We start from the raw sequence: 57,671 nt of genomic DNA, 5'->3' as shown, positions 1-57,671 counted from the left end.
TAGAATGTCTCGTACAGAAAAAGATAAACTTCCTGCGAAAAGTCCGTAAAAGAGGCCTAGAATTGTTAATACAACTAAAGTAACTGCTATTATCCATCTTTTTTTCGCAAAAGGATGTTCCTTTTCTCTTACTACCTCACTACTTTCCATACGTATCATTTCCTTACATCTTGTATACTTTTATACATAAAGTCCATTGCTTCTGTAACTTTTGTCCCAGGATTAGATCCAAATAAATCAGGTGGCAAAATAACTACGCGGTTTTGTTTTACTGCATCTAAATTTTTCCACGCTTCATTTTTCATCATTTCGCCTTCGAATGCTTTTTTCACACTTTTTGGATCTCCGTGTGTAATTAAATAAATGACATCTGGATTCGCCTCAATAATACGTTCTACACTTAGCTGTGCATATTGCGGATATTCTTTCGTTTCTGGAAAATCAGAAGCAATATTTTTCCCGCCTGTTTTTTCTAAAACATCACCTGATAAAGATGTTGGTAATGCCGCTAAATAAGTACCTGGTGTGCCATACACTAGCAATGCTTTCACATCGCTCTTTTTCTCATATTTCTTCATTTGATCATTGATTTTTTGATTAAGTTCTTTTGCTTTATCTTCTTTCTTCATTACCGTTCCATATAATTCAATATTCTTTTGAATATCTTGTACAGAATTCGCAGAAGAAATGATTACTTTCGTTCCCTGTCCTTCAACCGTTGGCACATTCTTTTGGAATCCATTGTTAGCAACAAGTACATCGGGCTTTAAACTAGCAATTTGCTCAAAGTTCGGTTGATGTGCATTCCCGATTACTTTTGCTTTCTTTAACTCCTCTGGAAGAGTTAATTTCGTATCCGGACGACCTACTACTTTTCCACCTAAAGCATGAATAATATCCATGTCTCCCATACTTAATGTTGCAAAACTTTCTGGTACTTTATCGAATGTTACCTTTCTCCCTGACAGGTCGGTAATTTCGATTTTTTCTTTTCCTTTTTCTATTTTGGTTGCAGACGCTTTTTCGTCCTCTTTGGCACTGCAACCTATTAACAAGAAAAAAATAGATAAAAACGCTGTAAATAGCGTAATAGATTTTTTCATTCCTTCACCTCTAATTGATAATGATAATCATTAACTACTATTCTACTTTAATTGATAAGGATTATCATTGTCAACATGAAACGCATACATTTTTCTACAAAAAACAAAAAGCGCGACAAAAAGATTCTTTCTTTTCGCCGTGCTCTAGTTAACAATATTATTCACATTCATTTTCCTCTAACTGGTCACGCATCACTTTCACACGCTGAAAGAAAAAGAACGATAAACTTAAAAATATAACGATGCTCCCCATCATAACAAAAAATTGGATTGTCTCTTTTGCTCCATCCGGAATCAACAAGCCAACCATTAACAATGTACTTACAGCGAGAAGAATTTGTCCGAACCTAGTATAATCTTCTATTTTCCCTTGTAATTCTTTCATTATATTCTCACTCCTCCATTTCACTTTATCATATTCTATGAAACTGAAAGACCAGTAAATACAGCCATTCTGGGAGATGTTTTCCAACAAAAAAAGAGCCGCTTTACTGCGGCTCTTTTTTAATCATTATTCACCTTTATATGCTTCCATATAAATTTCTTTCAGCTCTGAAATAAGCGGTAACTTTGGATTAGCAGTTGTACATTGATCTTCAAAAGCTCTTTCTGCTAATACTCCAACAACCTCTTCAAATTGCTCTTTATCTACCCCTTGTCCGGCAATACTCATATTAATATTTAAGCTTTTTCCAAGCTCAATAATTGCTTTGACGAGTGATTCCACACCTTCTGCTACTGAGCTTGCTGGAAGCCCGAGCATTCTCGCAATATGTGCATAGCGTTCATCTGCTACAAAGTGCTCATATTTTGGGAACAATGCGTGTTTTCTTGGCTTAATAGCATTATAGCGGACTACATGCGGCATAAGAATTGCATTTGCACGTCCGTGCGGAATATGGAATTCTGGACCAATTTTATGTGCTAAGCTGTGATTAATACCTAGAAAAGCATTTGCAAATGCCATCCCTGCAATTGCAGAAGCGTTATGCATTTTTTCCCGTGCTTCTTCATCATTTCCATCTTTATATGCTCTCGGTAAATATTTGAATACGAGATCAATAGCTTTTAATGCTAATCCATCTGTATAGTCATTTGCCATAACAGACACATACGCCTCAATTGCATGTGTTAAAACATCCATACCAGTATCTGCTGTTACATGTGGTGGTACTGTCATTACAAATTGCGGATCAACAATTGCTACATCTGGTGTTAATTCATAATCTGCGAGCGGATACTTTATATTATTTTTCTTATCTGTAATAACCGCAAATGGTGTCACTTCTGATCCTGTTCCTGATGTTGTTGGAATCGCAACAAACTGCGCCTTATTTCCTAATTCCGGATATTTACATGTACGTTTTCTTATATCTAAAAACTTCTGTTTAATGCCATAGAATGTCGTTTCTGGATGCTCATAGAATAACCACATTCCTTTTGCTGCATCCATAGCTGAACCACCACCAAGTGCGATAATTACATCTGGCTTAAAGCTTCTCATCATTTCCGCACCTTTAAAGACAGTTTCATCTGATGGATCTTGTTCGACCTCAAAGAAAACTTCAATTTTCACATCATTTGCATGCTTGTTTAAATAGTGCGTGACTGTATCCACATAGCCATGTTCAACCATTCCAGGATCCGTTACAATAAATGCACGTGAAATGTTAGGCATATTTGCTAAATACGCTGTAGCATGTTTTTCAAAATAAATTTTTGGTGGCAATTTGAACCACTGCATATTCTTTTTTCTATTTGCCAGCCTTTTTATATTTAATAAATGAGTCGCTGTTACATTTTGGGAAACTGAATTTTTTCCGTAAGAACCACAACCAAGTGTAAGTGATGGAATAAATCCGTTATATATATCCCCTATTCCACCTTGTGATGAAGGTGCATTTACAATGAGACGGCAAGCTTTCATACGTAATCCAAATTGCTTTTGCACTTCTTTATTTGTAGAATGAATAACTGCTGAATGTCCTAAACCACCGAGGTTCAACATTTCTTCGCAATATGTAAATCCTTTTTCTAATGAATTCGCCTTCACACAGGCTAATACTGGGCTCAGTTTCTCACGAGATAACGGGTATGCTGCTCCGATACCTTGAATTTCAGCTACAAGCATTTTTGTATGTTCAGGAACAGTAATCCCAACTAATTCGGCAATATACTGTGCTGATTTTCCTACAATATCACTATTTACTGCACATGTATTTTCATTTATAACGAGCTTTTCTAATTTTTTTCTTTCTTCTTCTGTTACAAAGTAACAATTGTTTTCGATCATTTCTGTTTTAACATCATCATAGATTTCTTTATCGACAATGATTGCTTGTTCCGATGCACAAATCATACCGTTATCAAATGTTTTCGATAAAATTAAATCATTAACAGCTCGTTTTACATGTGCTGATTTTTCTATATAACACGGTACATTACCAGGACCTACACCTAGCGCTGGTTTTCCAGTAGAGTAAGCTGATTTCACCATACCAGCGCCTCCAGTTGCTAGAACGAGTGCCACACCCTCATGGTTCATTAATTGTTTCGTCGCTTCGACAGACGGTCTTTCAATCCATTGAATACAATGTTTTGGTGCACCAGCTTTCATTGCTGCATCATATACGGTTTTCGCTGCTGCCACCGAACAATTTTGTGCAGAAGGATGAAATGCGAAAATAATTGGATTTCTCGTTTTTATCGCAATCAACGCTTTAAACATTGTTGTCGACGTTGGATTCGTTACTGGTGTTACCCCAGCTACTACACCGACAGGTTCTGCAATTTCTATTATTTCTTCATGAGGATCTTCGTGAATAATTCCTACCGTTTTATCTTGCTTTATACTATGCCAAATATATTCAGTGGCAAAAATATTTTTAATGCATTTGTCTTCATAGACACCACGGCCTGTTTCTTCAACAGCCAATTTTGCAAGTGGCATATGTTGATCAACACCTGCTAATGCCATTTCATGAACAATGTTGTCAATCTGCTCTTGTGTAAAACTTTCTAATGCTTGTAAAGCTTGTTGACCGTTATTTACTAACGTATCAATCATCTCTTTTACCTCTTGCATTTCATTTACAACTTTCTCTTTGACTACCATGTAAATTTCCTCCTATTCTGTTATCACGGTCTTTATAAGTCCCTATAGGTCATAATAAGTCCCGATTAGCGAAAAAAAATAGAGTTACCGTCCTACATGAATCCCATTGTTTGTGAAACATTTCACAAGTTTACTCGTGAATAACATTTCATGAATTCAATATACATGAAATCATTTCATTTGTGTATGTCTAATTTGTGAAATATTTCACAAATTAACATAATAAAAAATGCACTGCTCCACATTAGCAGTGCATTTTTTATTACGCTAGCGCTTGTGCTAAATCTTCAATTAAATCTTCACCATCTTCAATACCGACAGAAATACGAATTAATGTATCTGTAATTCCTAATTCTTTACGGCGATCTGCTGGGATTGATGCATGTGTCATTTGAGATGGGATAGAAATTAAACTTTCTACTGCTCCTAAGCTTTCAGCAAGTGTAAAGTATTGCAGTTTCTCAAGTACTTTATTTAATGTTTCCTCACTATCTACATCAAACGAAATAATAGCACCAAATCCATTTGCTTGTTCTGTTGCTAATTCGTGGTTTTGATGTGATTCAAGACCTGGGTAATATACTTTATTTACTTTTGGATGATTATTTAAGAATTCAGCAATAGCGCGTGAATTCGTTTCATGTTCTTCCATACGAATTCCTAATGTTTTTAAACCGCGAAGTAGTAAGAAGCTATCTTGTGGTCCAAGAATACCTCCTGTTGAGTTTTGTACAAAGTGAAGGTCTTCTGCTAGTTGTGGGCTATTTACCACTACTAGACCTGCAACTACGTCACTATGACCTCCTAAATATTTCGTTGCACTATGAAGTACAATGTCTGCTCCTAAAGAAATCGGCGACTGCCAATATGGCGTCATGAATGTATTATCAATAATTGTTAATAAATCTTTCTCTTTAGCAAGAGTAGATATTTTCTTAATATCAGTAATTTTTAGTAATGGGTTCGTTGGTGTTTCCACATAGATCGCTTTCGTATTTGGACGAATTGCTTCTACAACTTCCTCTAAGTTTGTTGTGTCTACAAATGTATGTTCAATACCGAAGCGGTTTAATACTTTCGTAATAACACGATACGTTCCACCATAAACATCATCTGTTAAAATAACGTGGTCACCTTTTGAGAACAACATAATTGTCGCTGTAATAGCAGCCATTCCAGAACCGAATGCAAATCCAGCATGACCATTTTCTAATACGGCAATCATTTCTTCTAAAGCTGCACGTGTTGGGTTGCCTGTACGTGAATATTCATATCCTTGATGCTTACCAACCGCTTCTTGTTTGTACGTACTTGTTTGATAGATCGGTACGTTTACAGATCCAGTTGAAGGTTCTCCTATGCGAATACCATGAATTAACTTTGTCTTTGCTCTCATTTTTTATTCCCATCCTTTGTATATGTCTTTACTTAAATAGCGCTCACTGCTATCAGGAAAAATGGTTACAATATTTGTACCTGGTGCTGCCTTCTCTGCCTCAAGTAAGCTCGCATGAAATGCTGCTCCTGAAGAGCTCCCAACGAGAAGTCCTTCTTTTTGCGCTAATTCTTTCACTCGTAAAAATGCATTCCGATCAGAAATCGTATGAATTTCATCAAAATAAGATGTCTTCAAAAATGGCGGGATAAATTCCAGTCCAATTCCTTCGGTCTCATGTGAACCAGCCTTACCACCATTTAAAATAGATCCTTCTGGCTCTACGATAACTGTTTTAATATCTATATTTTTTTCTTTCAAATAAGATGCAGTCCCCATAAACGTACCGCCAGTTCCTGCTCCAGCAACAAATATGTTAATCTCTCCATTCAGTGCATCCCAAAGTTCAGGACCTAGTGTTTTGAAATAAGCACGCGGGTTTGCTTCATTCGCAAACTGACTTGGAGAGTATGAATTCGGTATTTCATTTACTAATTCTTTTGCTTTTGCAATTGCACCGGTCATTCCTTGCTCAGTCGGTGTATGCACGACCGTTGCACCTAGTGCTTTCATCAATTCTTGTTTTTCAATACTAAATTTCTCTGGTACACAAACGATAACACGTAAATCATGTTCTAATGCTGCAAGTGCCAGTCCAATACCAGTATTCCCAGCAGTCGGTTCAATAATTGTTCCACCTTGGGTAACAAGCCCTTTTTCTAGCGCATCTTCGATTAATTCTCTTCCTAAACGATCCTTAACGCTTCCGCCTGGGTTATAAAATTCAAGCTTTGCAAATAAGCGGACCCCTTTCGGAAGTGAAAAACGAGTAATTTCTACAATTGGTGTATGACCAATTAACTCATGAACTCCACGATATACATTCATCGTGTTCTCCCCCTTGTTTGCCAATAAAGAAAAGGCAACTGTATGTATTTTCTTTATATGAGACAGTTGCCTTTTTGTTACATTACTTTAACTCTTCTAACACTTTTACGATAAAGTTTGTAGAATGAAGAGCTGCTTGATCTAAAAACTGATCAAATGAAACATTTGATTCTTTACCAGCAATATCAGAAAGTGCGCGAATGATAACAAACGGAACTTCATATTGGTGGCATACTTGTGCGACAGCTGCTGCTTCCATTTCTACCGCATAAAGATTTTCAAATTTATCACGGATGGCTGCAACGCGGTTCGGATCACTCATAAATGAATCGCCTGTTGCAATCATGCCTTTTACAACTTGAATATTTTCTTCAGTTTGCATACATTTCTCAGCTAATGCAACTAACGCCTCATCAGCTTTAAATCCAGGCGGCATTCCTGGTACTTGACCATATTCATAGTTAAATGCTGTTACATCTACGTCATGGTGACGAACTTCAGTGGAAATAACTACATCACCAACGTTTAGAGAATGATGGAATCCACCAGCTGAACCAGTATTAATTACTTTTTCAGGCTTATATTTTTCTAATAAAATTGTCGTTGACATCGCTGCGTTTACTTTACCAATACCAGACTTTAACAAGATTACTTCATGTCCTGCTAATAGTCCTTTCGTAAATTCACAACCTGCAACCGTTTCTGTCTCTGCTTGTTCTAATTTGTCACGTAAAATACGTACTTCTTCTTCCATTGCTCCAATTACAGCAATTCTCAATCTAATCCCTCTTTCTATTGCTTAGTTGCCTCCATTACCCAAACGAAATGATTTAATCTCGTAAACGTTACATGGAAGCCATTGTTTTCAAAAATAGTCTGCATAACTGGAATGCGTGTATAGTATTCCGTTTGCAAATCGTTTGCTAACTGGTGAAAACCTCTTTGTTTTGCTGTTTCAACAGTTTTATCATATGCATCTTGATCTGCAAATATCGTATCAGCAAACACTATTTTACCACCTTTGTTTAGCAATTGACTATACTTCGCAACCGCTACATTTTTTTCATCATCTGTTAAATGATGAAATGCATAGGTGCTTACAATGGTATCAATTGAATTTGGGACTTCAAACGAAAGAAAATCACCTTCTGTAATCGAAAATTCTTTTGGCAATTTCTCTTTTGCAATCATACGCATTTCACGCGACGGTTCTATACCGTAAACTGTGCGGCCAGCAAGTAATAATTTATTTGTTAAATTACCTGTACCGACACCAAATTCTAATACATTACCAAATGACTTGTTAACTACATCCTCTAGAATATCCTCATAATGGGCGAAAACTTCTTTATATTGTATATCTTCGCCTTGTACGAATGAGTCGTACGTATGAGCCCACTCATCAAATAAACCATTAAATTCTGTGCCCATAAAAATTCCCCTTTTTCTTATCGGTTTTATCAGTATGATATTCCCTCTTTCTAAAAATGTCAATTGAAATGTACATGGTATTTCCTTCTTTTCTTTGTTACACTATAGTTGATTACATAGGAGAGGGGCCGTCTTCATGTCATTTACCTTTGAAATGTTAGAAGATAAAGTAGAATTTTTTGAAGCGGGAGACTTAGCTTCTTTAGAACGAAAAATTAGTGAACAAATCGATAATAATAAAGCACTTATGCTTGAAGTTCATCACATCTCACATCAAATGGTTATGGATCCTGAAAGCAAAAGACCGTATTATAGCGCGATTGTTCATTTTAAATTAAAGAAATTGCGTTAACTAAAAAAGAGAAGCTCCTAAGGAGCTTCTCTTTTTTAGTTTAGAGTTTGAACAAGTACTGGTTTCCAGCCCTCATTGTCTACCCAATCAATATTTACGTAATATCTTTTTCCACTTTGCTTATCTTGAACGTCACCATAAGCTTTACTCTTTCCAGTTTTGTCTCTTCCAACAAAATGGAATACTAATTGCTCCTTCGGTACTTCAATACCTGCAGCAATTGCACTTTGCATCTCATTCCAATCTGATGACCCCTGTTTAAACGTCATCGCTGGTGATGAACCTTGCTCTGTTCCTACAGCTTTCCAAGAAGGTTTTGTATAAGCCTCTTTTGCCTTGGATACAGTTTTTTCAGCCGATACTTTCTCGTTAGCTTTCGCTTCTTCTTCAGCTTTTTTCTTTTCTTCCTCAGCCTTTAACTTCTCTTCTTCAGCTTTTTGCTTAGCTTCTGCTTGCTCTTTTTCTTTTTTCTTAGCAGATTCTTTATCTTCTGATTTTCCAGCTTTCTCATTCTTTGTTGTTTGTTGAGAGACTTTCTTATCAGTAGAAGATGCTTGCTCTTTCGTACTAGGAACGAACAATTGATATGCTACAATAGCTACTAATAGTAATACAATAGCGATTGCAATATTTAAAACACCGTTTTGACGACGTTTTTGTTGTTTCTGTTGGAATCTTGATCCTCCTGCCATTCTCCAAACCTCCATGCAGTTTTTCCTAATTGCTATTGTAACATTAAATCTAGAAAGGTTGAACATTTACACTGATATTTTCATGAAATGAAAACAATTCACTATAAATTGCAAGATTACTTTTCATTCTCCAATTGATAGATTGCTCCTACCATATCTTTAAAAATAGGTGTGACTTTATTCACTTTGTTATCAGTCTCTAGATCAACAACAACTAAAGCATATCTTGGATTCTCATACGGAAAATAACCTGCAAACCAGCGATTCACCCTCGTCCCTTTCCCTGTTTGCGCTGTCCCGGATTTTCCAGCGACACTGAGCGGCAACGAGCGGAATGCCGTTCCTGTTCCTTTCTCCCTTGTTACAACGCCTCTTAATAACTCTTGTAATGTTTTCACTGTTTCATACGAAAGCTGTTTTCCATGTAACGTATGGTTCTCAAATGTAAAAAAATCCGCTCCATTTTTATATACTATTTTTTCAACAGCTTTCACTTCCATTTTTTCTCCATTCCTCGCAATCGTCGCCATCATATTAGCAATTGCTAGAGGTGATATACGTACATCTTTCTGTCCAATCGCTGTTTGCTCTACCGCTTTTTTACTATTTTTATTTTCTTCATTCCCCCAAATAGTAGAGCCTTTTTCTTCTGGCATTTGCTCGAAATGAGGTGTATGAAATACAGAACCTTTCCATCCGACCTTTTCATTTGCTCCTAAAGCTGCTACGTATGTTTCTAGCACCGTCCTATCCTTTTGTAATAGCTCGTTACCTAACTCAGAAAATGTCCTGTTACAGCTCCTAGCAAAGCTCTCTTTGAAGTTAAGTGTACCCATCATAACTTGTGGGTCGTTTTCACCATATAAATCTTTATTACAATTAAATGTCCGATTAAACAAATTTACTTTTTGATCAATGACTGCAGCTGCAACTACTGTTTTAAAAACAGAGCCTGGAAAGTGCGGCGTTAACATTTGATTTTCAAGTGTAGTCTTATATAAATTCTTATCTCTTACTTGTAAAGACGGCTTACTGACCATCGCTAATATTTCATTTGTCTTTACATCAAGTAATACTAATCCCCCCTTCTTTATTTCATTTGCTTCAATCACTTCTTCTGCTTTTTGCTGCAACCCTTTATGTAAAGTAGTTTGAATCCTAACGGGGTAAAATGGATTTCCTGGTGAAGTATATTTCGCTTGCTTTCCGAAAATCGGTTCTCCTTGCCGATCTACTTGATACAATACTTTTGCCTCTCCATCAGTCAATAAAAATTCATCAAATGATTGCTGTAATCCTGAAATACCTATCGGCGTTTGTTTTGAAATTTTTTTCACTTCTCCATATCGCTTTTGAAATTCTCTTTCGTTCTCCCCTACATCACCAATTAAATGATTTATCTCCCCAGTTTGTTTTAATCGCACTTCAGCTGCTACAATACCTAATACATGTAATTGATTCACCTTCTCCATCTGCTCTCTTGTCACTCGAAATGGAGCAGTTTCCCCTTGCAGTATAAATGCATTTTTTTTATTTTTCATTTGTCTTCTGATCTCTTGTCTCGACACACCAATGATATGCGCGATTTTCTCTAACATGTCATTTTTTATTTGTAAAAATGGAAAAACAATTAAAACAGGATACTTTTCCTCACCTATTTCTTTACCACTACGATCTATAAACTGCCCACGTCCATCGTCTACTGCAATGGATTGCGTACGTTGCGTAACACTTTTTTCAATTAAATTTATTTTGCGATCAGTAAATGATTCTGTATCTATAATTTGAATTTGAATTAAACGACAAAGCAATAAAAACATAATGCCCATAAAACAAATTAAAACAATTGTAATTCTCCGTTTTATTTTCATAAAAAAACACCTCGTCTATTATAGTTTGGACGGAGTGTTTCATCTTTTATACAAATAAAAAAATCACTCGTTTTTACACGAGTGATTTTTTTATTATTTTACAGAGACAATCTCTACTTGCATTTCTCCGCCTGGTGTTTGGATTGTTACTTTCTCACCAATTTGCTTACCTAATAAGCTTTTTGCGATTGGAGAATCGTTAGAAATTCTTCCTTCAAATGGATCAGCTTCCGCACTACCTACGATTGTGTACGCTTCTTCATCTCCATTTGGTAATTCTTTAAATGTTACTGTTTTACCTAATGTAACAACAGTAGATACTTCGCCATTATCTTTAATGATAACTGCGTTACGAATCATATTTTCTAATTGTGTAATACGTCCTTCTACGAATGCTTGCTCATCTTTCGCTGCATCGTACTCAGAGTTCTCAGAAAGGTCCCCGAAGCTACGTGCGATTTTAATACGTTCTACTACTTCTTTACGTCTTACTGTTTTTAATTGCTCAAGTTCGTTCTCTAGTTTTTGCTTACCCTCTTGCGTCATAGGGTATGTTTTTTCTGTTGACATATTTTCCACTCCTTTTATATACCAATCCCCCGAAAAAAAGAGGAGTTCCATATGAAAACTCCTCCGCTTCCATTGTTAGCGGAGGTTTCTAGTACCCTTGCACTAGCGGAGTTGTCACATACAACCCCGTATTTCCAATTCTTCTTTATATAAAGAAGATATGTATGGAAAGTTGATATAAATATGCCCTCACCTATATATAGATGAGGTTGCATGTTTCATTGTATTCGATGGGAAGGGAAAAAATCCCTTCCTACCGTATATCTTTTACTATGCTATTACAAATTTACTTTTTGTTCAAGAATTGTTGCAATTTTTGTCACCATAATATCAATTGCAACATGGTTTTGTCCACCTTCAGGGATAATAATATCCGCAAACTTCTTAGAAGGCTCAATAAATTGATTGTGCATTGGACGTACAACAGTTACGTACTGATCAATAACTGAATCCATCGTACGACCGCGCTCTTTAATATCACGCTGCATGCGGCGCAGAATACGAAGGTCAGCATCTGTATCAACGAATAACTTAATGTCCATCAACTCACAAAGACGTGGGTCTTCTAAAATAAGAATTCCTTCTAAAATAATTACATCTTTCGGCTCAACTGGAATAATTTCTTCTGAACGCGTATGCAATGTATAGTCATATACAGGCTTATCAATTTGCTCATATGCAAGCAACTGCTGCAAATGTTCAATTAACAGATCATTATCAAACGCAAGCGGATGATCATAATTTGTTTTTAAACGCTCTTCCATTGGTAAATGGCTTTGATCTTTGTAATAATAATCTTGCTCCAAGATTAAAATGGAATGACCTTTAAAATGGTCAAAAATCGCTTTCGTTACACTTGTTTTTCCTGATCCTGAACCACCAGCGATTCCAATTACAACAGGCTTATTCGTCCCCATTCGACTACCACTCTTTCTTATTGAAGTATGCTTTTGCGCATCATATTATTCACATACACTGGTTGATCCACTTTGAATTTCACGATTTGCAACGGATGTCTCGCTGCATCTAATTCGTTTCCATCCTCATCCCAAATTTTCTCCACCGTCTGCGTAAAGTTTTCTATTTCTGGTCCAAAGAACTCCACTTCATGTCCTGGTTTGAAATGATTACGTTGCTCAAGCGTTACGATGCCCGTTTCTTCATTATAATCTAACACTAAACCAGCAAAATCATACGTTGTTTTCTTACTATGATTTCCAAACATTTGCTCTTGATGTCCTGGAACCCCTTCAAAGAATGCAGGAGCTGTATCACGATTTGCACATTTATCAAGCTCATCTAACCATTCTTGTTTAAACTCAAAGTTATCCGGATCCGCACAATAAGCATCAATTACTTTACGATATACAGTTGCTACAGTCGCTACGTAATGGATTGATTTCATACGTCCTTCTACCTTTAAACTATCGATTCCAATTTCAATCATTTTCGGAATTGATAAAATTAAATTTAAATCTTTTGGACTCATCGCAAAGTGAGCATCTTCTTCTTGGAATAGAGGAAGCTCTTTTGCATCTTTATGTTGTGATACTGTTTGAACTAAATCATAATCCCAGCGGCAAGATTGGCAACAACCGCCACGATTAGAGTCACGCGCTGTCATATGGTTACTTAGTGTACATCTTCCTGAATATGCGATACACATTGCACCATGGACGAATGCTTCAATTTCAATATCCACTTTGTCTTTAATTTCTTTCATTTCTTCATAGCTTGCTTCACGAGCTAATACAAGACGATGTAAACCTTCTTCTTTCCAATACTGTGCTGCTTTCCAGTTGGATAGTGATTGCTGTGTGCTTAAATGCACCTCAACAGAAGGCGCTACACGTTTACACGTCTCAATGATAAGCGGATCAGCAACGATAATTCCCGTTACGCCAGCTTTTTCAATCCCTTTTAAATATTCCTCTAGCCCGTCCATATTTTCATTATGTGCGAAAATATTTGTTGTTACATATATTTTCGCTCCATATTTCTTTGCAAATTCAACGCCTTCTGCCATATCTTCCAGCGTAAAGTTACCTGCATTCGAACGAAGACCAAATTCTTGTCCACCTAAATATACAGCATCTGCCCCATAATGGATAGCTACTTTTAATTTTTCTAAGTTACCCGCAGGGATTAACAGTTCAGGTTTCTTCACAATAACGCGCTTGCCATCGATCACTCGTGAAATTTCTTGTACAGTCATTTCCTACACCCTCCTCGTTTAGTAAACCGTTTCTTTAAAGAAGAATCCTGTGTCTAACGGACGATTTACTGGTTGCATTTCTTCTATTTCTTTATATAGAGCATCTTTCACGTCATAATACGCATCACGATCTTCTACGCATAAATCAATCGCTTGACGATATTTCTTCGTTACTTCAATAATGTATTCAGAACTTTTTAGTACACCATCGATTTTTAAGCTGTCAACTTCAGCTTCGATTAGTTCCTCTAATTCATCGATGAAACAAATATCGTTCGGACTCATAATATGAGTACCATTTTCATCTTCATAGATTGGATATTTATTATTACGCTCTGGGTCATATAAGAACATATTCTCTTCATATTTTTTCTTTTCAACGTCAAGATTACGTCCTTGATACTCAAAGTAGTTTCCTACTAATGAACGCTTCGATTGGAACATACAAGTCATACCGTGAATTTGTACTTCTAGTTCCACTTCAGCATTTTCTTTTAAATCAACAATTTCATCTAAGCTCAGCTCACGAGCTAATACAGCACGCTTCGCTCCTCTTTGGCCCCAGTAATTACAAGTGAACCAATTCGTTGCTGTCGTTTCTGTATTCCAGTGCAACTGCATATTTGGCGCTACTTCGCGAACAGCCATTAATACTGCTGGATCTCCGAAAACAATTGCATCTACATTTACTTCATTTAAAAATGAAACGTAATCTGTTAATTCTTCTACTTTATCGTTGTGGAACATAGCGTTCATTGCTACGTATACTTTCACACCATTTTCATGCGCAATCTTCACAGTTTGTTTTACATCTTCACGTGAAAACTCCCCTGCTAAACGTAAACCAAACTTTTGCTCACCGATCATTACCGCATCTGCTCCTGCTTTCGCAAGAAGTTCGATATCCGCCACCGCTCTTGGCGTTACTAACAATTCAGGTTTCTTCATACCTTGGTCACCCTCTCTTTTTACTAACAGCTACTCCATCACCAATTGGGAAAATCGTTGTATCATATCCTTCATGGTTCATAAGCCACTCATTGTACGTCTTAATACGACGGATTAAACCACGTGTACGTCTGTTTTCAATCTTCTCTTTTGTCGTTACAAGACCATGGTACATAACATTATCTGAAATAATTACGCCACCAGGATTTAATAACGGTTCATATAAGTCAAAAAAGCGACGATACTGTCCTTTTGCTGCATCAATAAAAATAACGTCAAATGTCCCGTGTTCTTTTACTTGTTCACCTGTCTCTAACGCATCACCGTAAATAACTGAAATACGATTTGTTACTGGGGAACGTTCTATATATTCAAGTGCTTTTTCATATCGCTCACGATTGCGTTCAACTGTCACAATGCGAGAATTTGGAATAGCTTGCATCATACGAATACTAGAATATCCAATTGCTGTACCAAGCTCTAAAATGCTTTTTGGTCCAATTAAACGTAAAAATTGCAACATAAATTCCATTCCAAGTCGATCCATAATCGGCACATGATTTTCTTTCGCATAGTCTTCCATTTCAAGAATTAATTTATCTTTCGGATCAATAAATGATAATAGGTACTCGTTAACTGCATCCTCCATAATGGTCCTCCTTATTTACATGGAGAAGTGCCTCTATGACGTCTTTTCACACATAGAATGCAATAAAAATACAAGCCAGCTTTACCCTTAGCTTGTACGTCCCGTTTTGATATTAAAAACGATTCTTCTGCCAGTTTTTAACCCGATATATTTTACCACAAAAAAGAGGGATGTGCGACATTTTTCGCTATCCCTCCCCATTTCACTGTTTTTTCGTAATGTATTTTTGCTTTAATGCATTATGCTCTTCTAATGTTTTCGCATAGTACACTTCACCACTTGGTGCAGCTAAGAAATAATAATAATCTGTTTGCGCAGGTTCTAACGCAGCTTCCACTGAATGTTTACCAGAGTTTGCGATCGGCCCTACCGGCAATCCTTTTACAACATACGTATTGTACGGTGAGTTGACCTTTAAATCTTCGTATAATACACGTTGTTTATGCTTTCCAAGTGCATATAATACCGTTGGATCCGTTTGAAGCGGCATACCTTTTGCTAAACGATTATAAAAGACACTAGCGATCTTTTGACGATCTGTAAAACCAGTTGCCTCTTCTTCAATAAGTGAAGATAATGTTAAAAGCTGATGAACATCCCAGTTCTTCGCTTTCATTTTCGCCTCATTTTGAACAATGATTGCATTTGTTTTCTCAAGCATCGGAATTACAATTTCTTCTAACGTTGTATCTTTCTTATAAAACGAATACGTTGCAGGATATAAATAACCTTCTAATGGGTATTTAATATTACTATCAAAGATTTTATCCGTTAATAACTTCGGATACTTTTGCTGCATTTTTTGAATAAATGCTTTATCGTTTAATTGACGCGTAACATCATCTTTATTCCACTTTAATTCTGTCGCAATCGTTTCTGCAATTTCAGTTACTTGCGCCCCTTCTTTAATCGTCACTTTATAAAGAGCTGGACGATGCACGTTCCCAGATGACATTTGTTCGATCACATCTTCAGCATTCATTGAAGGGTTTAATAAATATGTACCTGCTTGTAAACTTTTCGATTTAGCCTTTGTATAAAAACTAAAAACTGTACCGTTTTTTACAGCGCCTTTTTCTTCTAAAATTTCTCCAATTTTACTTGTAGATGATCCTTTCGGAATTTCTACTTCAATCTCTTTTTTATTCCCGCTATCAACTGGTCCTAATGCGGATGAAATATACGCATAGACTGAACCACAAACTAAAAGCAGTGCAATAATCGAAAATAAAAGGATGCGTCTACGCTTCTTTTTCACTTGATTCTCTATCAAAACATTTCCTCCTTACTTAATTGTAGACCGTATGTACACCTTTCTATACAGCACGATGTAAAAACGCAACAAATTCACTTATCTTTTTTTAATAGACACTTTATTTTTCTACAATCCGTCTCATTATACTACAAAGACTTACACAGTTTCGACAAAAAATCTTTCATTTTACATATAAATACAAAAAAAGATGGACTGTATGTCGTCCATCTTTTCAGTACTTATTATTCAGCTTCTTGCTCATCAGCAAGAGTGTTGAACATTTCTTGTACCATTTCCCACTCTTCTTCAGATTCGATTGGAAGTAAGCTTCCGCCCTCTTCTTCATTTTGCTCATAAGCCATTGCATCATAAATTGGGTCTCCATCTTCGTCTACTTCACCGATTGGAGAAAAGACTACATATGATTTTTTACCAAATTTTTCAGCATCAAAAGTGAAAATAATTTCACATAAATGTTCGTTACCTTTTTCGTCTACAATTGTAATTTGATTTTCTTCCATTTTGGTCACCTCTTATTTACTATCTAAAAATCCTTGTAAGATTACGACTGCAGCCATCTTATCGATTACTTGTTTTCGCTTCTTACGACTTACATCAGCTGAAATGAGTAGACGTTCCGCTGCCATCGTTGACAAACGCTCGTCCCACATTACAACGTCTAATTGTAACAGCTCTCGTAGGTTTTCTGCAAATTGTTGGCACGCTTCACCACGTGGGCCAATTGTACCATTCATATTTTTAGGTAAACCTACTACTATTTTATCCACATTGTACTGCTTTACTAACTCAGAAATACGATCAAAACCAAAGTGACCTCGTTCTTCGTTAATCTTAATTGTTTCTAATCCTTGTGCTGTCCAGCCCATTTCGTCGCTAATTGCAACTCCGACTGTTTTTGTACCTACATCTAAACCTAATATCCGCATAAACTACTCCTCACGATGATGTTTCAAGTAAGACTTCACAAGCTCTTCAATAATCTCATCACGTTCAAGCTTGCGAACGATGCTACGTGCATCTTTATGGCGAGGTATGTATGCTGGGTCTCCACTTAATAAATAACCGACGATTTGGTTAATTGGATTATAGCCTTTTTCTTGAAGTGCATCATACACAGTTAAAAGTACATCATTTACATGGACACTCTGTTTTTCATCTTGAATGCTAAACTTCATTGTTTTATCAAAACCGTCCATTTCAAGCACCTCACTTATATAGTAAGTATAGGGAGAAGAACTTCTCCTCTCCCTACCATTGTACACTACTATCTCTTTATTTTGAAACAGATTTAACGTACTCTTGTACAAATGCTAAAGCTTCTTCGACTTGAGCTGGGTTTTTACCGCCTGCTTGTGCCATATCAGGACGGCCACCACCGCCACCGCCGCAACGAGAAGCTACTTCTTTCACAAGTTTACCAGCATGGTAACCTTGGCTAATTAAGTCTTTCGTTACACCTGCTAGGATATTTACTTTATCGTCATTAACAGACACTAATACAACAACTGCCGACTCTAATTTATTTTTTAGATCATCCATCATCGTACGTAAGTTGTTCATATCTGCGACATTTACTTTCGCTGCTAATACATTCACACCATCAACTGTCATTACAGAATCAGTTAAGTTTCCAGCTTCGATATTGCTTAATTTCGCAGCAAGAGATTCGTTTTCTTTTTGCAGTTGTTTTACTTCGGCAAATAGACCATCAACTCTTGTTAAAATATCTTTCGGATTTGTTTTCATTTTTCCTGCTGCTTCTTTTAATAAACCTACTTGATCGTTCATTAATTCGTATGCAGACTTACCAGTTACTGCTTCAATACGACGAGTTCCTGCACCGATACCAGACTCAGCAACGATTTTGAAAATACCGATAGAAGCTGTATTATCAACGTGACAACCACCACAAAGCTCTAAGCTGTAATCGCCAACTTGTACAACGCGTACAACATCACCGTATTTTTCACCGAATAATGCCATTGCGCCCATTTCTTTCGCTTCTTCGATTGCTTTTTGAGAAATCTCAACATCAATACTTTCCCAAATTTTCTCGTTTACCATACGCTCAATTTTTTCTAATTCGTCAGCTTGTACTTGACCGAAGTGAGAGAAGTCAAAGCGTAAACGTTCAGAAGTTACAAGAGAACCTGCTTGGTTAACGTGTGTTCCAAGTACATCTTTTAATGCTTGGTGTAGTAAGTGAGTTGCTGTATGATTTTTCACAACGCTACTACGGTTTTTCGTATCGATAATAGCTTTCACAGCCGCATCTTTCGTTAATGTACCTTCTTCAACAACAACTTTGTGTAAGTTTTGACCATTTGGTGCTTTTTGCACGTCTTTTACAAGAACTTTCACGCCATCAGCAAGAAGGTAACCACGGTCTGCAATTTGTCCACCGCTCTCAGCATAGAATGGTGTTACATCAAGCATTAATTGTCCTTCTTCACCAGCTTGTAAGCTATCTGTGTATTCGCCGTTTTTCACAAGTGCAACAACGTTACTTTCTGTTGCAACTGTACCGTAACCAACGAACTCACTCGCTACTTTAACTTCTCCAAGTACACCGCCTTGAACTTGCATTGAGTCAACGTCTTGACGAGCAGCACGTGCACGCTCACGTTGTTTTTCCATTTCATTTTCGAAGCCTTCTTGGTCAACTGTCATACCAGCTTCTTCTGCATATTCTTCTGTTAATTCGATTGGGAAACCGTATGTGTCATATAGACGGAACGCATCTACTCCAGAAATAACAGTTGTTTTTTCTTCTTTTGCTTTTGTAATAACTTCAGCTAAAATTGCTTCACCATCATGAAGTGTTTCATGGAAACGCTCTTCTTCGTTTTTCACAACTTTCGCAATGAAATCTTTCTTTTCAAGTACTTCTGGATAGAAGTCTTTCATTACTTCTCCAACAACCGGTACTAATTCAAACATGAATGGACGGTTAATGTTTAATTTCTTCGAATAACGAACAGCGCGGCGTAATAAACGACGTAATACATAACCACGGCCTTCGTTAGAAGGAAGAGCACCGTCACCAACAGCAAATGTTACTGTACGGATATGGTCAGCAATTACTTTAAACGCCATATCTTTTTCTAAATCGCCATTACGATATTTCTCACCAGAAATTGATTCTGTTGCACCAATCATCGGCATGAATAGATCTGTATCAAAGTTCGTAGGCACATCTTGAACGATAGATGTCATACGTTCTAGACCCATCCCTGTATCAATGTTTTTCTTAGGAAGTGGTGTATATGAACCATCTGGATTATGATTAAATTGAGAGAATACAAGGTTCCATACTTCTAAGTAACGCTCGTTTTCTCCGCCTGGATATAATTCTGGGTCACTAAAGTCATTACCGTAAGCTTCTCCGCGGTCATAGAAAATCTCTGTATTCGGTCCACTTGGTCCTTCACCGATATCCCAGAAGTTTTCTTCTAAGCGGATAATACGCTCTTTAGGAACGCCCATTTTCTCATTCCAAATTGTGAATGCTTCTTCATCTTCTGGATGGATTGTAACTGATAGTAATTCTTTATCGAATCCGATCCATTTGTCGCTCGTTAAGAATTCCCAAGCCCATGTAATTGCTTCTTCTTTGAAGTAATCACCAATTGAGAAGTTTCCTAACATTTCAAAGAATGTATGGTGACGAGCTGTTTTCCCTACGTTTTCAATATCGTTTGTACGAATTGATTTTTGAGCATTTGTAATACGTGGATTTTGTGGGATTACACGTCCATCAAAATATTTTTTTAATGTTGCTACACCACTATTAATCCATAGAAGAGATGGATCTTCATGTGGAACTAGTGATGCACTAGGTTCTACTGCATGTCCTTTTTCTTGGAAAAAGTCTAAAAACATTTGACGAATTTGTGCGCCTGTTAGTTGTTTCATTGTATTTTCCTCCTTAAATATAAAAAACTCCCGTCCCTATAAAAGGGACGAGAGTTAACTCGCGATACCACCCTAATTATGAATTGATTACAATAACAATCAATTCATCACCTCATGGTGCCGTAACGTGGCAAGACGGCAGTGATTAGCTGCTCTCAGGATTAGCTTTCTGTTACCCTTCATTTAAAGCTTCTTTCAGCCATATGGAAGCTTCTCTCTATAAATGGACTGTAACGTACTTGTTCCGTCATTGATTTAATGTATTATATGACTAAATATAATAGAATTCTCTTAAGTTTGTCAATGTAGATAATCATTTATATTGTATTAATCGCTTATTAATCATAGGTATTCTACTATTCATTCTTAACAGCCTTTTCATATATTATGCGTTTATTAATAAATTGGAATCTCCTTACAATAATTATTTATAAAAATTTCTAAATATTACTTTTTTTGCTATAATTAAATTATTGTTAATAAAATAAAGGAGCGATCACAATGACAACCTTACTTAACAAAGCTAAAAACATATTAGCGACTGACGAAACGATATTATTTTACGCAGCATGTTCATTAGACATATTTATTTATCGTTCCGTCGCAAGGCCAGGATTGCTAATTTTAACGAACAAAAGGCTATTCTTTTACGGGCCAGATGTAAGTAAGAATCCAATATTTGAAGAGTACTCTTTCGCAAAAATTTCTAATCTAAAAGAACAAAAGCGTCTTTTCAACAATCAAATTGTATTTATGTATGATAACGAATGGAAAAAAATAAAACATATTCAAACAAATGATGTGAGCTCCCTCGTTCAAAAGATACACGAGCAGCTTTCTAAATAAATATATGATTAGCCCTCTATTTCTTACATAGAGGGCTTCTATACTTACACATTTTCTTTTTTCAAGAGAGGTCTCACATGAACAATGACAGTACGAATAACTGCTAAAATCGGAACCGATATTAGTAATCCTACAATACCAGCTACTTCCCCTCCAACAAGTAATGCAAGCATAATAATAACAGGATGCATACGAAGTGACTTACCAACAATGTAAGGCGATAAAATGTTACTTTCCACAAATTGCAAAATAGCAATCGTAATCCCCGCCTTAATAAGTAAACTCGTTGATACTGTTGCTGCAATCATTAACGTCGGGATCGCTCCTAAAATAGGACCAAAGTACGGGATTATATCCGTTACCCCAATAATAATGCCAAGCAATAATGGATATTTCATACCGATAAACCAAAAAGAAAGAGCTGATACTCCCCCTAATACTAAACAAACAAATAACTGTCCTCGAATATAACTTCCAAGTGACTTATCAATTTCTTTCGCAAGCATTTGCCCCGTACCTCGCCATTTACTTGGGACTAGTTTCCAAAAGATATGATAAAACTCACCATAATCTTTTAATATGTAAAATACAATGAACGGTATTAAGAAAATAATGAGCAATGAATCGAGTACACCACGAGCTGTACTCATCACTTTATTTAAAAGCGCTTGAATCTTCGTTTCCACACCCACAAAAAGTTGTTTCACCTTTTCATGAATGAACGAAGGGAAATTCGCTGTTTGTTCTGTAACGCCATCCATCCACGAATCGTACATCTTTGTAAACTGCGGAAATTGTTCATTAATCTCTTGTAACTGTTTAATAACGACTGGTGTTCCTTTATAAATCCCATAACCAATTCCGCCGAAGAAAAGGATATAAATGAGCAAAATGGCAAGTGTACGGGGCATCCCTTCCTTATGAATTTTTTCAATTAAAGGGTGCAATAAATACGCAATAAAACAGGCGATAAGAAACGGCGTAATTGCTACTTTAAATACAAAAATAATCGGTGCCCATAGTGGCTTAATTTTTAAAAAGACGAGCAAACAAAGAAAAACAAGTAACAATAATCCTAAACGATATATCCAAATGATTTTAAGATTCTTCACATGAAAAACCTCCTCCACCTTTATTTTGAAAATAAATGGGTTAGGTTATGTGTGAAACTTTTAAAATCTTTTCATACGGACCATACTGTTTTTTAAAGACGTACATATAAATAACATAACAAGGACAACCACCCCTGAGAATACAGCATGAAATAATGTAATCAGGAGGGCTAATTATGGTTTTGTTTATGCTTGGATTATCAGCACTTTTTATGATTCTTGAATGGATTTGTATCGGCTTTGGTATTTGGAAGGGGTTCTTTATTCGTTCCTCACGTAAAGAAAAAGCGAAGCAATTATGGCAGTATGGAATACTTGGCGTCGGCTGTTACGGTCTATCTTATCTTTTCTCAGAAATTGGACTTTTTTATTTGCATATGAGTGCATAAAAAAACTCCCTTGTCTATAAGGGAGTTTTCACTTTATCGAAATGATTATAAGTAAGACTTAATCATCTTACGTGCTTTTTTCATATTGCGTTTTGAAAATACATCTTGCTTACGAGCATATTGATATGCTGCAGCTCCAACACCTAATGCGATTAATGAATTGCGTAGATTCAAAGTAAATCCCCCTTTTCGTTATCCGATCGTTCTTTCATTCTCATCAAATAAATCATCAAGAGAGCTTAATGAACCATCTTCCTCAACTTGATGCGTATGGATTTTCCCCTTTGAAACCGATAATTCGATATAACAATTCCAGCAATAAAATTGGTTGACACCTATTTTCCCAATGTCTTTCCCTTTGCAATTTGGACAAATGAACATATGGCTTTCATCTCCTTACAGTCTCCCAGATTCTATTCGCCATTATGTCCAAACCGCATTCATTTATACATTGCTGGAGCCTTTCAACGCTATGCGTTTGAAAGTTTCACTATATAATTTCACCTTGTTACATGAAATCATACGGTGAAATGTTTTCCACGTCCATTTCCTCGCCATTAACTGTGACCATCTGTACTTCTCCTTGTGATTCCTGCAAGCGACTAGCTAAAGTTGTTTGACGCATTGCATCATCAAGGCGATTTACACCAGATTGGAAAGCTACTTCCTCCCCGCAAATAATAAGGAACTTCTTACTTCTTGTAATGCCCGTGTAAATTAAATTACGGCGTAACATACGGTTGTAACTTTTCACAATCGGCATAATAACAATCGGAAATTCACTACCTTGTGATTTATGAATCGAACAACAATATGCATGTGTAATTTGATTTAAATCCGGCTTTGTATACGTTACCTCAATTCCATCAAATGAAACGATAATCATATCTTGTTGCTCAACGTTTTCTTTCGCATAAAACACCGAAACAATTTCTCCGATATCCCCATTAAACACTTGGCTCTCCGGCTGATTAACGAGTTGCAGTACTTTATCGCCTCTTCGGTATACAACATCACCGTACTGGATTTCTTTACTCTTTTCCCTTTTCGGGTTAAATACTTGTTGCAGCGCTTCGTTTAATACATTAATACCAGCAGGCCCGCGGTACATCGGTGCTAATACTTGAACATCCCTTGCACTAAAGCCTTTTGTTTTAGCGTTTTCGCAAACTTTTTTCACAACCTCAACAATTTGAGCCCCTGTACAGCTGATAAACGAACGATCTTTTTTATTTTGCGCTAAATCTGGCGGGAGTGTGCCGTCTTTGATCGCATGGGCAAGTTGAATAACAGATGAGCCTTCTGCTTGACGATAAATTTCAGTAAGCTTCACTGTCGGAACTGCACCTGCATTTAATAAATCTTTTAATACTTGTCCAGGTCCTACAGATGGCAACTGATCTTCATCACCTACAACGATAACTTGAATATTCGTTGGTAGCGACTTAAATAGCTGATTTGCGAGCCAAATATCAACCATTGAAAATTCATCGATAATAAGGAGCTTACCTTGGACAGGATCCGTTTCATTACGCTGGAAAGATCCTTCTGGCGTCCAGCCAAGCAAACGGTGAATTGTGCAAGCTGGAAGTCCTGTCGATTCACTCATCCGCTTCGCTGCTCTTCCTGTTGGAGCTGTTAATAGTATTGGAAATGGATTATCATCACTGTATTCATTCGGATTTAACGATAATCCGTGAAGTGACGCATACATTTCAACAATCCCTTTAATAACGGTTGTTTTTCCTGTTCCTGGTCCACCTGTTAATAACATCATCGGTTTATGAAGTGCCGTTTGAATCGCTTCTTGCTGAAATGGTGCATATTGTACATTCAACTGTTCTTCAATTTCACCTAATGTTTTTAACACTTCTGCTTCAGGAAATGAAGGTGTTTCCTCTTGATTCATCAATCGACGAATAGACTTTACAACACCTTTTTCAGAGTAGAATAAAGTTGCTAAATACACTCGTTCTTCTTCTATGATGACTTTCCCTTCACTTTGCATCGTTTCAATACAACCTATAATATCTTCTTCAGTCACTCTTCCTTCTTGATTGTTTAAAAGTGACATCGTTTCTCTTACAAGTTGATCTTTCCTCATATAAACGTGACCAAGTTGCAATGAGACATTCTCTAATGTGTAAAAACATCCCGCTCGTACACGGTCGTCGTGATTACCCGATATCCCTAACGCACGCCCTATATCATCCGCTCGTCCAAAACCAATCCCGTCCACTTCTTCAATAAGTTGATACGGATTATTACGAATCACTTCTAATGTCATCTCTTTATATTGCTGGTAAATCTTAATAGAAAGTTTCGTTCCAAAACCGTAACCATTTAAAAAGCTCATTACTTTCTCTAATCCTTGATGTTCAACAATTGTCTCATATATTTCCTGAGCCTTTTGTTTGTTAACAACACCATTTAACGCCTCAGGGTCATCCATAATTTTAGAAATAGCATGTTCCCCGAGATGATCCACAATTTTTTCCGCTGTACGCTTTCCTATCCCTTTAAATAAATCACTCGCTAAATATTGCACCATACCTGCTTTTGTTTGCGGCAATTCTTTTTTAAATGTTTCAACCATATATTGTTTTCCATACTTTGGATGGTCCTTAAAGTGACCTGTCAATGTAAACACTTCATCTTCATGCATGCGGGGAAAATGACCGTTTATCATTACTTTCTTTTCGTCATACGTTTCATTCGTTTCAATGACTTTCATACTGACAACGGAATAGAGGTTTTCTTCGTTGTGGAAAATGGTATGAAGAACTTGCGCTTTTATAAATTTTTTCTCTTCCTCAAACAAATCCATTGCATGTTGATTTCCCATCTTTCCTCTCCTTTCCGATATTTTCACTTTAATGAGCAGTACATCCCCCACCTTTTTAGATGAGGGATAACTACCCATTAAACTATATTTTTATCTTATTCAGCTTCTTGCTCTAATAAACGAACGCCATTACCAGCTAAAAAGTGATCTGGCTGAATTTCAGTTGCTTTCTTAAATAAAGCGAGAGCTTTCTCGTTATTTTCTTCAAATACGTAAGCAACACCTAAATTGTAATACGCATCTGCATGCTCTTCATCCATTTCTAATACCTTTTCAAAATAAGGTTTCGCCTCTTGAATATGTTCTAGTCGCGCAAAGCAAAGTCCGCACTGGAATACAGCTTCTACATCGTTTTCATCTAATTCTGTTGCTCTTTGTAAGAATGGTAGTGCAAGACGATCATTTCCAAGCTGTACATGTGTAATACCTAACATAAATGTTACATCAGCTGATTGTAATCCAGCTTGCATTGCTTGTTCGAATACAACTTTCGCCTCAGTAAATTGCTCTTGGCCATAATATACGTTTCCTAAGCCATAATAAGCAGCTGCAGATTTATCATCTAACTCTAATGCACGTTTATAAAATAAAATCGCTCGCTCACTATCTCCTAATACGTCTAATAAATTTGCAAAATTAATGTATCCAAGCGCATCTTTCGGATTTTCTTCAATTGCTTCTGTAAAATTTTTAGCTGCTTCTTCCCAATTTCCTTCTTGCATATATTGAATACCTGTTTCAAGTTTGTTTGACATGTCCTTCACCTCTACAACAAATTATAACAAAGAATGTATTTTCCAAGCGAACGAAAATTCGCTTTATGTAAAAGAAACCTCTAACCGCTAATCGGCAGAGGCTTCTCATTTATCCTAAATAATCCAATTTCTTACCACTACGGTATACTTCATCAATTGTAGCACCGCCTAAGCACTCATCTCCATCATAGAAAACGACTGCTTGTCCTGGTGTAATTGCACGAATTGGCTCATCACAAAGAATACGAACTGTATTTTCATCAACGATTTGAACCGTTACTTTATTGTCTTCTTGACGATAACGGAATTTCGCCGTGCACTTAAATTCTGTTTCTTTTTCTTTGTTACTTACCCATCCTACATTCGTAGCAATAACTTCATCACCATATAGAAGTTCGTTATGGAATCCTTGATCAACATATAAAATGTTTTCTTTTAGATTTTTTCCAACAGCAAACCATGGATCACCATTACCACCAATTCCAAGACCATGACGTTGTCCAATTGTATAATACATTAAACCGTCATGCTTCCCTTTCACTTCACCAGATAATGTTTGCATTACACCTGGTTGTGCTGGTAAGTAGTTACTTAAGAAATCTTTAAAGTTACGCTCACCAATGAAGCAAATACCTGTACTATCTTTTTTCGCCGCTGTCGCTAAGCCAGCTTCTTTCGCCATTTCACGAATTTGTGGTTTCTTCAGTTCACCTAACGGGAACATTGTTTTTGATAATTGCTCTTGGCTTAATTGATTTAAGAAGTATGTTTGATCTTTATTGTCATCAACGCCGCGAAGCATTTTATATTCGCCGTCCATATAAGCAACGCGTGCATAATGACCTGTTGCTACATAATCGGCACCAAGCGCAATTGCATGCTCTAAAAATGCTTTAAATTTAATTTCTTTATTACACATTACATCTGGGTTTGGTGTACGACCAGCTCGGTACTCATCTAAGAAGTACGTAAATACTTTATCCCAGTATTGTTTTTCAAAGTTTACTGCATAATACGGAATACCAATTTGGTTACACACTTCAATTACATCATTGTAATCTTCTGTTGCTGTGCAGACACCATTCTCATCTGTATCATCCCAGTTTTTCATAAAAATTCCGATTACATCATAACCTTGCTCTTTTAATAAAAGTGCTGCTACAGATGAATCGACGCCACCGGACATTCCGATGACAACGCGTGTTTCGTGAGGTAGTTTGTTCATCATGTCACCTCCCATGCTAATTTTGTGTTAATCGCTTCACGATTTTCACTGTTTCGTACGCCGCTTTTTCAATTTGCTCTTTCGTATTTCCAAGTCCAAAACTAAAGCGTACGGATGAACGTATTTGATCGGAGTCTTTTCCAAACATCGCTACTAATACATGTGATGGATCAATCGAACCAGCTGTACAAGCAGAACCACTTGATACTGCAATGCCAGCTAGGTCTAAGTTCACAAGAAACGGTTCAATGTTCATTCCTGTAAAACTTACATTAAGTACATGCGGTAAGCGATGTTCTAAGTTTCCGTTTACCTCGAAAGTAATGCCTTCATTTTTGAAGACAGATACCATTATATCTTTAAACTCTTCATATTGGGCATTTTTTTGCTCACGAGTTTTTTCAGCTATAAGAATTGCATGCTGAAGCCCAGCAATACTAGGCACATTTTCCGTACCAGCACGGCGTTTTCTTTCTTGCTCTCCGCCTATTAATAACGGCTCAAATTTCACATTTGCACCAGCGAATAAGAACCCTACACCTTTTGGCCCATTAATTTTATGAGCTGAAATTGATAATAAATCAATACCAAACTCTTTCACATTAATTTCTACTAAACCGTAAGCTTGTACCGCATCTGTATGGAAATAAGCTTGATGCTCTTTTAGCAGCTTTCCTATTTCCACAATTGGTTGCATTGTCCCTACTTCATTATTCCCAAACATAATAGATACAAGAATCGTCTCTTCTGTTAATGCCTTTTGTATGTCAGAAACTTGAATGCGTCCTGTTTCATCGACAGGTAAATATGTCACTTCAAACCCTTCACGCTCTAACAATTCGCACGTATGCAAAATCGCATGATGTTCAATTTGCGTCGTTATTATGTGGTTACCTTTATGACGGTTCGCACGTGCTACACCTATAAGCGCTAAATTATCAGCTTCTGTACCACCGCTCGTAAATATAATTTCATTCGGATTCGCATGAATGCTGCGTGCACACACTCGTCTCGCCTCATCTACTGTGTGACGAGTTTGACGTCCATAAAAGTGAATACTAGACGGGTTCCCGAATATTTCTGTCATATATGGAATCATCTTTTCGACCACTTCTGGGTGAGTCGGAGATGTCGCAGCATGATCTAAGTAAATGCGTTCCATTAAATCTCCTTCTTTCCAAATCGTTTCACAAGGAATTAAATGTAAAACATATAGCCCCCGTGATTTTCTTCCTCATAACGTACTAAATCTTCTAACGTTGTACTATCTAACACTTCTTGCACCGCATCACGAACACGCATCCATAACTGGCGCTGTGCTGGCTCTTCTTCTTCTATCATTTCTACAACACTAATCGGTCCCTCTAATACACGGATTACATCCCCAGCTGTAATGTTAGCCGGTTGATCAGATAATACATATCCGCCATATGCCCCGCGCGTACTCTTTACAAGACGAGCGTTACGAAGTGGTGAAATTAATTGCTCTAAGTAATGCTCGGATAAGTCATGCGCCTGCGCAATTGATTTTAATGAAATCGGACCTTCACCAAACTTTTTTGCAAGATCAATCATAATTGTTAAGCCATAGCGGCCTTTTGTTGAAATCTTCATCTATTTTGCACCTCTTTTCAAATTTTCACTTCTATTGGTTATATCTTATTTATAAAAAGAACACAATTTAAAATCCTATGAAATTATAGCATAATATAGTATTATAAGAAATTTCAACTTGTGTATCAAAATGATAACATAAAATCACATTGAAAAACTCGGAAATTATTACAATTGAAAGAAAAATGAAAATATTCTTCTTCATTTTTCCCATAAAACAGCATCCTATTTCAAATTTCGTAGAAAAAAATGATACGATAGAACGAGATTATATATTAAGGGAGACGGTCTAAATGAAACAACCACTCGCACATCGAATGCGCCCTACAAATATTCAAGAAATTATTGGGCAACAGCATTTAGTTGGTGAAGGAAAGATTTTATGGCGAATGGTCCAAGCAAATCATTTTCAATCTATGATTTTATACGGTCCTCCAGGTACAGGAAAAACATCCATTGCCAGTGCAATTGCAGGAAGTACCGGTACCCCGTTTCGTCTATTAAACGCTGTTACTCACAATAAAAAAGATATGGAAGTTGTCGTACAAGAAGCAAAGATGCATCGACACCTCGTTTTAATTCTAGATGAAGTTCACCGTCTAGATAAAGCAAAGCAAGACTTTCTATTACCTCACTTAGAAAGCGGACTTCTTACTTTAATTGGTGCAACGACAAGTAATCCATTCCATGCAATAAACTCCGCTATTCGAAGCAGGTGTCAAATTTTCGAATTACACGCACTAACAGAAGATGATATTTTAATTGGGTTAAAAAGAGCTTTAGAAGATAAAGAAAAAGGCCTTGGAGAATATGCTGTAACGGTAACAGATGAAGCACTACATCATTTTGCAAATGCCTCTGGTGGTGATATGCGTTCCGCTTATAACGCACTTGAACTTGCTGTATTATCTAGCTTTACTACAGACGATCAAGCGGCTGAAATCACACTCGAGATTGCAGAAGAATGCTTACAAAAGAAGAGCTTCGTTCACGACAAAGGCGGCGATGCTCATTATGACGTATTATCAGCATTTCAAAAATCAGTACGCGGAAGTGATGTAAATGCAGCGCTCCATTATTTAGCACGCCTTATTGAAGCAGGTGATTTACAAAGTATTGGCAGACGCCTTCTTATTATGGCTTATGAAGATATTGGACTTGCTAGCCCACAAGCTGGACCGCGTACACTAGCTGCAATTGAATCAGCTGAACGAGTTGGATTCCCAGAAGCACGCATCCCACTTGCAAATGCCGTTATAGAGCTATGCTTATCACCAAAATCAAATTCAGCTTATAAAGCACTTGATGCTGCATTACACGATTTACGCAACGGTCAAACAGGTGACATTCCAAACCATTTAAAAGATAGTCATTACAAAGGCGCAGAATCACTCGGAAGAGGCATTGGATATTTATATCCACACGACCATCCAAATGGCTGGGTAAGGCAACAATACTTACCTGATAAAATAAAAAACAAGCAATATTATAAACCGAAAACGACAGGGAAATTTGAGCAAGCACTTTCTACTGTTTATGAAAGATTACAAACTTCGAATAAAACGAAAAATAAAGGGTAACATAAACGAAAACGTCACCATTATGGAGGCTTCGCTTATGAAAACACGTCAAGATGCATGGACAAAAGAAGATGATCTCCTTTTAGCAGAAACTGTTTTGCGACATATTCGCAGCGGAAGTACACAAATAAAAGCGTTTGATGAAGTTGGCGACGCTTTAAACCGCACTTCCGCAGCTTGTGGTTTTAGATGGAATGCTGAAGTAAGACCGAATTACGAAGATGCGGTGCAGCTTGCAAAAAAACAACGTAAAGAATTAAAACGTTCTGAAGCTAATATAGAAAAAGATCGGTTCACGAAAACGAAACAACTCGTAATTGACGCCGATTTTTCAGAAGATATTACGCCAAGTAAACAAGATCTTACAATGCAAAATGTCATCTCATTTTTACAAAATTTAGAACATAACAATCCTTCACTTGCAAAGTTGCAAACTGAAAATGATGTATTACAAGCTCAGCTCACTTCTCTGCAAAAAACGAATCATGAACTTGAAACGAAATTAGCGGTACTCACAAAAAAACAACAAGCAATCGAAGAAGATTACGCGATGCTTGTTCGAATTATGGATCGCGCTCGAAAACTTGTTTCGGTTGAAGAACAAGAAGAACAGATTGCTCCCATTTTCAAGACAGATCAAAATGGAAATTTAGATATTATATATTCTGCAGAGAATTAAAAACAAGGATGTCACTTTTTTGACTAAGTGACATCCTTGTTTGTTTTCGGTAAACCATATATATACATGTCGGTAAATGAATTTATATCAACGATTTTTCGAATATATCTATTGTAACTTGCAATATATCAACGGTTTTCCGAATATATCTATCACAACTTGCAATATATCAACGATTTTTCAAATATATCTATCACAACTTGCAATATATCAACGATTCAATAAAGGAGATCGATTTAATGACAAAGATTTACAATAACATTACTCCCTGTCATACAAGAAAACTCCTAAAACATATTGGATAATTTTTACTAAAATGTTATTATAACCATATACCTTTAAAGGGAGATGGTTGCTATTTCATTAATAATCTTCAAAATAACTCTTGGCCTTCTCGTCCTGACTTTAGCTCTTTTCACCATTAACAGTCTAAAAAAGACATCCGCCTATAAATCAGATAAATATGATTATTACTTACTAACCTTACTTACATTTGAACTAGTAGTGATGCAAATATCCATATTTCTTTAATACATATAAAAAAGCATATATCCAAAATGGATATATGCTTTTCTTTTATTCTTGCCCTACACGTTTCACTTCTACATTTTTAATACGTTCACGTACAACGTGACTTGCCATAATTAAGCCTGCCACAGATGGTACAAATGCATTTGATGAAGGCGGTAATTTCGCTTTACGAATTTTTGCATTCTCGTCTGGTACGATTTCTTTACGTACTTCTTCACGAATTACGATTGGGTTTTCATCAGAGAAGACAACTTTTACACCTTTTTTAATACCCTCTTTACGAAGCTTCGTACGAATTACTTTCGCAATTGGATCTGTATGTGTTTTAGAAATGTCCGCAATACGGAAACGAGTTGGGTCCATTTTATTTGCTGCACCCATACATGAGATAATTTTAATTTTACGACGTAAACATTGTTTAATTAAATGGATTTTGAACGTAATCGTATCAGATGCATCCACTACGAAATCTAAACCGTGTTTAAAGAACTCTTCATATGTTTCATCTGTATAAAACATTTCTAATCCAATTACTTCACATTCCGGATTAATGTCTGCAATACGCTCTTTCATTAATTCTACTTTTGAACGTCCTACAGTAGATACTAAAGCGTGAATTTGACGGTTTACGTTTGTAATATCTACAACGTCTTTATCAACTAATACGAGACGTCCTACTCCAGAACGCGCTAACGCTTCAGCTGAAAATGAACCTACGCCGCCAATTCCTAAAATACCAACTGTACTATTTTTTAATATTTCAAGTCCTTCTTTACCGAAGGCTAATTCATTACGTGAAAATTGATGTAACATTCAGCTCTACACTCCTATTACAAAAATGGTCTACCATGTATTCTAGCGTTTTTCCGACTATTTGTATAGAAAAAGTTATAGAATTCCTAAAAATACATATTTCGATAATGAAAACATAGTGTAAACCGGGATTTTGTTTCTTCTTTTAATTATCCATTAAAAAAGTCTAGATGGTTATAGTATAACCATCTAGACCCTATTCTTACTTTTCTTCTTTTAAGCTTAATTTTAAGTTTAACTCTTCAAGCTGTGCTTCTGCAACTGGGCTTGGAGCTTCTGTTAATAAGCAGCTTGCGCTTGCTGTTTTTGGGAATGCAATTGTATCACGAAGGTTCGTACGGCCTGCAAGTAACATAACAAGACGATCTAAACCTAATGCGATTCCGCCGTGTGGTGGTGTACCGTATTCGAATGCTTCTAATAAGAATCCGAATTGCTCTTGCGCTTCTTCTTGTGAGAATCCAAGTGCTTTGAACATTTTTTCTTGTACGTCACGCTCGTAAATACGAAGTGATCCACCACCAAGCTCATAACCGTTTAATACAAGGTCATATGCTTGTGCACGTGCTTTTTCTGGCGCTGTTTCTAGTAGCTCAACGTCTTCACGGAATGGCATTGTGAATGGGTGATGAGCTGCGAAATAACGATTTGCATCTTCATCGTACTCAAGAAGTGGCCAATCAGTTACCCATAGGAAGTTAAATTTACTTTCATCAATTAACTCAAGCTCTTTACCTAGACGTAAACGAAGTGCGCCTAAGCTATCTGCAACAACGCTCTTCTTATCTGCTACGAATAGTAATAAGTCGCCAGCAGTAGCTTCTAATGTACTCATTAACACGTTTGCATCTTCTTCACCGAAGAATTTCGCAATCGGTCCTTTTAAGCCGTCTTCTTCAACTTTAAGCCAAGCTAGACCTTTTGCACCGTATACTTTCACGAATTCAGTTAATGCATCGATGTCTTTACGAGAGTATTTACTTGCAGCACCTTTTGCATTAATTGCTTTTACTTGTCCGCCGCTTTCTACAGCACTTGTAAACACTTTAAAGCCACAACCTGCTGCAAACTCAGATAAGTCTGTTAGTTCCATTTCAAAGCGTGTATCTGGCTTATCAGAACCGTAGCGAGCCATTGCATCAGCATATTTCATACGAGGGAATGGTGCACTAACTTCTACACCTTTTGCATCCTTCATAACTTTCGTCATCATACGCTCCATCATTTCTAAAATCTCATCTTGTGTTAAGAATGAAGCTTCAATATCGATTTGCGTGAATTCTGGTTGACGATCTGCACGTAAATCTTCGTCACGGAAACAACGTGCTACTTGATAGTAACGCTCAAATCCGCCGACCATAAGAAGCTGTTTAAATAACTGTGGTGACTGTGGTAATGCATAGAATTCACCGTCATGTACACGACTTGGTACTAAATAGTCACGAGCTCCTTCTGGCGTACTTTTCGTTAAAATTGGTGTTTCTACTTCTAAGAACTCTTCTGTATCTAAGAAGTTACGAATTGTTTTTGTTACGTCGTGACGCATTTTGAATGTGTTGAACATTACAGGACGACGTAAGTCTAAATAACGATATTTTAAACGCACATCTTCTGATGCATCTGTATCATCAGCAATAATAATTGGTGTTGTTTTCGCTGCATTTAGTACATTTACTTTTGTTGCTTGTACTTCAATACGACCAGTTGCCATATTGTCATTAATTGCGCCTTCACCACGTTCAACAACTGTACCTTCTATGTGTAATACGTATTCGCTACGAATTGTTTCTGCTACTTCTAACGCTTCTTTTGATGTTTCTGGGTTAAATACAACTTGTACGATACCTGTACGGTCACGTAAATCGATAAAGATTAATCCACCTAAGTCACGGCGTTTTTGTACCCAACCTTTTAATTGAACTGTTTGTCCAACAGCTTCTACTGTTACTTTTCCACATGCATGTGTTCTTTCAGCCACTGTAAGTTCCCCCTATATTAATTTCTCTGCTACGTATGAAGCAAATACATCTAAAGCTACTTCTTCTTGTTCACCTGTTGCCATATCTTTTAAGTTAATGATGCCTTTATCTAGCTCATCTTCTCCTAATACAGCTACAAATTTCGCCTTTAGACGATCTGCTGATTTAAATTGTGCTTTCATTTTGCGATCTAAATAATCTTTTTCAACCGACAATCCAGCTTTACGAAGATCGAATGCCACTTTTGCAGCATGGTCTTTCGCTTTTTCACCAAGCGCTACAACGTAACAATCAATGCTATGTTCAAGTGGTAATTCAATGTTTTCAGCTTTTAGCGCCATAATTAAACGTTCAAGACTCATTGCAAAACCGATACCTGGCATTTCTGGTCCACCGATTTCTTGTACAAGTCCGTTATAACGGCCACCACCGCTTAATGTAGTGATTGCACCGAAACCTTCTGCCTCACTCATAATTTCAAAAACAGTATGTTGATAGTAGTCTAAACCACGCACTAAGTTCGGATCTTTTTCAAATGGAACATCCATCATCGTTAATAGTTCTTGTACTTTGTCGTAGTATACTGCTGAATCTTCGTTTAAGTATTCTGTAATAGATGGAGCTGTTGCCATTAATTCATGGTTACGGTCCTTCTTACAGTCTAAAATTCGAAGTGGGTTCTTTTCTAAGCGAGATTGACAGTCAGAGCAGAATTCGCCGATACGTGGCTCAAAGTGTGCGATTAATGCATCACGGTGTGCTTGACGACTCGCTGCGTCACCTAAACTGTTTAATACAACTTTAATATTTTTTAAGCCCATGCCGCGGTAAAATTCAACAGCAAGTGCAATTACTTCTGCATCAATTGCAGGGTCATTACTGCCGATTGCTTCGATACCGAATTGTACGAATTGACGATAGCGACCTGCTTGTGGTCTTTCATAACGGAACATTTGACCGATATAGTATAATTTCGTTGGTTGTGTTGCATCACCAAACATTTTATTTTCAACGTAAGAACGTACAACAGGTGCAGTACCTTCTGGACGTAATGTTAAGCTGCGCTCTCCACGATCTTGGAATGAGTACATTTCTTTTTGTACGATATCTGTCGTATCACCAACACCGCGTAAAAATAGCTCAGTGTGCTCAAAAATTGGTGTACGAATTTCTTTATAATTGTAACGACGGCAAATTTCGCGTGCTTGCCCTTCGATATACTGCCATAACTCAACAGTGCCTGGAAGAATATCTTGCGTTCCGCGTGGGATTTGAATAGACATATTCAGTTCCTCCTCAAATTGTTTTAATCTTAATAAAAATAAAAAAACTCCCGCCTCTACTGTTTAAACAGTAGGGACGAGAGTATTATACCCGTGGTGCCACCCTAATTGAAGCACGTATGCTTCCACTTTTTTAATAACGCTTAAATATGCGTTCATCCCTACTAAGCATATATGCCGTTCAAGTTGAAACCTCTAGAGTGTCATTCAATCAGTCATCATGCAGAAATGTTTTCAGCCTAAGACATTCCTTCTCTTTCCATGTGTATCTCATTTACTCTTCTCTATCAACGGTTATATTCATATGTAAATATAAAATTACTATACGTTTGTTAAGTAAGATTGTCAAGTGCTCTAAGAACGTTCAATCTGCTTCTTTAAACGCTTTACATCTTGAAGAGAAATCCCAAACTCGGAAGCAAGCTCCATTGAAGTATTATTTTGCTCTTTTGAAATAAAATCATGAAAATTCACGTTAAACAGTTGATTTGCACCATTTGTAACAGAATGCCCTTTTTCATTCATACGCATACGTATATCCCTCACATTCAATATGGATGTTTTACTTTTTATTGTTCCATATTGATGAGAGAGTTATACATAACCGAAACTGCTATTGATTCCAAATAAATGAACAAAACATACAACAATGTATAAAAAAGAGAGGATTATATAACCCTCTCTTTTTTATCAACACTATTTACTTTCTACAATTAAGGTCACCGGACCATCATTGATTAAAGAAACGTCCATCATTGCTCCGAACTTTCCTGTTTCCACATGCAATCCTTGTTTGCGAACTTCTTCATTAAAGAAATCGTATAAACGCTCTGCGTAGTCAGGTTTCGCAGCATCCATAAAGTTTGGACGTCTTCCCTTGCGACAATCTCCGTATAATGTAAATTGCGAAATAGATAGAACTTGTCCTTCTACATCAAGTACAGAATGATTCATCTTTCCGCTCTCATCTTCAAAAATACGTAAGTTTGCAATTTTTTCCGCAATATAAGTTGCATCTTTTTCTGTATCTTCATGCGTAATGCCAACTAGTAATGTTAAACCGAACGGAATTTGTCCTACGATCTCACCGTCTACTGTGACAGACGCTTTCTTTGATCGTTGTAAAACAACTCTCATCTTTCTACACTCCCTATTAATGCATCATGCGTCGTACTGCATAAATTTCTGGAACGCGTTTAATGCGTTCTACTACTTTTTTCAAGTGTTGTAAGTTACGAATCGAGATTGACATATTAATTGTTGCCATTTTATTACGGTCACTTCTACCAGAAACAGCTGAAATATACGTTTTCGTCTCTGTAACAGCTTGCAGTACTTCATTTAATAAACCACGGCGATCGTAACCCGAAATTTCAATATCAACGTTATACTCAATTTCTTTTTCAGGGCTACCTTCCCACTCTACTTCTAATAAACGTTCTACAGCTTCTTCTGTATGAACGTTTACACAATCACGGCGGTGAATCGATACACCTCGGCCTTTCGTAATATATCCAACGATATCATCGCCTGGAACTGGGTTACAGCATTTCGATAAACGGATTAATAAATTATCAGCACCGCTTACCTTTACACCAGAATCCCATTTTCGAATTTTCATCGGTTTACGAACTTCTTTAACTTCAACAATTTCTTCTTCTTCGCGTTGTTTGCGGAACTTGTCCGTTAGTCGCGTAACAATTTGCGAAGCTGTAATTCCGCTATATCCAACTGCTGCAAACATATCTTCTTCATTTGCAAAGTTAAATTTCTCAGCGACGCGTTTTAAGTTATCAGGCGCTAATACTTCTTTCATCTCATACTCTAGACCACGTACTTCCTTTTCAACAAGTTCACGGCCTTTTTCAATATTTTCGTCTCTACGTTGTTTCTTAAAGAATTGACGAATTTTATTTTTCGCATGAGAGGTTTGAGCAAGTTTTACCCAATCTTGACTTGGGCCATATGAATGTTTCGACGTTAAAATTTCAATGATGTCGCCTGTTTTTAATTTATAATCCAACGTCACCATTTTACCGTTTACTTTTGCACCAATTGTTTTATTCCCAATTTCCGAATGGACACGATACGCGAAATCAATCGGAACCGATCCAAGTGGTAATTCCATTACATCGCCTTTCGGTGTAAAGACGAATACCATGTCAGAAAATAAATCAATTTTTAATGACTCCATAAATTCTTCTGCATTAGAAGCTTCATTTTGCCATTCTAGTATTTGACGGAACCATGTGAGTTTCTTCTCTAATGTACCTGTTGTTTCTGCTGTTTTTCCTTCTTTGTACGCCCAGTGTGCCGCGATCCCGAATTCTGCAATTTCGTGCATTTCTTTCGTACGAATTTGCACTTCAAGTGGATCACCTTTTGGTCCAATTACAGTCGTATGAAGAGATTGATATAGATTTGCTTTTGGCATTGCAATATAATCTTTAAAACGACCTGGCATCGGCTTCCAGCACGTATGAATAATTCCAAGCACCGCATAACAATCTTTAATACTATTTACAACGACACGTACAGCTAATAAATCGTAAATTTCATTGAACTGCTTATTTTGCAGTGCCATTTTACGATAAATACTGTAAATATGTTTCGGTCTTCCAGAAATCTCAGGTTGAATTGCAACTTCTTTTAATTTCTCACGAATACCAGTCATTACTTCGTCTAAGTATTCTTCACGTTCTGCACGTTTACGCTTCATTAAATTTACAATACGATAATATTGTTGGGGATTTAAATAGCGAAGTGACGTATCCTCTAGCTCCCATTTAATAGTACTAATTCCGAGTCTATGTGCTAAAGGTGCAAAGATTTCTAACGTTTCATTCGCTATGCGACGCTGCTTCTCTTGAGGCAAATGTTTCAATGTACGCATGTTATGAAGACGATCAGCTAGTTTAATTAAAATAACTCGAATGTCTTGAGCCATTGCAATAAACATTTTGCGATGGTTTTCTGCTTGTTGTTGTTCGTGAGATTTATATTTAATCTTCCCAAGCTTTGTAACACCATCAACAAGCATAGCAATTTCTTTGTTAAATTCCCGTTCAATATCTTCTAACGTAATCTCTGTATCTTCCACTACATCATGTAAGAAACCTGCTGATACCGTAGCTGGATCCATGTGTAAATCAACTAAAATACCTGCAACTTGAATCGGATGAATAATATACGGTTCACCCGATTTTCTATATTGTTCGCTATGCGCATCACGTGCATATTCATAAGCACGTGCCACTAGCTCAATATCTTCATCCGCTAAATATTGACTTGCTTTCTCGAGTACCTGTTCAGCTGTTAGTACCTGCTCATTTGCCATCGAATCACCTTTTATTGAAAATTGACTTTATCTTTATTTAATAGAATAAATTATATTCTATCATTATAACCCAATGATTGTGAATTGTGAAAAGGAAAAGATTTTACTGACATTTCACCATGATTTTTTGTTCAATTATACAAAAGTACCCGCTCCTCTCCAAGAGATTCACGGGTACTTTTTATCACCGTAGTTTTACCTATATAGTGATTAGTATTTTTCTAATACTAATACATCGTAACCATCTAACATTTTACGACCATCTAAGTAAGTAAGCTCTACTAAGAATGCAATCCCTGCTACAACTCCGCCTAGCTCTTCAACTAACTTAATTGTCGCTTCGATTGTTCCACCTGTAGCTAATAGATCATCTGTAATTAATACGCGTTGACCTGGCTTAATTGCATCTTTATGGATTGTTAAAACATCTTTACCATATTCTTTACCGTAGTCAACTGTAATTACTTCACGTGGTAATTTTCCTAATTTACGAACTGGCGCAAATCCTACTTCTAACGCATAAGAAACTGGGCAACCGATAATGAAACCACGAGCTTCTGGTCCTACTACAACATCGATATCTCTTTCTTTTGCGTACTCAACGATTGCATCTGTTGCTGCTTTGTATGCTTTACCGTCATTCATTAAAGGTGTAATGTCTTTAAACACAATACCTTCTTTCGGATAATCCGGTACAATTGCGATATGTTGCTTGAAATCCATATTTCTGAATCCTCCTCAGATCTAAAAGGTTTGTAAATACAAATCCTTTACCCTAACTGTTCTACTTCTTTATGATTACGAATCGTTTCAAACCATGTATATAGTTGCTGATATGTGCTATAAACCAATTCTTTTTCTAATTGTAAGTGGTTCATTTTCTCACGATATGTGTTCGATTCAATTAAATCACGCTTTTGTTTTTTGTCTGCCATAAAAATGACGCCATCTTTTATTGTAACAAATTCTAACTCAAAAAACACCTGTGTCATGAAATTTACTGTATCTTTTGACCAACCTTTATGGCGACATAGTTGTTCTCCATATTGTCTTAAAGAAAATGGTGTTTTTTGGCTTAAGAAAGAATAGTACCATTTAAAGTGTTCTCTCGTAGGAACTGTACTAAATAGATGGTTATTTTCTTGATAAAATAGCGTATAAATTCGCGCTGGGAATCCTACTTTAAATAGCTCACTTAATTCATCTGTTCCTTTTGGTAAATCAAGTAACACGATATATTGATCATCTAAATGCGTTACTTCTGAAGCATGCATGAGCTTCTCTTTATAGCTCTCTAAAGAAAATTTATTCAATACCTCTTCAGAAAAATACACCATTGTTATTTTTTCTTTCGGAAGTTCTGCTAAATTTGCTTCTGCATTACGCATACTACGCCAATCAAATAATTGCCACGCCTCTACAGCAATATCTTGTACCATTAATTGTGGCTTCTTAAAATTATTCCATTCATTGATGGATGCTTCTCCTATTACAGATACTTTTGCAACTGGAGAGATTTCTTTCGCATATGCACCAAAACCAAATCCAATTGTATCCAGTGTTGCTTGTCCATCACGAAGAGCCATTTTTAAATGAGAGCCATCTGATCCGATTGCGCGAATACTTTCTAACTCTGCATCTTTCACTGCAATACGTGGTTTCGGATTTCCAACACCAAATGGTGCTAACTTCTGCATATCTTCAATTGCCGCTAGTGTTACATCCTCTACTTTGCAAAAAACATCAACTGCTGTAATTGGAATAAAATCTTCTTCTGTTAAAATTGCATCTGCTTGTTCATTTAAGCGGCGACGTAATTCATCTACATCATTCATATGTAGCGTCATTCCCGCTGCCATCGGATGCCCTCCGAAGTGTGGCAATAACTCTCTACAATCTGATAAATTTGCAAACAAATCAAATCCTGCAATACTACGCGCTGAGCCTTTTGCTGTTTCTTTTATAGGATCAATGCATAATACAATAGTCGGACGATAAAAACGTTCAACTAATTTAGAAGCGACAATCCCAATTACACCCGGATTCCAACCTTCTTTTGCAAGTACTAACACTTTGTTTTCTTCTGGCGGGAAGTTATTTTCAACTTCAGCGATAGCCTCTTCTGTAATTTGCTTTACAATATCTTTTCGCAGTTTGTTCAGCTCATCAATTTCTTCGGCTAACTCTTTTGCTTCCTCAGGATCATCTGATAATAAAAGGTGTACAGCCGGCGTTGCATCTTCTAAACGCCCGACCGCATTAATACGCGGTGCAATTGAGAAGCCAATACTCTCTTCTGTAATTTCACTTTGCGAAACGTTAGCAACTTTAAACAATGCCTTTAAACCAATATTTTTCGTCATACGCATATGTTTTAAACCGCGTTTCACTAGCAACCTATTTTCACCATGAAGTGACACTAAATCGGCTACTGTACCGATTACTGCAATCTCTAATAAATGTTCTGGTACACGGCCTAATAGTGCATGTGCAACTTTAAACGCAACACCTACACCAGCTAAATAGTGAAACGGATATACACCGCCATCTAATTTCGGATGTATAATCGCAAGTGCTTCTGGCAATTCTGGCGGTGGCTCATGGTGATCTGTAATAATTAGATCTATTCCAAGCTCTTTCGCTACATTCGCTTCATGTACTGCTGCGATGCCAGTGTCGACAGTAATAATCAGTGAGAACCCTGCGCTATGCGCCCAACGAAACGCTTCTTCGTTCGGCCCATACCCTTCTGTAAAACGATTTGGAATATAAAATTCTACTTCTGCACCTAATTCTTGAAGAGCAAGATATAACACAGTTGTACTACTTACTCCGTCTGCATCGTAATCACCAAATATTAATATTTGTTCTCCATTTTGAATCGCCTTATTTACACGTTCTACCGTTCTATCCATTCCTTCTAATAAAAATGGATCATGAAATTCTTGATTTTCTGTATTTAAAAAATCTAAAATCTTATCTTCTGTATCTAGTCCTCTACCGAGGAATAATGAAACGACAAGTGGCGATAACTGTAATTTACTTGCTAATTCACTCACTCGTTCGTCATTATATTCTTTTTCTTTCCAACGCGTCTTCGGTTGTAACACGAAATCACCCCTTAACCTGTTCATTATACAAGACAGATTAAGGGGTGACAATATAATGCAAACTACGATGCAATATCTATATACTAAAATGTTAATGATGTTTAATTTGGAGAATACGGATTTATATGTACGAATACATTTTGTACATTATCTTGTTTCATAAGTATTTCTTTCACATGTTTTCCAATACGGTGTCCTTCTTCTACAGTAATGTATGGATCTACAGACACTTTAATATCGACAATAACATAATGACCATGCTCCCGTGCATATAAAGAACCAATTTTTTTCACACCATCTACTTGAAGAACTGCTTCTCTAAGCGGAATAACATCCTCCTCATGAAGAACATGGTCAAGCGTTGCATGAATTGCTTCCGCTCCAATGCTCCATGCCATTTTTACAACAAGAAGCGAAACAACTAATCCTGCAATCGGATCAGCATATACAAGCCAGTCTATACCAAGCTTACCACCGAGTATAGCTGCACAAATACCGATTAAAGCTGCAATTGAAGAAAATACATCTGAACGGTGCTCATATGCATTTGCAATAATTGCATCACTATTTACCCTTTTCCCTAATCGGAATTTATATTGAAACATTCCTTCTTTCACGACGATTGAAAGAACAACAGCAAAAATCGTAATTCCTTTCGGCGGTTCTAGTTCTTGCGAAAAAGCTTTTATAGATGAAATCGCGATTTCAAGTCCCACAATAAATAATAATACCGCAACAATAATCGCTGAAATCGATTCCGCTTTACCATGACCATACGGATGATCTTCATCAGGTGGCTGCTTTGCCGCTCGCAATCCAAAAAGTACAGCTAGCGAACCAATTACATCTGATGCAGAATGCACCGCATCTGCTAGCAGTGCTTTACTGTTCCCAATATAACCAATTACCGCCTTTACAATTGCTAATATAATATTACCAACGATCCCGACAATAGCACCAAACTCGGCCTGTTTAAAACGTTCATCTTTTTCCATAATTAAAATCCCTTCTTTTCTTAACCTATCTTTTTATTTTAACAAAAACAGCGATAACACCACCACTTTCTTCCATCTTCTTCCCATCAAAAAGTTGCTATCTTATTGTATCCACAAACGAAAAAAGAGATGCCTCATAATAAGGCATCATCTTTTCTATACTTGCGGTTCAGATTCTACTTTCTCAACCTTCTTCTTGTTTTTCCCCTTTTTCAAACGACGGTTTTCAAGCATTAACCAAATTTGAGAGGCAACGAAAACAGAAGAGTACGTACCTACTATTAATCCAACAAGTAACGCAAACGAGAAGTTACGTAGTGACTCACTACCAAAGATAAGTAGTGCAATTACTGGGAGTAACACTGTTAATACGGTGTTAATCGAACGACCAAGCGTTTGGCGAATACTTGCATTTACAATTTCCTCTAGGTCTTTTATATCGCGCACTCGTTTTTTCTGTTTGTATAATTCACGGTTTCTATCAAATGTAACAATCGAGTCATTAATAGAATAACCGATGATTGTTAGTACTGCAGCGATAAACGTTAAGTCTACCTCTAATTGGAAAATACTAAACATAACAACCATAACGAATGCGTCATGTAATAATGCAAGTACTGCAGATAACGCATACGTAAATCGGAATCGAATACTTACGTATAAAATGATAACTGCAGAAGCAATCAGTACAGCGATAAATGCATTTCGTGCAATTTCTTTACCGATTGTCGGTGAAACTGTACTTATGTTTGGATCCGTACCATATTTATCATGGAAGAATGTTTTTGTTTTCGCAATTTCATCTTTTGATAAAACACCTAATGTACGAACTGCGAAACCTTTATTGTCATCCCCAGTCGGTACAATATTTTCTTCCTTCACATCAATGTTCAACTCTTTAAAATCTTTATGAACATCAGCTACAGTAAGTGCTTGTTTTGATTGCAAGTCCATACGTGTACCACTTGCAAAGTCAATACCAAGATTCAATTTGAAAATTGGCAGGATAATTGCACCTGCAATTACAACTACAATTGAGAAGATAAGGAATTTATGACCGATATTCACGAAGTTAATACGATCAAATTTCGTTGGCGGATGCACTACACCTTTTGTTAACGGAATAATATCCTTTTGTTTCACACCAAAATATGATGGTTTTTTATCGAAGTAACGGCTCTTTACAAGTAAACCTAGTAAGAAACGAGTACCGAATACGTTCGTAATGAAACCGACTAAAATACTTACGATTAAACTTGTTGCAAACCCTTGTACTGAGCTTGTACCATATACAAATAACACACCTGCAGCTGCAAGAGTCGTAACGTTCGCATCTAAAATTGTTGCTAATGAACGATGGTTACCAGCTCGGAATGCTGACATCATGGACTTACCAATTTTCAGCTCTTCTTTCAGTCTCTCGTACGTAATAATATTCGCATCAACTGCGATACCTACCCCGAGCACTAATGCGGCAATACCTGGTAATGTCAGAACCGCATGCATCCAGTTAAAGACAAGTAATGTAACAAAAATGTATAGACCTAACATAATAACCGCTACAAGTCCTGGTAAACGGTAATACACAAGCATAAATAAGAAAATAAGAGCGATACCAATCGCACTAGCGAAAATTGTTTGGTCTAATGCTTGTTGACCAAATTTCGCTCCAACAGATGTTGAATACATTTCTTTTAAATCAACAGGCAGTGCACCTGCATTTAATAAAGATGAAAGTTGTTTCGCACTTTCAACTGTGAAGTTTCCACCTACGATAGATACTTCAGCTTGGTTAAATACTTGGTTTACTGTTGCTGCTGATAAGAACTTTGGATTCGGTTTTGCAGATTCTGCTTTATACGAATCTTTTCCTTCTTCAAAATCAAGCCAAATTACCATTAAATTCGTTGGTGGTGGCATTTTAGAAATTTTTTCAGTTACTTCACGGAATTTTTCAGCGCTTTTTAGTGTAAGACCTACGCTCGCACGGCCTTGCTCATCAAATGTTTGCTTCGCTCCGCCGCCTTTTAAATCCGTTCCATCCATAAGAAGGTTATCATCCACATCACGGAATGTTAATTTCGCTTGTGTTGATAACATTTCACGTGCTTTTTGCTGATCTTGTACACCAGCAAGCTGTACACGAATTCGATCTTGCCCTTCGATTTGAATGTTCGGCTCACTTACACCGAGAACATTGACACGATTTTCAAGAGCACCTACTGTACTTACAAGTACGTCTCGATCGATTTTATCACCTTTTTTGGCTGGTTTTACTTCATACAGAATTTCAAAACCACCGCGAAGGTCTAGTCCTAGACTAATTCCTTTTGCTATGTCTTTTCCTGCCGCACCAATTACTCCACCGATTAATAAGACGATGAGGAAAAAGGCGGTAATTCTCGTACCACGCTTTGCCATATGTACCCTCTTTCTGCTACTAACACTTTCAATAAATCTTTTACGATTCACTGCTATACGTGTGCATACGCCTAGTTAGTAGACTTCCTTTCTATAATTTTTGCTAGCTCATCACTAGCTGTATAGGTAAGCTTTTACACTCCCTACACTTTCATCATTTATTTTCCTCTTCACTACCTCCTTTATATATAATCTTAGACACAATTATTTCCTCTTTATCAATACATATCATTATACTGCAAAAGGAAGAACAAACCAATTGCAGTCGGTTATTTATTTTCGTACTCATCAAATGACCAAAGCGGTGCTTGGTAAGCTTCAACAGTTAAATATGTCATATATTCATTAGTACTTACTGTTAATACGTCATTAACTAATTCATACAATCTAACATCGCTGTCTATCTTCTTCCACTTTTTCACTTTGAGAAACTTCCAAATGTCATCATCTGTTACTCGGTCGTAACCGAACATTTGAAACTCTTCTACTTTACTTTCTAAAACGACTTGTAACTGTCCGCGGTATGATTCTACCAAAGCCTCTCTATCTAACATTTATAACATCTCCTTCTTATTTCAGCACGAAAAAGTCGCTTTAATCCCGCTCTAATGGACAGCAATAACTACTTTCAAGAGCACTATCATACTTCACTCTCTTAAATGCTTGTCATTCTTGTCTCGTACGTGCATATAAATTATTGTAAATCATTCCATTGATTTTGAGAAGGTAGGAGAAGAACATGACGAGACAAAGCTTTTTAAAAGGCGCATTTATTTTAATGATAGCCGGCTTTATTACAAAAATACTTGGCTTTATCAACCGCATAGTAATGGCACGTATTTTAGGAGAAGAAGGCGTTGGTCTTTATATGATGGCCGTTCCTACATTCATTTTAGCAATTACATTGACACAAATTGGTCTTCCTGTCGCAATCGCAAAGTTTGTAGCAGAAGCGGAAGCTGTGAACGATAAACAAAGAGTTAAAAAAATATTAACCGTATCACTAGCTGTTACATCCGTTATTAGTATCATTTTAACAATCGGAATTATGTTCCTCACGCCTATTTTAGCAAAAACATTATTAACCGACGAAAGAACGTACTATCCATTAATGGCCATTTTGCCCGTTGTCCCGGTTATTGCTGTTTCTTCTGTTTTGCGTGGTTACTTTCAAGGGACACAAAACATGAAACCTAGCGCTTATGCGCAAGTTCTAGAACAAGTCGTCCGCATTACCATTATCGCTATATGCATTCAATTATTTTTACCTTACGGCATAGAATACGCTGCAGCAGGCGCTATGTTATCAGCTGTTCTCGGTGAAGTTGCATCCTTATTATTTTTACTCACGTTATTTCAGCGAGAAAAACATTTATCAATACGCTCTGGATTTTTCAATACTGTAAAGGAAAGCAAAGGGACATTTTATTCTCTGATGGATATTGCCCTTCCAACTACAGGAAGTCGTTTAATCGGCTCCGTTTCATATTTTTTTGAACCTATTGTCGTTATGCAAAGCTTAGCAATCGCTGGTGTCGCTGCTTCTGTTGCAACCCAGCAATACGGTATATTAAACGGTTATGCATTCCCGCTTCTATCACTACCCGCCTTTATTACATACGCTCTTTCTACAGCGCTCGTCCCTTCTATTAGTGAAGCAATGGCAAAAAGACAACATAAATTAGTGGAGCACCGTTTACAACAAGCACTTCGAATTTCATTAATTACCGGCGGATGGTCTGTCGTTATATTATACGTATTCGCTTCTCCTGTTTTAACTCTTATGTATGGATCAGACAGCGCAACAGCATTCATTCAACTTCTTGCGCCTTGCTTTTTATTTCATTATTTCCAAAGTCCACTTACCTCTGTTTTGCAAGCTTTAAACTTAGCAAGGGCTGCAATGATGAATACATTTATTGGTGCCATCGTGAAATTAATCGTTATTTTTGTACTAGCATCAAGGCCAGAATTTCAAATGATGGGGGTTGCACTTGCTATCGCTGCAAATATTGTAACAGTAACATTTCTTCACTACGCTACTGTTTTAAAAAAGATTACATTTACCATTTACGCAAAAGACTATATTTTCGGCGGACTTGCCATCGGTATCGCAGGCGCCTTCGGTTTTTATCTCCATAAATATATTATTTTCTCTCATTCCCTTGGCATACAAACATTATGGGAAATCACTTTAACAACAATTGTTTATATCGTACTTCTCTTCACTTTCAAACTCATTCGAAAAGAAGAGTTAAGTCGTCTCCCTATCATTCGTAAACTTTCATTTTTGAAATAAGATGAAACTTTAATCAGTGGGGTAATCTCCACTGATTATTAGTTAAACCAATCATTCTTACTCTTTCAAAGGATAAATCTCTAATTTTCTTTTACATCAACAAAAAATTGTCCGTTTTGAAAACTACAGTATAAAATTTGTGTTACATCGTTATAACCTAAGTTTTTTAATTTCTCAATAAGCCATTCATCTGTATGCTCAATCATTTGTAAATGACTAGATTGAATTTCTCCATCAATAATAAGAGGAAGCGTAAACTGTAATGTATCTTGTTTATTTTTTTGTTTTTGAAAGACAGATAACTTCCCAGACGGTTCCAAAATAGCATATTCTACATCCCGAATATCTCCAACTCCTTGTTCCCTTAATTGCATCATTAAATCATCTATATTATACCGTTGCTTTCTCATCTTCTTTTCATCAATCTTCCCCGCGTTTACAAGAATAGCTGGCTCACCTTCTATTAAATGCCGAAAGCGTTGATACTTTAGGGAAATGACTGACAAAATAATTTGGATGCACATAAGAAAAGTCATCGGAACTAATTGATGCCAAAGTGATTTATCGGTATTTTCAATTGCCACTACGGCCATTTCTCCAAGCATAATAAATACGACTAAATCTAATACACTTAGCTCTCCTATCTCACGTTTACCCATAAGACGAAAAATAATTAAGATGATGATATACAAAAGCATTGTCCGTCCAATTATTGATATCCATTCCATTTCTACATCTCCTTTTTTACGTATAGACTCCCCTATAAAAAAGAAACTAGTCTAACTTGGGCAAAAGGAAAATATGCTTGTATTAAAAAGGGGGAATGCATAAATGGATGGAACGAAAAAATTATCAACTGCAATTGGCTTCGGTATTGTTACACTACTAATTCTTGCATCTATTACTAGTATGATTATGGCTCTTTTATTAAAGTTTACAAATATAAATGAAGGGACATTAACCGTTACTATTTTTATACTCGCTCTTTTATCTATGCTTATGTCTGGATTTACTGCCGGCAAAAAGGCTCAAGGAAAAGGTTGGCTAGTAGGTTTCACAACAGGGCTCACATTCACTATACTCGTCTTTCTAGTTAACTATTTAGGCTTTTCTCAAACCTTATCGAACTCACAATTACTTTATCAATTAGCATTAATGGGGGCGAGTACACTCGGTGGTATTTTCGGTGTAAATATGTCAAAGCAAAGTAACTAAAAAAGGCCCTGCACATTTCATGCAGGGCCTTCCACATTAGTTTTTCACAACTTCACGAATCGCATTGCGATCGAAAGTTAAGTGTGAACCACCAGATTTAATAACGATTTTCGTCTCATCTACTGATTCGATTGTACCGTGTAAACCACCGATTGTTACGATAGCATCACCTTTTGCTAACTCACTTTGCATTTGAGCAACTGCTTTTTGACGTTTTTGTTGCGGGCGAATTAATAAGAAATAGAAAATCGCAAACATCGCAACAATCATAACGATATTCATCATACCTGCATTCATCTTTTGTTCCTCCTTTTAAATTATGTATTAGAAGTTTTTAGCATTCGGTTTATTAAAGCCATACTGTTCAAAGAACTCTTCGCGGAAATCGCCAAGACGGTCTTCACGAATAGCTTGTCTCACCTGCTCCATTAAGTTTAACAGAAAATGAAGGTTGTGATAAGACGTTAAACGAATTCCGAACGTTTCATCACATTTCATTAAGTGACGAATATACGCACGTGAGTAGTTTTTACATGTGTAGCAATCACAGTTTGGATCAAGCGGACCGAAGTCTCTTGCAAATTTCGCATTTTTTACAACGAGTCGACCTTCACTTGTCATACATGTACCATTTCGAGCGATACGAGTTGGAAGTACACAGTCAAACATATCAATACCACGAATTGCACCATCGATTAATGAGTCAGGAGAACCTACACCCATTAAGTAACGAGGCTTATTATCTGGAAGAAGTGGTGTTGTAAACTCAAGTACACGGTTCATAATATCTTTCGGTTCACCAACAGATAAACCACCTACAGCGTAACCAGGGAAGTCCATTGAAACAAGGTCTTTCGCACTTTGACGACGAAGCTCTTCGTACTCCCCGCCCTGTACAATACCGAATAAACCTTGATCTTGCGGACGTTCATGCGCTTTTAAGCAACGTTCTGCCCAGCGGCTCGTACGCTCTACAGATTTCTTCATATATTCAAAAGTAGCCGGGAATGGTGGACACTCATCAAATGCCATCATAATATCCGAACCTAATGCATTTTGGATTTCCATCGCTTTTTCTGGTGATAAGAATAATTTATCTCCATTTAAGTGATTACGGAAGTGAACGCCTTCCTCTTCAATACGACGGAAGTCACTTAAACTGAATACTTGGAAACCACCAGAGTCTGTTAAGATTGCACGATCCCAGTTCATAAATTTATGCAAGCCGCCTGCTTCACGAATAATTTCATGACCTGGACGTAGCCATAAATGATACGTATTACTTAAAATAATGCCAGAATCCATTGCTTTTAATTCTTCCGGTGACATTGTCTTAACTGTCGCAAGTGTACCAACTGGCATAAATGTTGGTGTATCAAATGAACCGTGCGGTGTATGCACACGACCTAAACGGGCACCCGTTTGTTTACATGTCTTAATAAATTCATAACGAATTGCTGTCATAACTTACTCCTTTTATTTGTTTCTCATTTTAGCGTGAGATGCAACGAACATTGCATCACCGAAGCTAAAGAAACGATATTTTTCTTTTACTGCTTCATTATAAGCATGAAGTACATTATCTCTATTTGCAAATGCACTTACAAGCATGATTAATGTTGATTTCGGCAAGTGGAAGTTTGTAATTAAACCATCAATTGCTTTAAATTCATATCCCGGATACATGAAAATATCTGTCCATCCAGAAGCGGCGCAAAGCTTACCGTCATGATCTGTTGCAATTGTTTCTAACGTACGAGTTGATGTCGTACCTACAGTAATAATACGTCCACCATTCTCTTTCACACGATTTAATAATGCCGCTGTCTCTTCAGACATATGGTAATATTCTGCGTGCATATGGTGTTCTTCAATCGTGTCTGCAGAAACTGGTCTAAATGTTCCAAGCCCTACGTGAAGTGTAATGAATGCCAACTGAACGCCTTTTTGCTTTAACTTCTCAAGTAACTCTTCTGTAAAGTGAAGTCCCGCAGTCGGCGCTGCTGCTGAACCGATTTCTTTCGCATATACTGTTTGATAGCGATCGCGATCTTCTAGCGTCTCTTTAATATATGGAGGAAGTGGCATTTCCCCAAGTTCATCTAAAATTTCATAGAAGATGCCGTCATATGAAAATTCAAGCTGACGTCCACCTTGATCTGCAGTTCCTGTGCAAGTTGCTTTTAATTTCCCTTCGCCAAAAGAGATAACAGTTCCTTCTTTTACACGTTTCGCTGGCTTTACAAGCGTTTCCCACTTATCGCCTTCTTCTTGTTTTAAAAGAAGTACTTCAATGTGCGCGCCTGTATCTTCTTTCACACCGTGCAAACGAGCAGGCATAACTTTCGTTTCATTTAAAACTAAGCAATCCCCCTCATGTAAGTAAGAAAGAATGTCCGTAAAATGTTTATGCTCAATATCACCTGTTTCACGGTCTAACACCATTAATCTTGATGTTTCACGATCTTCTAACGGGACTTGTGCAATAAGTTCTTCTGGTAAATGAAAATCAAACAGATTTATATCCATAGCTATATCCACCTATTTCTTATTTAAATCGATTTATTATATACATAATAAAAGATAGTACAATACTTAACACAATACATGTAATGATAGGAAAATAAAAGGTAACGTTTCCTTTTTTCACAAAAATATCGCCTGGAAGCCTGCCAATGAACTTCCAAGCTAATCCAACAACGATGAGTAAGATTCCCGCTGTAATAAGCATTTTGGGCATCTCCATCATACTTTTGGCATCTCCATTCCGAAATGTTCATACGCAAGCGGCGTTACAATTCGGCCCCTTGGCGTTCGTTGTAAAAAGCCAATTTGTAATAAATACGGCTCATACACATCTTCAATCGTATGAGATTCTTCTCCAATTGTTGCTGAAACCGTTTCTAATCCAACTGGACCACCACGGAATTTCTCAATAATACCAAGCAGTAATTTATGATCAATATGATCTAGACCTAATTTATCTACTTGCAGTAGCTCTAATGCCATTTGCGTAATTTCCATCGTAACCGTTCCGTTACCACGAACTTGCGCGAAATCACGTACACGTCTTAAAAGACGATTCGCAATACGAGGTGTACCACGAGCACGTCTTGCAATTTCTAATGCAGCTAACGAATCGATTTCAACTTCAAACACTTCTGCTGTACGTTCAACAATCGCAGAAAGCTGATCTACTGTGTAGTACTCTAACCTTGAAAGTACACCGAAGCGGTCACGAAGCGGTGCCGATAATGCTCCGGCGCGTGTCGTTGCTCCAACTAATGTAAATGGCGGTAAATCTAGGCGTACAGAACGTGCTGAAGGCCCTTTTCCAATTACGATATCAAGGCAAAAGTCTTCCATCGCAGGATACAATACTTCTTCAATTGATCTATGCAAACGATGAATTTCATCAATAAATAATACATCCCCTGGCTGAAGCGCTGTTAATACAGCAGCTAAATCTCCTGGTCTTTCAATCGCGGGACCTGAAGTTGTTCTAACATTAACGCCCATTTCATTTGCAATAATATTCGCAAGCGTCGTTTTACCAAGACCTGGCGGTCCATATAAAAGCACGTGATCTAACGTTTCTTCACGCATTTTCGCTGCTTCAATAAATACTTCTAAATTATGTTTCGCTTTATCTTGGCCAATATACTGACGGAGCGTCTGTGGCCGTAATGAATATTCTAAATCCGCATCTTCATATGCAGATTCCCCTGAAAGGAGACGTTCGTCCATTATACTCACCTCTTACCATTTAGTAAAAGACTAAGTGCCTTTTTAATATACTGATCCGTCGTTAATGATTCTTTTAATAACTCTGGTACAACGCGAGAAACTTCGCGTTCTGCGTATCCAAGTGCGCGCAGAGCTTCCAGTGCCTCATCAAGCTCAGCTGATGAACCTTTCTTCTCATCAAAACGTTCTGTGTCTGAGAATAAATCCACAAATGCATCTGGTACGACATCTGCTAGTTTTCCTTTTAAATCTAAAATCATTTGGCGTGCTGTTTTCTTTCCGACGCCTGGGAATTTCACTAAAAACTTCTCATCTTCATGCTCAATCGCTTGAACGACCTGTCCTGTTTGACCAGAAGCTAAAATTGCAAGAGCGCCTTTTGGCCCAATGCCAGACACGCCTAACAACTTTGTAAATAATAAACGCTCTTCACGTGTTTTAAACCCATAAAGTGCCATAATATCTTCTCTCACATAATGATATGTATAGACACGGATTTCTTGCTTACTTCTTTGAAATACATACGGATTCGGTGTGAAAATTTGATAACCAATTCCATTATGGTCAATTACGACATATTCCGGCCCTACATACTCCACGTAACCTGTAACATATTCAAACAAAATACGATCTCTCCCTCTTAAATCATGTATTCCATTTTAACATATTTAATGATAGAAAAGCGAGACTGCCCCAACAAATGTTCTCCACTTGAAACTTCTGTTATTTTCCATTGACAGAAAGGTTAAAGCACCTTAATATACAGAGGTCGATAATGATTATCAATATTAATTAAAGGGGTTACATCAGGATGAAACGTAAGCTATTTATTTTATTTACTATTATGCTTGTTGTTCTTTCTATCGTTGGCTGTTCTTCTCAAAAAGAAGAATCAAAAGCAAAAGAACAACCGAAAACAAAAGTTGTAAAACATGCTAAAGGTGAAGCTACAATTCCAGTAAATCCAAAGAGAATTGTTGACTTATCTGGATCAACAGAAGAACTATTACTTCTTGGACACAAACCTGTTGGTACAGCAAATACATATAAAGATAAAATCCAAAATCACTTAACAGACAAATTAGATGGAGTAAAAGCAGTTGGTTGGTACTGGGCACCTAAAGTTGATTTAGAAGCTGTTACTGCTTTAAAACCAGACTTAATAATTTTAAACAACCGTCAATTAAAAATTTATGATCAACTAGAAAAGGTTGCACCTACAGTTGTTCTAGAAACAAACTTAGAAGACTGGCGTGGTAAGTTTAAAGAAGTAGGTAAGCTATTTGACGAAGAGAAGAAAGCAGACAAATGGATTGCAGACTACGATAAGAAAGCAGACTCTTTATCTAAAAAAATTAAAGAGAAAACAAAAGATGAGAACTTTATGTTCGTTGCAGTTACACCTCAAAACTTCCGTGTATACGGCAGCTTCGGATACGGTGACATCATCTTTAACGACTTAAAACTTCCTGCAACAAAAGGTACAGATTTAAAACAAACGATGGCGCAAGTATCACTAGAAGGTCTAGTTGCATTCCAGCCTGATCAAATGTTTATTGTAAACTTCGGCGGCGAAGCTGATAAAGTGTACGAAGACTACAAAAACAGTGCCGTTTGGAAAGACAATAAAGCAGTTAAAAATAATCACGTATATGAAGTATCAAATGAAGTCTTCAATACGAAAGCATTCAATCCAATTGGAAAAGATATGCTAATTGATGAAATCGCAAAAGAAATTTTAGCTAAAAATAAGTAAGAAAAAGCAGCTCACCATGAGCTGCTTTTTTTCTTATTTTGCACTGCGTATTGTTTCATTTTTTCAATCGTCTTTACAAAACCTTCTTTTGATTTAATCCGAATACCACGCTTCAATTTCGCACGCTCATAACTCTCAAGCTTTTTCATATCAATTTGAAAGAAAGAATGGATCGCATTATCACTTTTTGGCACACCTTTGAAAATTTGTAATATCCCTTCCTCTGAAACACCAAAATATCCGCTCGTTTTCAATAACGGAGAAATATCATCAACTTTCTTTTGTAATACGATTTGTACATCATCACGATCAACAAGTTGCCATTCTTTATATTGCTGTAAAAACTTTTCTAAATCCGCTACTTTTTCTGTAAGTATTTCCTCACTTACTTCTCCATCAACATACATACGCTCTAATAAAATTGTAACCTCAGGTTCTTTTTCCGTTACTTCTGGTACTGGCCCTTCCGCCTTCACATTCGTTTCATAAACGAAACAAAACATCATAACGAAAGCTTGCATCGCAATCAGTATCCATTTCATTTCCGTTCACCTCTTTTAGGCAAGATCATACTTTCATTAGTAGTTTTTCCGGAAATAGGGGTTTTATCCATATTACATTTCTTTCGAAAAATAAAAAATGCAGATAAGGGTTTACCTCATCTGCATGTATCATTTACTTTTATATAAAATGAAAGACGCCTGCAAAGCAGGCGTCTTGATGCGTTTACGGCGAGAGACCAGGCGACCACATTCGCGTGTTTAGCACTTAAGCATATCTCTCGTCTTACGTAAATTAGCTCATCGCTTTGTTAATATAACATTAATAAATTATAAGTGCAACATGTTTATAAAAATATTTTATTCCCTCTTTTATCCAACTGAATAATATGCAAATTATAAATTGATAAAAGTAACATATATGTTACAATTAATATAACAGCGAAATCATAATAAACAGGAGATGGATATTGTGAAAAAAATAAAGGATGAACGTCTCATTCTGAAAACATTAAAAAACATACGTATTGCCTTTCTTTTTCAATCGCTTGGTATAATTGGCATTTTAGGCTATATCGGATTCACTGAAGGAATGGATCAAATTACGAAATCTCCATTATGGCTATTATTTATTCTTACAAGTATCGTCCTTAGTTATTTACAGTTAAGTGTTTCAATCGATGTAGAAGAAAGTGAAAAGGAAATAAAGTTAACTCCTTATTATAAACTTGTCTTCCGCTCCCTTATTGTAGGAATCGTTATGGCTATTATTTATATTATTTTCAGTCCAGAAAGACCACTGTTTGAAGCTATTTTAACAGGTAGTATTCTTTTCATATGCTTTTTAGTTTCTTACTCCGTTAGTTATTTTATTAAAAAACGTCGTTTACAAGACAACGATGAATAAAGAGGAAGGGCTCACCCTTCCTCTTTTGTTTTGTTATCGCACTGTACCAGTTAAACCGTAACGAATGTCTCGGAACATATTCACTATGTCACGATTAAAATCGTTTGTAACTGTACCGTTACGTAGACGCGTACTCATTGCATCGACACGAGTAAACATATCATTTCTTACAGAAACATATACGTTTCTGTTTCCAACTTCATTTGAAACCGCTTGACGAATTTCGTTCGCCATCGCCGTTTCATTTGTCACTGTGTTACGTGGCTTTACCGCAATCGCTACATCGTTTCCATATACAACTGTAGACACACGGTCTACGTTATTCATACGTTTCACACGATTTGTTATTCTTTCAGCTGTTTTACCATCATTGTTAATGTATGAATTGTTCATTGTAATATTACGAGTTGGATGCGGATTAGCAATTTGTCCATTGTAATTTACATCTCGATAATAATTGTATCCTGTATCGTTACGACCATTTCTATATGTTACATAATCTGTATAACGATCATTACGTGTCACATTATCACGATACTGGTGTGTATCATTATAAGATGTACGTTCGTAATTGTAGTTACGTCCATCCATTGCATTGTTATCTTTTGGTGTACCACATGCAGCTAATGCACTGGTAACTAACAAAGAAGCAGCAATCACTTTTACTTTCGTATTCAATACAAAAACCCCCTCTGTTAGAATGAGCTTCTCTACTGAAAAGCTCCCTCTTATGATGAGTAACAGAGAAGGTTTTTACACTGTTAATATTTCACTGGGAATTTTCTAGCACCTCATAAAAAAACTACATTTTCTTAATTAACACGCATGCAAAAAAGGCGGGAATACTCCCGCCTTTTTAAACTTCTTCGTCCTCTTCTTCTGAAACGGGCTCTCCAAATACATTTGGTGGATCTGGTTGATAATACATCGTTCCTGGCTGTGGTGCATATGCAGACTGAGTTGGTTGATAATATAAAGGATTCGCATATTGCGGACCACCTGGTTGTGGACTATATAGTCTACTTTCTCCTCCGCATCCACAATCTTCCTCACCCTGCACAAGCGGCGGCATATTATTATCCATTGGCATCATATTCGGATTTGGCATAGACGTATATTGTGGTCCAAACGGCGCTCCTTGCTGATATGGCATTTGATATGGATTTGGTTGTTGATAATACGGATTCGGCGGCATCATGGGCTGTTGATACGGCATTTGATATGGCATCATATTCGGCATTTGATTGTTATCCATAATTGGCATCATATTCGG

Annotated in this window: 57 protein-coding genes, 1 pseudogene and 2 other annotated features (1 of these 60 only partly in view); of the genes and pseudogenes, 9 read left to right on the top strand and 49 right to left on the bottom strand. The window is 36.9% G+C overall.

Annotated features, from left to right (window positions below; translation table 11 throughout):
• The 8 genes from BM089_RS11780 to BM089_RS11740 form a co-directional block, all read right to left on the bottom strand.
• On the bottom strand, nucleotides 1-150 hold the 5' end (the start) of the coding sequence (locus tag BM089_RS11780; RefSeq protein WP_002082127.1) for a FecCD family ABC transporter permease. 879 nt of this gene lie to the left of the window's left edge; only the first 150 of its 1,029 coding nucleotides appear in the window; the start codon lies at nucleotides 148-150; its stop codon lies beyond the left edge, outside the window.
• A gap of 5 nt (nucleotides 151-155) precedes the next feature.
• Nucleotides 156-1,103, bottom strand: a complete 948-nt coding sequence (locus BM089_RS11775) for an ABC transporter substrate-binding protein (protein WP_090977031.1) — start codon at nucleotides 1,101-1,103, stop codon at nucleotides 156-158.
• A 157-nt stretch (nucleotides 1,104-1,260) separates the two neighbouring features.
• On the bottom strand, nucleotides 1,261-1,488 hold the full coding sequence (locus BM089_RS11765) for a YrhC family protein (RefSeq protein WP_000661454.1): 228 nt from the start codon (nucleotides 1,486-1,488) through the stop codon (nucleotides 1,261-1,263).
• A gap of 126 nt (nucleotides 1,489-1,614) precedes the next feature.
• A complete protein-coding gene (gene adhE / locus BM089_RS11760; RefSeq protein ID WP_090977028.1) occupies nucleotides 1,615-4,218 on the bottom strand; it encodes a bifunctional acetaldehyde-CoA/alcohol dehydrogenase in 2,604 nt (867 codons plus the stop codon).
• Nucleotides 4,219-4,480: 262 nt separating this feature from the next.
• Complete coding sequence (locus tag BM089_RS11755; protein WP_001201921.1) at nucleotides 4,481-5,614, bottom strand: bifunctional cystathionine gamma-lyase/homocysteine desulfhydrase; 1,134 nt, start codon at nucleotides 5,612-5,614, stop codon at nucleotides 4,481-4,483.
• A 3-nt stretch (nucleotides 5,615-5,617) separates the two neighbouring features.
• Complete coding sequence (locus tag BM089_RS11750; protein ID WP_001103877.1) at nucleotides 5,618-6,541, bottom strand: O-acetylserine dependent cystathionine beta-synthase; 924 nt, start codon at nucleotides 6,539-6,541, stop codon at nucleotides 5,618-5,620.
• Between the two features lie 82 nt (nucleotides 6,542-6,623).
• A complete protein-coding gene (gene mtnN, locus BM089_RS11745; protein ID WP_001217027.1) occupies nucleotides 6,624-7,319 on the bottom strand; it encodes a 5'-methylthioadenosine/S-adenosylhomocysteine nucleosidase in 696 nt (231 codons plus the stop codon).
• A gap of 14 nt (nucleotides 7,320-7,333) precedes the next feature.
• On the bottom strand, nucleotides 7,334-7,972 hold the full coding sequence (locus tag BM089_RS11740; protein ID WP_000536323.1) for a class I SAM-dependent DNA methyltransferase: 639 nt from the start codon (nucleotides 7,970-7,972) through the stop codon (nucleotides 7,334-7,336).
• Nucleotides 7,973-8,108: 136 nt separating this feature from the next.
• Between BM089_RS11740 and BM089_RS11735 the strand changes: the two genes are divergently transcribed.
• Nucleotides 8,109-8,324, top strand: coding sequence for a YrzA family protein (locus tag BM089_RS11735; RefSeq protein ID WP_090977026.1), 216 nt, complete (start codon nucleotides 8,109-8,111; stop codon nucleotides 8,322-8,324).
• Nucleotides 8,325-8,359: 35 nt separating this feature from the next.
• On the opposite strand, the gene BM089_RS11730 is transcribed toward BM089_RS11735, so the two are convergent.
• The 12 genes from BM089_RS11730 to alaS form a co-directional block, all read right to left on the bottom strand.
• Nucleotides 8,360-9,016: a YrrS family protein gene (locus BM089_RS11730; protein WP_000897097.1), complete on the bottom strand. Its 657-nt coding sequence runs from the start codon at nucleotides 9,014-9,016 to the stop codon at nucleotides 8,360-8,362.
• Between the two features lie 116 nt (nucleotides 9,017-9,132).
• Nucleotides 9,133-10,887 carry a peptidoglycan D,D-transpeptidase FtsI family protein gene (locus tag BM089_RS11725; protein ID WP_071729611.1) on the bottom strand — a complete coding sequence of 585 codons (1,755 nt, stop codon included), beginning with the start codon at nucleotides 10,885-10,887 and terminating at the stop codon, nucleotides 9,133-9,135.
• A 93-nt stretch (nucleotides 10,888-10,980) separates the two neighbouring features.
• Nucleotides 10,981-11,457 carry a transcription elongation factor GreA gene (greA, locus tag BM089_RS11720; RefSeq protein WP_014894880.1) on the bottom strand — a complete coding sequence of 159 codons (477 nt, stop codon included), beginning with the start codon at nucleotides 11,455-11,457 and terminating at the stop codon, nucleotides 10,981-10,983.
• 278 nt (nucleotides 11,458-11,735) lie between these two features.
• A complete protein-coding gene (gene udk / locus BM089_RS11715) occupies nucleotides 11,736-12,374 on the bottom strand; it encodes a uridine kinase (protein WP_000537080.1) in 639 nt (212 codons plus the stop codon).
• A 17-nt stretch (nucleotides 12,375-12,391) separates the two neighbouring features.
• Nucleotides 12,392-13,672: a peptidase U32 family protein gene (locus tag BM089_RS11710; RefSeq protein WP_000217961.1), complete on the bottom strand. Its 1,281-nt coding sequence runs from the start codon at nucleotides 13,670-13,672 to the stop codon at nucleotides 12,392-12,394.
• Between the two features lie 18 nt (nucleotides 13,673-13,690).
• Nucleotides 13,691-14,620: a peptidase U32 family protein gene (locus BM089_RS11705; protein ID WP_000742795.1), complete on the bottom strand. Its 930-nt coding sequence runs from the start codon at nucleotides 14,618-14,620 to the stop codon at nucleotides 13,691-13,693.
• A gap of 7 nt (nucleotides 14,621-14,627) precedes the next feature.
• Nucleotides 14,628-15,269: an O-methyltransferase gene (locus BM089_RS11700; RefSeq protein WP_090977023.1), complete on the bottom strand. Its 642-nt coding sequence runs from the start codon at nucleotides 15,267-15,269 to the stop codon at nucleotides 14,628-14,630.
• Between the two features lie 202 nt (nucleotides 15,270-15,471).
• Nucleotides 15,472-16,542 (bottom strand): endolytic transglycosylase MltG, encoded by a 1,071-nt coding sequence (gene mltG, locus BM089_RS11695; RefSeq protein WP_090977021.1) that lies wholly within the window; start codon nucleotides 16,540-16,542, stop codon nucleotides 15,472-15,474.
• A gap of 224 nt (nucleotides 16,543-16,766) precedes the next feature.
• Entirely contained in the window at nucleotides 16,767-17,045 is a 279-nt protein-coding gene (locus tag BM089_RS11690) for a DUF1292 domain-containing protein (RefSeq protein ID WP_000392245.1), read from the bottom strand.
• 12 nt (nucleotides 17,046-17,057) lie between these two features.
• On the bottom strand, nucleotides 17,058-17,471 hold the full coding sequence (gene ruvX / locus BM089_RS11685) for a Holliday junction resolvase RuvX (protein ID WP_001221193.1): 414 nt from the start codon (nucleotides 17,469-17,471) through the stop codon (nucleotides 17,058-17,060).
• A gap of 3 nt (nucleotides 17,472-17,474) precedes the next feature.
• Nucleotides 17,475-17,741 carry an IreB family regulatory phosphoprotein gene (locus tag BM089_RS11680; RefSeq protein ID WP_000348591.1) on the bottom strand — a complete coding sequence of 89 codons (267 nt, stop codon included), beginning with the start codon at nucleotides 17,739-17,741 and terminating at the stop codon, nucleotides 17,475-17,477.
• A 76-nt stretch (nucleotides 17,742-17,817) separates the two neighbouring features.
• Nucleotides 17,818-20,460 (bottom strand): alanine--tRNA ligase, encoded by a 2,643-nt coding sequence (alaS, locus tag BM089_RS11675; RefSeq protein ID WP_090977019.1) that lies wholly within the window; start codon nucleotides 20,458-20,460, stop codon nucleotides 17,818-17,820.
• Between the two features lie 40 nt (nucleotides 20,461-20,500).
• Nucleotides 20,501-20,720: a binding site (T-box leader), on the bottom strand.
• Nucleotides 20,721-20,961: 241 nt separating this feature from the next.
• On the opposite strand from alaS, the gene BM089_RS11670 reads away from it, so the two are divergent.
• A complete protein-coding gene (locus BM089_RS11670; RefSeq protein ID WP_000209466.1) occupies nucleotides 20,962-21,306 on the top strand; it encodes a PH domain-containing protein in 345 nt (114 codons plus the stop codon).
• A gap of 44 nt (nucleotides 21,307-21,350) precedes the next feature.
• On the opposite strand, the gene BM089_RS11665 is transcribed toward BM089_RS11670, so the two are convergent.
• Entirely contained in the window at nucleotides 21,351-22,418 is a 1,068-nt protein-coding gene (locus BM089_RS11665; protein WP_000793129.1) for an AI-2E family transporter, read from the bottom strand.
• A gap of 176 nt (nucleotides 22,419-22,594) precedes the next feature.
• On the opposite strand from BM089_RS11665, the gene BM089_RS11660 reads away from it, so the two are divergent.
• Nucleotides 22,595-22,807 (top strand): hypothetical protein, encoded by a 213-nt coding sequence (locus BM089_RS11660; RefSeq protein ID WP_000242539.1) that lies wholly within the window; start codon nucleotides 22,595-22,597, stop codon nucleotides 22,805-22,807.
• Nucleotides 22,808-22,852: 45 nt separating this feature from the next.
• Here the strand turns inward: BM089_RS11660 and BM089_RS11655 are convergent, their stop codons facing one another.
• From BM089_RS11655 to BM089_RS11625, 7 genes are all read right to left on the bottom strand, one after another.
• Nucleotides 22,853-22,981: a YrzQ family protein gene (locus BM089_RS11655; protein ID WP_001053553.1), complete on the bottom strand. Its 129-nt coding sequence runs from the start codon at nucleotides 22,979-22,981 to the stop codon at nucleotides 22,853-22,855.
• 18 nt (nucleotides 22,982-22,999) lie between these two features.
• Nucleotides 23,000-23,188 (bottom strand): hypothetical protein, encoded by a 189-nt coding sequence (locus BM089_RS11650; protein ID WP_000469281.1) that lies wholly within the window; start codon nucleotides 23,186-23,188, stop codon nucleotides 23,000-23,002.
• A gap of 127 nt (nucleotides 23,189-23,315) precedes the next feature.
• Entirely contained in the window at nucleotides 23,316-25,652 is a 2,337-nt protein-coding gene (locus tag BM089_RS11645) for an SF1B family DNA helicase RecD2 (protein WP_000528080.1), read from the bottom strand.
• Between the two features lie 95 nt (nucleotides 25,653-25,747).
• Nucleotides 25,748-26,407 (bottom strand): tetratricopeptide repeat protein, encoded by a 660-nt coding sequence (locus tag BM089_RS11640; protein ID WP_000066411.1) that lies wholly within the window; start codon nucleotides 26,405-26,407, stop codon nucleotides 25,748-25,750.
• Nucleotides 26,408-26,516: 109 nt separating this feature from the next.
• Nucleotides 26,517-27,632: a tRNA 2-thiouridine(34) synthase MnmA gene (gene mnmA, locus BM089_RS11635; protein ID WP_001038010.1), complete on the bottom strand. Its 1,116-nt coding sequence runs from the start codon at nucleotides 27,630-27,632 to the stop codon at nucleotides 26,517-26,519.
• Nucleotides 27,633-27,648: 16 nt separating this feature from the next.
• On the bottom strand, nucleotides 27,649-28,794 hold the full coding sequence (locus BM089_RS11630; protein ID WP_078400283.1) for a cysteine desulfurase family protein: 1,146 nt from the start codon (nucleotides 28,792-28,794) through the stop codon (nucleotides 27,649-27,651).
• A 35-nt stretch (nucleotides 28,795-28,829) separates the two neighbouring features.
• On the bottom strand, nucleotides 28,830-29,246 hold the full coding sequence (locus tag BM089_RS11625; protein ID WP_000704116.1) for a cysteine metabolism transcriptional regulator CymR: 417 nt from the start codon (nucleotides 29,244-29,246) through the stop codon (nucleotides 28,830-28,832).
• 293 nt (nucleotides 29,247-29,539) lie between these two features.
• On the opposite strand from BM089_RS11625, the gene BM089_RS11620 reads away from it, so the two are divergent.
• Both BM089_RS11620 and BM089_RS11615 read left to right on the top strand, forming a co-directional pair.
• Complete coding sequence (locus tag BM089_RS11620; protein WP_090977017.1) at nucleotides 29,540-30,826, top strand: replication-associated recombination protein A; 1,287 nt, start codon at nucleotides 29,540-29,542, stop codon at nucleotides 30,824-30,826.
• A gap of 37 nt (nucleotides 30,827-30,863) precedes the next feature.
• On the top strand, nucleotides 30,864-31,505 hold the full coding sequence (locus tag BM089_RS11615; protein ID WP_000857709.1) for an RsfA family transcriptional regulator: 642 nt from the start codon (nucleotides 30,864-30,866) through the stop codon (nucleotides 31,503-31,505).
• Nucleotides 31,506-32,081: 576 nt separating this feature from the next.
• Here the strand turns inward: BM089_RS11615 and BM089_RS11600 are convergent.
• From BM089_RS11600 to BM089_RS11550, 11 genes are all read right to left on the bottom strand, one after another.
• Nucleotides 32,082-32,849: a tRNA threonylcarbamoyladenosine dehydratase gene (locus BM089_RS11600; protein WP_000903182.1), complete on the bottom strand. Its 768-nt coding sequence runs from the start codon at nucleotides 32,847-32,849 to the stop codon at nucleotides 32,082-32,084.
• A 202-nt stretch (nucleotides 32,850-33,051) separates the two neighbouring features.
• Nucleotides 33,052-34,827, bottom strand: coding sequence for an aspartate--tRNA ligase (gene aspS, locus BM089_RS11595; protein ID WP_090977013.1), 1,776 nt, complete (start codon nucleotides 34,825-34,827; stop codon nucleotides 33,052-33,054).
• 12 nt (nucleotides 34,828-34,839) lie between these two features.
• Nucleotides 34,840-36,111 carry a histidine--tRNA ligase gene (hisS, locus tag BM089_RS11590; protein ID WP_069356224.1) on the bottom strand — a complete coding sequence of 424 codons (1,272 nt, stop codon included), beginning with the start codon at nucleotides 36,109-36,111 and terminating at the stop codon, nucleotides 34,840-34,842.
• Between the two features lie 69 nt (nucleotides 36,112-36,180).
• Nucleotides 36,181-36,411, bottom strand: a binding site (T-box leader).
• Between the two features lie 54 nt (nucleotides 36,412-36,465).
• A complete protein-coding gene (locus tag BM089_RS31070; RefSeq protein ID WP_001242605.1) occupies nucleotides 36,466-36,642 on the bottom strand; it encodes a hypothetical protein in 177 nt (58 codons plus the stop codon).
• 165 nt (nucleotides 36,643-36,807) lie between these two features.
• Nucleotides 36,808-37,248, bottom strand: coding sequence for a D-tyrosyl-tRNA(Tyr) deacylase (locus BM089_RS11580; RefSeq protein WP_001266965.1), 441 nt, complete (start codon nucleotides 37,246-37,248; stop codon nucleotides 36,808-36,810).
• Between the two features lie 16 nt (nucleotides 37,249-37,264).
• Nucleotides 37,265-39,448 (bottom strand): GTP diphosphokinase, encoded by a 2,184-nt coding sequence (relA, locus tag BM089_RS11575; RefSeq protein WP_001262795.1) that lies wholly within the window; start codon nucleotides 39,446-39,448, stop codon nucleotides 37,265-37,267.
• Between the two features lie 210 nt (nucleotides 39,449-39,658).
• Nucleotides 39,659-40,171, bottom strand: a complete 513-nt coding sequence (locus BM089_RS11570; protein WP_000346215.1) for an adenine phosphoribosyltransferase — start codon at nucleotides 40,169-40,171, stop codon at nucleotides 39,659-39,661.
• A gap of 47 nt (nucleotides 40,172-40,218) precedes the next feature.
• Nucleotides 40,219-42,558, bottom strand: coding sequence for a single-stranded-DNA-specific exonuclease RecJ (gene recJ, locus BM089_RS11565; protein ID WP_000941225.1), 2,340 nt, complete (start codon nucleotides 42,556-42,558; stop codon nucleotides 40,219-40,221).
• Between the two features lie 101 nt (nucleotides 42,559-42,659).
• Nucleotides 42,660-43,553: a cation diffusion facilitator family transporter gene (locus BM089_RS11560; protein WP_000409746.1), complete on the bottom strand. Its 894-nt coding sequence runs from the start codon at nucleotides 43,551-43,553 to the stop codon at nucleotides 42,660-42,662.
• 156 nt (nucleotides 43,554-43,709) lie between these two features.
• On the bottom strand, nucleotides 43,710-45,974 hold the full coding sequence (secDF, locus tag BM089_RS11555; RefSeq protein ID WP_090977011.1) for a protein translocase subunit SecDF: 2,265 nt from the start codon (nucleotides 45,972-45,974) through the stop codon (nucleotides 43,710-43,712).
• A 269-nt stretch (nucleotides 45,975-46,243) separates the two neighbouring features.
• The gene (locus BM089_RS11550; protein WP_000886979.1) at nucleotides 46,244-46,528 is read right to left on the bottom strand and encodes a post-transcriptional regulator; all 285 of its coding nucleotides are present in this window, start codon (nucleotides 46,526-46,528) and stop codon (nucleotides 46,244-46,246) included.
• Between the two features lie 185 nt (nucleotides 46,529-46,713).
• Here BM089_RS11550 and spoVB point away from each other — a divergent pair, with 185 nt between their 5' ends.
• Nucleotides 46,714-48,273, top strand: coding sequence for a stage V sporulation protein B (gene spoVB / locus BM089_RS11545; protein WP_090977009.1), 1,560 nt, complete (start codon nucleotides 46,714-46,716; stop codon nucleotides 48,271-48,273).
• 80 nt (nucleotides 48,274-48,353) lie between these two features.
• On the opposite strand, the gene BM089_RS11540 is transcribed toward spoVB, so the two are convergent.
• On the bottom strand, nucleotides 48,354-49,001 hold the full coding sequence (locus tag BM089_RS11540) for a DUF421 domain-containing protein (protein ID WP_000454821.1): 648 nt from the start codon (nucleotides 48,999-49,001) through the stop codon (nucleotides 48,354-48,356).
• A gap of 103 nt (nucleotides 49,002-49,104) precedes the next feature.
• On the opposite strand from BM089_RS11540, the gene BM089_RS11535 reads away from it, so the two are divergent.
• Complete coding sequence (locus BM089_RS11535) at nucleotides 49,105-49,488, top strand: TIGR04086 family membrane protein (RefSeq protein ID WP_000349148.1); 384 nt, start codon at nucleotides 49,105-49,107, stop codon at nucleotides 49,486-49,488.
• Nucleotides 49,489-49,524: 36 nt separating this feature from the next.
• Here the strand turns inward: BM089_RS11535 and yajC are convergent, their stop codons facing one another.
• The 6 genes from yajC to ruvA are packed head-to-tail and all read right to left on the bottom strand — an operon-like array spanning nucleotide 49,525 to nucleotide 53,858.
• Nucleotides 49,525-49,785 carry a preprotein translocase subunit YajC gene (yajC, locus tag BM089_RS11530; RefSeq protein WP_000991115.1) on the bottom strand — a complete coding sequence of 87 codons (261 nt, stop codon included), beginning with the start codon at nucleotides 49,783-49,785 and terminating at the stop codon, nucleotides 49,525-49,527.
• Nucleotides 49,786-49,812: 27 nt separating this feature from the next.
• Nucleotides 49,813-50,952 (bottom strand): tRNA guanosine(34) transglycosylase Tgt, encoded by a 1,140-nt coding sequence (gene tgt, locus BM089_RS11525; protein WP_000125365.1) that lies wholly within the window; start codon nucleotides 50,950-50,952, stop codon nucleotides 49,813-49,815.
• A 12-nt stretch (nucleotides 50,953-50,964) separates the two neighbouring features.
• A complete protein-coding gene (queA, locus tag BM089_RS11520) occupies nucleotides 50,965-52,017 on the bottom strand; it encodes a tRNA preQ1(34) S-adenosylmethionine ribosyltransferase-isomerase QueA (protein ID WP_000354014.1) in 1,053 nt (350 codons plus the stop codon).
• 19 nt (nucleotides 52,018-52,036) lie between these two features.
• Nucleotides 52,037-52,237, bottom strand: a complete 201-nt coding sequence (locus BM089_RS11515; RefSeq protein WP_000970410.1) for a DUF2905 domain-containing protein — start codon at nucleotides 52,235-52,237, stop codon at nucleotides 52,037-52,039.
• Complete coding sequence (ruvB, locus tag BM089_RS11510) at nucleotides 52,234-53,235, bottom strand: Holliday junction branch migration DNA helicase RuvB (RefSeq protein WP_000344450.1); 1,002 nt, start codon at nucleotides 53,233-53,235, stop codon at nucleotides 52,234-52,236. Before ruvB ends, BM089_RS11515 begins: the two co-directional genes overlap by 4 nt.
• Before the next feature lie 5 nt (nucleotides 53,236-53,240).
• Entirely contained in the window at nucleotides 53,241-53,858 is a 618-nt protein-coding gene (gene ruvA, locus BM089_RS11505; protein ID WP_000464511.1) for a Holliday junction DNA helicase RuvA, read from the bottom strand.
• Nucleotides 53,859-54,046: 188 nt separating this feature from the next.
• Here ruvA and BM089_RS11500 point away from each other — a divergent pair, with 188 nt between their 5' ends.
• Nucleotides 54,047-54,991, top strand: a complete 945-nt coding sequence (locus BM089_RS11500; RefSeq protein WP_000823606.1) for an iron-hydroxamate ABC transporter substrate-binding protein — start codon at nucleotides 54,047-54,049, stop codon at nucleotides 54,989-54,991.
• An 11-nt stretch (nucleotides 54,992-55,002) separates the two neighbouring features.
• Here the strand turns inward: BM089_RS11500 and BM089_RS11495 are convergent, their stop codons facing one another.
• Nucleotides 55,003-55,533, bottom strand: a complete 531-nt coding sequence (locus BM089_RS11495) for a BofC C-terminal domain-containing protein (protein ID WP_000871172.1) — start codon at nucleotides 55,531-55,533, stop codon at nucleotides 55,003-55,005.
• A gap of 430 nt (nucleotides 55,534-55,963) precedes the next feature.
• Here BM089_RS11495 and BM089_RS11490 point away from each other — a divergent pair, with 430 nt between their 5' ends.
• Entirely contained in the window at nucleotides 55,964-56,398 is a 435-nt protein-coding gene (locus tag BM089_RS11490; protein ID WP_023523099.1) for a hypothetical protein, read from the top strand.
• A 33-nt stretch (nucleotides 56,399-56,431) separates the two neighbouring features.
• Here BM089_RS11490 and BM089_RS11485 read toward each other — a convergent pair whose 3' ends face one another.
• A complete protein-coding gene (locus tag BM089_RS11485; RefSeq protein ID WP_001093537.1) occupies nucleotides 56,432-57,076 on the bottom strand; it encodes a YhcN/YlaJ family sporulation lipoprotein in 645 nt (214 codons plus the stop codon).
• 178 nt (nucleotides 57,077-57,254) lie between these two features.
• Nucleotides 57,255-57,671: pseudogene (locus BM089_RS11480) on the bottom strand (peptigoglycan-binding protein LysM); the annotation flags it as partial.

The organism is Bacillus sp. 5mfcol3.1, from assembly GCF_900114335.1.
GTDB classification, from domain to species: domain Bacteria; phylum Bacillota; class Bacilli; order Bacillales; family Bacillaceae_G; genus Bacillus_A; species Bacillus_A thuringiensis_S.
The sequence above is the reverse complement of the archived record's forward strand: the minus strand, read 5'-3'. Positions and strand labels throughout refer to the sequence as shown.

Excerpts from the sequence above, each read along its gene's own strand:
- BM089_RS11775 (WP_090977031.1), bottom strand. The coding sequence starts at position 1,103 with ATGAAAAAATCTATTACGCTATTTACAGCGTTTTTATCTATTTTTTTC.
- BM089_RS11765 (WP_000661454.1), bottom strand. The coding sequence starts at position 1,488 with ATGAAAGAATTACAAGGGAAAATAGAAGATTATACTAGGTTCGGACAA.
- adhE (WP_090977028.1), bottom strand. The coding sequence starts at position 4,218 with ATGGTAGTCAAAGAGAAAGTTGTAAATGAAATGCAAGAGGTAAAAGAG.
- BM089_RS11755 (WP_001201921.1), bottom strand. The coding sequence starts at position 5,614 with ATGAGAGCAAAGACAAAGTTAATTCATGGTATTCGCATAGGAGAACCT.
- BM089_RS11750 (WP_001103877.1), bottom strand. The coding sequence starts at position 6,541 with ATGAATGTATATCGTGGAGTTCATGAGTTAATTGGTCATACACCAATT.
- BM089_RS11740 (WP_000536323.1), bottom strand. The coding sequence starts at position 7,972 with ATGGGCACAGAATTTAATGGTTTATTTGATGAGTGGGCTCATACGTAC.
- BM089_RS11735 (WP_090977026.1), top strand. The coding sequence starts at position 8,109 with ATGTCATTTACCTTTGAAATGTTAGAAGATAAAGTAGAATTTTTTGAA.
- BM089_RS11730 (WP_000897097.1), bottom strand. The coding sequence starts at position 9,016 with ATGGCAGGAGGATCAAGATTCCAACAGAAACAACAAAAACGTCGTCAA.
- BM089_RS11725 (WP_071729611.1), bottom strand. The coding sequence starts at position 10,887 with ATGAAAATAAAACGGAGAATTACAATTGTTTTAATTTGTTTTATGGGC.
- greA (WP_014894880.1), bottom strand. The coding sequence starts at position 11,457 with ATGTCAACAGAAAAAACATACCCTATGACGCAAGAGGGTAAGCAAAAA.
- udk (WP_000537080.1), bottom strand. The coding sequence starts at position 12,374 with ATGGGGACGAATAAGCCTGTTGTAATTGGAATCGCTGGTGGTTCAGGA.
- BM089_RS11710 (WP_000217961.1), bottom strand. The coding sequence starts at position 13,672 with ATGACTGTACAAGAAATTTCACGAGTGATCGATGGCAAGCGCGTTATT.
- BM089_RS11705 (WP_000742795.1), bottom strand. The coding sequence starts at position 14,620 with ATGAAGAAACCTGAATTGTTAGTAACGCCAAGAGCGGTGGCGGATATC.
- BM089_RS11700 (WP_090977023.1), bottom strand. The coding sequence starts at position 15,269 with ATGGAGGATGCAGTTAACGAGTACCTATTATCATTTATTGATCCGAAA.
- BM089_RS11690 (WP_000392245.1), bottom strand. The coding sequence starts at position 17,045 with ATGGAAGAAAATCAAATTACAATTGTAGACGAAAAAGGTAACGAACAT.
- ruvX (WP_001221193.1), bottom strand. The coding sequence starts at position 17,471 with ATGCGGATATTAGGTTTAGATGTAGGTACAAAAACAGTCGGAGTTGCA.
- BM089_RS11680 (WP_000348591.1), bottom strand. The coding sequence starts at position 17,741 with ATGGACGGTTTTGATAAAACAATGAAGTTTAGCATTCAAGATGAAAAA.
- alaS (WP_090977019.1), bottom strand. The coding sequence starts at position 20,460 with ATGAAACAACTAACAGGCGCACAAATTCGTCAAATGTTTTTAGACTTT.
- BM089_RS11670 (WP_000209466.1), top strand. The coding sequence starts at position 20,962 with ATGACAACCTTACTTAACAAAGCTAAAAACATATTAGCGACTGACGAA.
- BM089_RS11660 (WP_000242539.1), top strand. The coding sequence starts at position 22,595 with ATGGTTTTGTTTATGCTTGGATTATCAGCACTTTTTATGATTCTTGAA.
- BM089_RS11650 (WP_000469281.1), bottom strand. The coding sequence starts at position 23,188 with ATGTTCATTTGTCCAAATTGCAAAGGGAAAGACATTGGGAAAATAGGT.
- BM089_RS11645 (WP_000528080.1), bottom strand. The coding sequence starts at position 25,652 with ATGGGAAATCAACATGCAATGGATTTGTTTGAGGAAGAGAAAAAATTT.
- BM089_RS11640 (WP_000066411.1), bottom strand. The coding sequence starts at position 26,407 with ATGTCAAACAAACTTGAAACAGGTATTCAATATATGCAAGAAGGAAAT.
- mnmA (WP_001038010.1), bottom strand. The coding sequence starts at position 27,632 with ATGAACAAACTACCTCACGAAACACGCGTTGTCATCGGAATGTCCGGT.
- BM089_RS11630 (WP_078400283.1), bottom strand. The coding sequence starts at position 28,794 with ATGGAACGCATTTACTTAGATCATGCTGCGACATCTCCGACTCACCCA.
- BM089_RS11625 (WP_000704116.1), bottom strand. The coding sequence starts at position 29,246 with ATGAAGATTTCAACAAAAGGCCGCTATGGCTTAACAATTATGATTGAT.
- BM089_RS11620 (WP_090977017.1), top strand. The coding sequence starts at position 29,540 with ATGAAACAACCACTCGCACATCGAATGCGCCCTACAAATATTCAAGAA.
- BM089_RS11615 (WP_000857709.1), top strand. The coding sequence starts at position 30,864 with ATGAAAACACGTCAAGATGCATGGACAAAAGAAGATGATCTCCTTTTA.
- BM089_RS11600 (WP_000903182.1), bottom strand. The coding sequence starts at position 32,849 with ATGTTACATCAATTTTCACGTAATGAATTAGCCTTCGGTAAAGAAGGA.
- hisS (WP_069356224.1), bottom strand. The coding sequence starts at position 36,111 with ATGTCTATTCAAATCCCACGCGGAACGCAAGATATTCTTCCAGGCACT.
- BM089_RS31070 (WP_001242605.1), bottom strand. The coding sequence starts at position 36,642 with ATGCGTATGAATGAAAAAGGGCATTCTGTTACAAATGGTGCAAATCAA.
- BM089_RS11580 (WP_001266965.1), bottom strand. The coding sequence starts at position 37,248 with ATGAGAGTTGTTTTACAACGATCAAAGAAAGCGTCTGTCACAGTAGAC.
- relA (WP_001262795.1), bottom strand. The coding sequence starts at position 39,448 with ATGGCAAATGAGCAGGTACTAACAGCTGAACAGGTACTCGAGAAAGCA.
- BM089_RS11570 (WP_000346215.1), bottom strand. The coding sequence starts at position 40,171 with ATGGATTTCAAGCAACATATCGCAATTGTACCGGATTATCCGAAAGAA.
- BM089_RS11560 (WP_000409746.1), bottom strand. The coding sequence starts at position 43,553 with ATGGAAAAAGATGAACGTTTTAAACAGGCCGAGTTTGGTGCTATTGTC.
- secDF (WP_090977011.1), bottom strand. The coding sequence starts at position 45,974 with ATGGCAAAGCGTGGTACGAGAATTACCGCCTTTTTCCTCATCGTCTTA.
- BM089_RS11550 (WP_000886979.1), bottom strand. The coding sequence starts at position 46,528 with ATGTTAGATAGAGAGGCTTTGGTAGAATCATACCGCGGACAGTTACAA.
- spoVB (WP_090977009.1), top strand. The coding sequence starts at position 46,714 with ATGACGAGACAAAGCTTTTTAAAAGGCGCATTTATTTTAATGATAGCC.
- BM089_RS11540 (WP_000454821.1), bottom strand. The coding sequence starts at position 49,001 with ATGGAATGGATATCAATAATTGGACGGACAATGCTTTTGTATATCATC.
- BM089_RS11535 (WP_000349148.1), top strand. The coding sequence starts at position 49,105 with ATGGATGGAACGAAAAAATTATCAACTGCAATTGGCTTCGGTATTGTT.
- yajC (WP_000991115.1), bottom strand. The coding sequence starts at position 49,785 with ATGAATGCAGGTATGATGAATATCGTTATGATTGTTGCGATGTTTGCG.
- tgt (WP_000125365.1), bottom strand. The coding sequence starts at position 50,952 with ATGACAGCAATTCGTTATGAATTTATTAAGACATGTAAACAAACGGGT.
- queA (WP_000354014.1), bottom strand. The coding sequence starts at position 52,017 with ATGGATATAAATCTGTTTGATTTTCATTTACCAGAAGAACTTATTGCA.
- BM089_RS11515 (WP_000970410.1), bottom strand. The coding sequence starts at position 52,237 with ATGATGGAGATGCCCAAAATGCTTATTACAGCGGGAATCTTACTCATC.
- ruvB (WP_000344450.1), bottom strand. The coding sequence starts at position 53,235 with ATGGACGAACGTCTCCTTTCAGGGGAATCTGCATATGAAGATGCGGAT.
- BM089_RS11500 (WP_000823606.1), top strand. The coding sequence starts at position 54,047 with ATGAAACGTAAGCTATTTATTTTATTTACTATTATGCTTGTTGTTCTT.
- BM089_RS11495 (WP_000871172.1), bottom strand. The coding sequence starts at position 55,533 with ATGAAATGGATACTGATTGCGATGCAAGCTTTCGTTATGATGTTTTGT.